The following is a 57,671-nucleotide window of genomic DNA, read 5'->3' as shown; positions in this document are numbered from 1 at the left end:
AGGTGCGCGGCAACCGGCTGTTCATCCTCGTCATGGGCGTCGCGGTCATCGGTATCGCGATCGGTCTGAACGACGTCGTCGCGGCGCTCACCGTCGCCTACAACCTGCTGGTCGGCGGGCTGCTGGTGCCGATCCTGGGCGGGCTGCTGTGGAAGCGCGGCACGGCGGCGGGCGCGCTCGCGTCGGTCGCGGTGGGCGGCCTGGCCGTAGTCGGCCTGATGGTCTCCTTCGGCGTCCTGGCCAACGAGCCGATCTACTACGGGCTGATCGCCTCCCTGGTGGCCTATGTGGCGGTGAGCCTGGCCACCAGGCCCACGGACGCGGCGGTACTGGCCGCCTGGCGGGAGCGGCTGGCCGGGCGGACGGCCGCCGCCCCGAGCACACCGAGCACGTCCGGCGGGACGGCCACCACATCGACCCTGCCCGGCGTTTGAGGCGAGGCGGTCACCACATCAAGCCCGTCCGGCGACTGAGGACGAGCGGCCGCCAGGCCGCGCACAAGCACACCGATACGGAGAGCCGAAAACGATGAGCACCCCGCAACCGTCGCCGAAGCCTTCGCCGACGCCAGCACCGCGCAGCGGAGGCGACCTGGTCGTCGAGTCGCTCACAGCACTCGGCGCGAGTACCGTCTTCGGCCTCCCCGGCCAGCACGCCCTCGGGGTGTTCGACGCGCTGCGCCGCTCCGCGCTGCGCTACGTGGGGCTGCGGGTGGAGAACAACGCGGGCTTCGCCGCCGACGCGTACGCCAGGAGCACCCACGGCGTCGCGCCGCTGCTGGTCTCCACCGGTCCCGGCGCGCTGATGACGCTGCCCGCGCTCCAGGAGGCGGCCGCGGCATCGGCCGCCGTACTGGCCATCGGCAGTCAGGTGCCGTCGGCCGGCGTCGGCGGCGGACGCCACGGCTATCTGCATGAACTCACCGACCAGAGCGCCTCGTTCCGGGGCGTGGTCAAGTCCGTCCACACGGTGCGCACCGCCTCGCAGATCCCGTCGGCGGTGGCCGCCGCCTGGGAGTCGGCCCACAGCGCCCCGCACGGTCCGGTCTGGCTGGAGATCCCGCAGGATGTGCTGCTGGCCGAGGTGGACGTACCGCCGGTGACCGGACTCGACGCCGCGCCGAAGGAGCCGGCGCCCCGGCCCGAGCTGATCGCGGCGGCGGCCGACCGGCTGACGCGGGCCCGGCGGCCGGTGATCCTGGCCGGCGGCGGAGTCGTACGGGCCGGGGCCGAGGCGGAGCTGCTGGCGCTCGCCGAGCGGTTGCGGGCGCCGGTGGCCACCACCTTCGGCGGCAAGGGCGCCTTCCCGTGGGAGCATCCGCTCTCCCTCCAGTCCTGGCTGGAGGACCGCCACACCACGTCCTTCCTGGAGGACGCGGACACCCTGCTGGTCGTCGGCTCCGGGCTGGGCGAACTCTCCTCGAACTACCACACGTTCCGGCCGCGCGGCCGCGTCGTGCAGATCGAGGCGGACCTCGGCAAGCTGGAGTCCAACCATGCCGCGCTGGGCATCCACGCGGACGCCCGGGCGGCCCTGGGCGCGCTGGTCGAGGAGGTGGCGGCACGCGGTGCAGCGGGCGCCGGCGCGGCCGCGGACCCCGAGGCGGACGACCCCGAAGCCGCGGTCCGCGGTCTGCTCGCCCGCGTCCGCGAGCGCCTCGCCGGTCAGCATCTCGACCTGGAGCAGCAGGTGCTGGCCTCGGTGCGGCAGGCGCTGCCGGACGGCGCGGTCAGCTGCTGGGACATGACGATCCTGGCCTACTGGGCCTGGTCGGCCTTCGACCCGCGGGGCACCAACGCGCTGCACTCCGCGCAGGGCGCCGGGGGCCTGGGCTACGGCTTCCCGGCGGCACTGGGCGTGGCCGCCGCGGACCCGGCACGGCCGGTGCTGGCGGTCTCCGGCGACGGCGGCGCGATGTACTCGATCGCCGAGCTGGCCACCGCCCGGCAGTACGACCTGCCGGTGACCTGGCTCATCGTGGACGACGGGGGCTACGGCATCCTGCGCGAGTACATGACCGACGCCTTCGGCGCGGCCACCGCCACCGAACTCGCCCGCCCGGACTTCGCGGCGCTCGCCGGGTCCTTCGGCGTCCCCGCGGTCACCACGAGCCCCGGGCGGCTGGCCGCGGACCTGTCGGCCGCGCTCGCCGCCCCCGGCCCGTCGGTGGTCGTACTCCCGGCCCGGCTGCGGATGTTCGCCCCGACGCACCTGACGGCCGACGCCGACGCCTAGGCGGTGGCTCCGGGGGCGCCGCACCGACCCTCCTGGGGCGGCCGCGCCCCCACCCGCCCCTGCACCAGCCGCGCCAGCGACGCGTGCACCTCCTCGACCGACCGGTCCGGCTGGAAGGACAGCCAGTCCAGGGCGGCGACCAGGACCATGCCGAGGAGGGCGGAGGCGGTCAGGGGGATGTCGAGTTCGTCGGAGAGTTCACCGGTGCGCACCGCGTCGCGCAGGACGGACTCGACGACGGTCAGCGCCCGGCCGCGCACCGACGCCACGGTGGCGCGCCAGCTGCGGTTGGTGCGCCACAGCTCGGCGACGTAGAGCTGGGTGAGGGCCGGGGAGCGGGCGATGAAGTCCAGGCCCGCGCGGATCATGGCGTCGAGTGCGTCGATCCGGGTGCCGCCGCGGCCCGCGGTGGTGTCGGCGGCGTGCTGGAGGGAGTCGGCGAGCTGGTCGAGGCCGTCTCGCAGCAGCTCCTCGTAGAGGACGTTCTTGCTGGCGAAGTTGTAGTAGACGGTGCCCTTGGCGACGCCCGCGCGGTCGGCGATCTCGTCGACGGTGGTGGCGGAGAAGCCCTGTTCGGCGATGAGGGTGACGGCGGCGTCGAAGAGCCGCCGGCGGGTGGCCGAGCGGCGGGAGTTGGGGGCGCCCCCCGGTGCGGTGCCGCGGACGGCACCGCACCGGGGGCCCGGGGGAAGGCTCACAGGCTGAGTTCCGGGTGCAGGTCCTTCATCCGTACGACCTGCCGGCCGCGCGCCGCGAGGGCGGTGAGCGCCAGCGCGCCGAGGGTGAAGGCGCCAAGGACCGCGCAGCCCTGCCAGACGACGGTGAGGTCGCCGCCGGTGATCAGACGGCGCAGACCGTCGACGACGTAACTCATCGGCAGGAAGGGGTGGATGGCGGAGAAGAACCCGGGGCTGGTCTGCACCGGGTAGGTGCCGCCCGCCGAGGTCAGCTGGAGCATCAGCACGACCAGGGTCAGCACCCGGCCGGCCGGGCCGAAGAAGGCGCTCAGCAGCTGGATGATGGCCGTGAAGCAGGCCGTGGCCAGCAGCAGGAAGCCGATGGTGCCGGCCGAGCGGACCATCTCCAGGCCGAGGGCCCAGTGCAGTACGGCCATCAGGGCCAGCACCTGGACGACGCCGACGGCGAAGGCCGGCAGCCAGGAGCCGAGGGCGATCCGCCAGCCCGGGGCGCCCGCGGCCAGCGCGCGCTTGCCCAGCGGCTGGAGCAGCATGAACGCGACCATCGCGCCGACCCAGAGGGAGAGCGGGATGAAGTACGGCGCCAGGCCGGTGCCGTAGTTGGGCGCCTTGTGCAGGGACTTGGCGGCCAGCTCGACCGGGTCGGCCATCACCTCGGTGCGGGCGTCGCGGTCCTTCTTGTCGTAGTCCGGGATCTTGGCGACACCGCTGTGCAGCCCGTCGGCCAGCTGGTTGGCGCCGTCCTTGAGCTTGAACAGGCCGCCGGTGAGCTTCTCGGCGCCGTCCTTGGCGTCGCCGAGCCCGTTGTGGACCTTGCCGGCGCCGTCGGCGACCTTGCCGGCGCCGTCGGAGAGCGCGCCGATGCCGTCGGCGAACTGGCCCGCGCCCTGGGAGACCTTGTGGGCACCGGCGTTGAGCTGGTTGATCTGACCGATCGCGGTGTCCGCCCGGTCGGCGATGCCCGGTGCCTCGTCGGCGACCCGGTCGGCGACCTGGTGCAGCTCGCGCAGCTTGCCGTGCAGCTGCCCGAAGTCGGTACGGGCGATGGTGTCGTTGACCTTCTCCGCCGCGTCGGCGGCGAGGGCGCTGCCCTGCGCGATGCCCTTCAGCTTGGCGCAGTCGGGGTCGGTGGACACGAGCCCGCCGCAGCGTTCCTGGTACAGCGCCGCGGCGTCGTCGGCGTTCTTGCGTGCCTGCGCGGCCGCCCTGGCGGAGTTGCCCGGCAGCTTGTCGAGGTCCTCGTCGAGCGCCTGGGTGAGGTCGGCGACGGTCCGTGCCTTCTCGCCGATCTCCTTGCCGTGCTCCCGCAGGTAGGGGAGGTCCTTCCGGGCGATGCCCTGGACCTTGTCGGCCAGTTGCTGGGTGCCGTCGGCGACCTGGCCCGCGCCCTGGCTGAGCTGCCGGGCCTTCGAGGCGGCCTCCCTGGCGCCCTTGCTCACCTGGCCCGCGCCCTGGCTGACCGCGCCCGAGCCCTCGTCGAGCTTGCCCAGCCCGTCGGCCAGTTCACCCGTCTTGTCCTTCGCCGTGCCGAGCCCGTCGTCGACCTTGCCGGCTCCGTCGGCCGCCTCGGCCGTCTTGTCGTGCAGGTCGGAGAACGACACGAAGATCTTGTCGAGCATGGCCCGGGACGACGTCGACGACGTCTTCGCGCGCAGCTCGGAGAAGACCGTCTTGGAGATCGAGCCGACGATGTAGCTGTTGGCGTCGTTCGTACGGACCTTGAGCGCGCCGGTCTGCGGGTCGTCGCCGGAGCTGGAGGCGATCCGCTCGCTGAAGTTCGCCGGGACCGTCAGGGACAGGTAGTACGTGCCGTCCTCGACGCCCTTGGCGGCGTCCGCGGCGCTGACCTCCTGCCAGTCGAAGGTCTTGCTGTCCTTGACCTTCTCGGCCAGGTCGTCGCCGGCGGTGAGCTTCTTGCCGTCGGCGGTGGCCCCCCGGTCGTCGTTGACCAGCGCCACCGGGATCTTGTCCAGGCGGGCGTAGGGGTCCCAGAAGGAGCAGAGGTACAGCGCCCCGTACAGCAGGGGGATCAGCATCAGGGCGACCAGCCCCAGCCGGGGCAGCTTTCCCCTGCCGAAGCGCCTGAGCTCAAGCGCGGCCAGTTTCGGCGAACGCATGCGCCGCTTCCTCCTCGGTGGTGTGTGCGGTGGCCGGGACGTCCTGGCCGGGTGCCGGGTCGGCGGGCGCCGCGGCGGCCGCGGGCGCGGTGCGGACGACCAGTGCGTCCGCCGGTGCGTCGCTGCCGACGGCGACGACGGTGGTGCCGGACAGCGCGAGGTCCCGCAGCAGCTGCCAGGCCTGGTCGCGTTCGGCCGCGGAGAGCTTGAGGTCGACGTCGTCGACGGCCAGCAGCTGCGGGCCGTGCATCACCGCGAGCGCGATGGACAGCCGCAGCGCCTCGATCCGCTCCAGGTCGCGGACGGCGGTGCCCAGGCCCTTGGGGAGCACGTCGGCGTCGAGCCCGGAGGCCGTCAGCGCGGCGTCCATCCGGGCCCGGGTGGCGGCCTTGTGCTGCTTGCCCCAGGGGAGCGAGCCCTTCAGCCGCCGCCCCAACAGGGCCTGTTCCTTGAGGTGTTCGCCGACCGTGAGAGCCGGTTCGAGGTCGGCGACGCCCGTGACGTGGGCGATGGCGGTGCGGGCGCGTACCGTCCCGATCCGCTTGGGCAGCGGGAATCCGGCGACCGTCGCCGTGCCCGTGGTGATCCGCATCCGGCCGGTGAGGGCGAGCAGCAGGCAGGTGCGCCCGGAGCCCGAGGGGCCCTGGACGGCGATCAGTGAGCCCGGGTCCGCGGCGATGTCGACGCCTTGGAAGGCCCACCCCCGTGGGCCCCGCACTCCGATTCCCCTGGCGCCGACCGCCGCCCCCTGGCGGGTGGTGTTCACAAACCCCTCCCCTTTTGATCTGACTGGTCAGTCTAAAAGTGTGCCGCATGCGTGGCGCTTTGACCAATCGGAGCAATATGAGCCGAGCCGTCGGCGCGTCGATAAGGCCAAGTCCGTGACCCGGACGGCCTATTCGTCCTAGGGTGCGGTGAAGGCGGGGGCCTGATGATGTTCAAGGTGAAGTCCGTGTCGCGGGCCGCGGCACGGACCGCGTACGTACGACGGAGAACCATGGAACTCTCGGCACCTTCCCCCGCGGACCGCGCACCGCAGGACCCGGACCGACCGCGCCGCGGGCCCGCCCCCCGCCGCTCCCGCGGGCTCGTCGCCCCGATACTCGCCACCGCGCTGGTCGCCGCCCTCGCGCCCATATCGGCGTCCGCCGCGCCGCCGCGGCCGCCGTCCGGCGCCCCGGCCTCCCAGGGCCCCTGCGAGCAGGGCGACGGCTGGAGCGCCACCGCCACCGGGATCGACCCCAAGGACAGCCACCACGCCTACGTCGGCAACGGCTACCTCGGACAGCGGGTGCCGCCCAACGGCACCGGCTACGCCGCCCCCGGCGGCAAGACCGGCTGGCCGCTGAAGACCCCCGCCTACGACGGCTCGTTCGTCTCCGGGCTGTACGCCAAGGGTCCCGAGAACGTCGAGGGGCGGCAGGCCGTCGCCGCCATCCCCACCTGGACCACCCTCGACGTCACCACCGGCGGCGAGCGCCCCGACACCTTCTCCTCCGCCACCCGACCGGGCCGGATCTCGCACTACCGCCAGACCCTCTCGCTGCGCTGCGGCTTCGTCCGCACGTCGCTGACCTGGACGGCCGCCGACGGCCGCAGCACGGACCTGGTCTACGACGTGCTCGCCGACCGCAACGACGCGCACACCGGTGCCGTACGCCTGCGGATGACGCCCCACTGGAGCGGCGCCGCCACCGTCACCGACACCCTCGACGGACGCGGCGCCCGCCGGGTGCAGCCGTCCAAGACCCCCGCCGGCGGCAGGGGAGCCCCCGGCACGATGGACGTCGGCTTCCGCACGGACGGCACGAAGACCGAGGGCGCGGTGGCCTCCACCCTGCGCACCGGCCCGCAGGTGCGCCCGGCGCAGCCCCGCCGGGAGCCGCGGGCCGACGGGCTGACCAGCCGGCAGCGGGCGACCTTCCCGGTCCGCGGCGGCCGGACGTACGAGCTGACCAAGTACGTCGGCGTGGACACCGCGCTCACCTCCCGCTCCCCGCGCGCCGCCGCCCGCGCCGCCGCGCTGCGGGCCGCCGACCGCGGCTGGCCGGACCTGTTCGCCCGGCACACCGCCGCCTGGCAGCGCCTGTGGCGCTTCGACATCGAGGTCCACGGGCGGCCCGACCTGCAGTCCTGGGTGCGCTCGGCGCAGTACGGACTGCTGTCCGCCACCCGCACCGGCAGCGCCAACAGCATCGGCCCGACCGGTCTGACCAGCGACAACTACGCCGGCGAGGTCTTCTGGGACGCCGAGACCTGGATGTACCCGGGGCTGCTCGCCGGCCACCCCGCACTCGCCAGGTCGATCGTCGACTACCGCTACCGCACCCGGGAGCGGGCCCGCGCCAACGCCGAGAAGCTCGGCTACGACGGGCTGTTCTACCCCTGGACCAGCGGCAGCGACGGCGCCCTGTGGAGCGAGTGCCACAGCTGGGACCCGCCGCACTGCCGGACCCAGAACCACCTCATGGGCGATATCTCCCTCGCCGCCTGGCAGTACTACCTCGCCACCAAGGACACCGCCTGGCTGCGCTCCCGCGGCTGGCCGGTCCTCAAGGGCATCGCCGAGTTCTGGGCCTCCCGGGCCACCCGCAACGCCGATGGCAGCTACTCGGTCAAGAACGTCGCCGGTCCGGACGAGTACAGCAACGGCGTCACCGACGGCGTCTTCACCAACGCCGGCGCCGCCACCGCGCTGCGGCACGCCACCCGCGCCGCCGCACTCCTCGGCGAGCGGGCACCCGCCTCCTGGACCACCGTCGCCGACCACCTGCGGATCCCCTACGACAGCCGCAACAAGGTCTTCGAGCAGTACGCCGGCTACCGGGGCACGACCATCAAGCAGGCCGACACCGTCCTGCTGATGTACCCGCTGGAATGGCCGATGTCGCCCACACAGGCCTCGCGCACGCTGGACTTCTACGCCGCGCGCACCGACCCGGACGGCCCGGCCATGACCGACTCGGTGCACGCCATCGACGCGGCCGGGATCGGCGAGCCGGGCTGCTCGACGTACACCTATCTGCTGCGCTCCATCAAGCCGTTCGTGCGCGGGCCGTTCGCGCAGTTCTCCGAGGCGCGCGGCAGCAAGGCCGGTGCCTCGGACCCGCACGCCGGGCAGCCCGCGCAGGACTTCCTCACCGGCAAGGGCGGATTCCTGCAGACCTTCACCCACGGGCTGACGGGCCTGCGGCTGCGCGAGGACCGGGTGCGGCTGGACCCGATGCTGCCGCCGCAGCTGTCCGACGGCGTCACCCTGCGCGGTCTGCGCTGGCAGGGGCGGACGTACGACGTGGCGATCGGGGCGCACCAGACCACCGTGCGGCTGACCTCCGGGGCGCCGATGACCGTCGAGTCGCCCCAGGGCGAGCAGCTCGTCAGCCGGGGCGTGCCGGCCGTCCTCAAGACCCGCCGCCCCGATCTGGCCGCGACCTCGAACGCCGCCCGGTGCACTCCGGCCACGGCGACCTCGGAGGAGCCCGGGATGTACGCGGCCGCCGCGGTCGACGGCAACGACACCACCGCCTGGGTCCCGAACGCAGCCACCGGCACCCTCACCGTCGACCTCGGCCGCACCACCCGCGTCGGCCAGATCACCCCGCACTGGACCGCCACCCGCCCCAAGGCCTATCGGGCGGAGGTCTCCACGGACGGTGAGCACTGGACGGGGACGGGGTACGCGGGCCGGACCCCCGCCCGGTACGTACGGGTCGTGGTGGAGGGCGACCGCACCCCGGCGGCCGACGGAAAGCCCAGGCCGCACCCGGGAATCACGGAGCTCACGGTGCAGCGGGTGAAGTGATCACGAGCCGGATTGTTACGACGGGATGAAAATCGCACCCCGCGGCGTTGGTGCCTGGCGATAGGCGTCGACGGGTGGGAGGCATGGGGTGGCGGGCGCGGATACGGACAAGGTCCGGGTGGGCTGGGCGCGGCGGCTGACCCGCGACTGCTGGCAGTACAGGAAGGACGTCCTGTTCGCGCTCGGCTCCTCGCTCGCCGGGATGGGCGTGCTGGGGCTGATCCCGCTCGTGCCGAAGCTGATCATCGACGATGTCATCGTCCGGCACGAGCGGTCCCTCGCCCTGTGGTCCGGCGTGCTGATCGCGGCCGCCGTGGTCGTCTACGTCCTGACCTACCTGCGCCGCTTCTACGGCGGCCGGCTCGCCCTGGACATCCAGCACGATCTGCGGACCCGGATGTTCGCCGCGATCTCCCGGCTCGACGGCCGGCGGCAGGACGAGCTGAGCACCGGCCAGGTCGTCGGCCGCGCCACCAGCGACCTGCAGCTGATCCAGAGCCTGTTGTTCATGCTGCCGATGATGGTCGGCAGCGTGCTGCTCTTCGTGGTCTCGCTGGTGGTGATGGCGGTCCTCTCGCCGCTGCTGACGGTCATCGCGCTCGCCGTCGCCCCCGCCCTGTGGTTCATCGCCCAGCGCAGCCGGGTGCGGCTCTTCCCCGCCACCTGGTACGCCCAGAGCCAGGCCGCCGCGGTGGCCGGCGTCGTGGACGGCGCCATATCCGGCGTCCGGGTCGTCAAGGGCTTCGGCCAGGAGGAGCAGGAGACCGGCAAGCTGCGCGAGGTCTCCGGCCGGCTGTTCGCCGGGCGGCTGCGCACGGTCCGCCTCAACGCCCGCTACACCCCTGCGCTCCAGGCCGTACCCGCCCTCGGCCAGGTCGCGATGCTCGCCCTCGGCGGCTGGATGGCCACCCAGGGACAGATCACCCTCGGCACCTTCGTCGCCTTCTCCACGTATCTGGCGCAGCTGGTCGGCCCGGTCAGGATGCTGGCGGTGATGCTGACCGTCGGACAGCAGGCGCGCGCCGGCGTGGAGCGGGTCTACGAGCTGATCGACACCGAACCCTTCATCCAGGAGCGCGCGGACGCCCACGAACTGCCCGCCGACGCCCCGGCCACCGTCGCCTTCGACCGGGTGACGTTCGGCTACGCACCGACCCACGACGGCGACGGGACCGGCCCCGCCCGCCCCGTCCTGGAGGACTTCTCGCTGCGCATCGAGGCCGGCGAGACGGTCGCCGTGGTCGGCACGTCCGGCAGCGGCAAGTCCACCGTCTCCCTGCTGCTGCCCCGCTTCTACGACGTCACCTCGGGCCGCGTCCTGGTCGGCGGCCACGACGTGCGCTCGCTGACGCTCCCGTCGCTGCGGGCCGCCATCGGCCTGGTCCCCGAGAGCAGCTTCCTGTTCTCCGACTCGGTGCGCGACAACATCGCCTACGGCCAAGCGGAGACCACCGACGAGCAGGTGCGCGCCGCGGCCCGCGCCGCCCAGGCCGACGGCTTCATCTCCGCCCTCCCCGAGGGCTACGACACCGAGGTCGGCGAGCAGGGGCTGACCCTGTCCGGCGGCCAGCGGCAGCGCATCGCGCTGGCCCGGGCCATCCTCACCGACCCCCGGCTGCTCGTACTCGACGACGCGACCTCCGCGGTCGACGCCCGGGTCGAGCACGAGATCCACGAGGCGCTGCGCGGCGTCATGGCGGGCCGTACGACCCTGCTCATCGCACACCGCGCCTCCACCCTGGCGCTCGCCGACCGGGTCGCCGTCCTCGACGGCGGGCGGCTGGTCGACGTCGGCACCCAGGACGAACTGGCCGAGCGATGTCCGCTCTACCGCAGGCTGCTGACCGACCCCGAGGAACTGGGCGGTATCGAGCGCGACCCGGCGGGCGAACTGGTCGGCGCCCGCACCGCGACCGGGCTGCTGGAGTACACCCCCGACGGCGCCGGACCGGACGGGCTCGACCCCTTCGACGGCGAGCCGGACGGCGAGCCGGGCCGGACGGTCCCGGCGGCCGGAGCCGTCACCCCCGAGCTGTGGGTCCGCCGCGAGCAGGACGCCGAGGCGGGCGGGGCCGGCGTCGCGCCCCGCGCGGCCGCCGCCGGGCCCGGCCTGGGCGCCGCGACGGCCGGCACCCCGGCGACGGCCGAACTGCTCGCCCAGGTCGCCGCGCTGCCGCCGGCCGAGGACACCCCCGGCATCGACGAGGACCGGGCGGTGCGCCCCGAGCGCGCCTACGGCCTGCGCCGGCTGCTGCACGGCTTCGGCGGGCCGCTGGCCCTCGCCCTGGCGCTGGTCGCCGTGGACGCCGTCGCCGGGCTGATGCTGCCGGTCCTGATCCGCCACGGCATCGACGAGGGTGTCCGCCGGGGCGTGCTCGCCGGCGTCTGGGCCGCCGCCGCGCTCGCCCTGATCGTGGTGCTCGCCCAGTGGGCCGCGCAGATCGGCGGCAACCGCATGACCGGCCGCACCGGCGAGCGGGTCCTGTACTCCCTCCGCCTGAAGATCTTCGCGCAGCTCCAGCGCCTCGGGCTGGACTACTACGAGCGCGAGCTGACCGGCAAGATCATGACCAGGATGACGACGGACGTCGACGCGCTCTCCACGTTCCTGCAGACCGGCCTGGTCACCGCCCTGGTCTCGATGCTGACGTTCTTCGGCATCCTCATCGCGCTGCTCGCCATCGACGTCCAGCTCGCCCTGGTCGTCTTCGCCACCCTCCCGCCGCTGATCATCGGCACGTACTTCTTCCGCAAGCAGAGCGTCAAGGCCTACGAGCTTGCCCGCGAACGGATCAGCACCGTCAACGGCGACCTCCAGGAGAACGTGGCCGGGCTGCGGATCGTCCAGGCGTTCCGGCGCGAGCGGCGCGGCCAGGAGCGCTTCGCCGAGCGCAGCGACGCCTACCGCCGGGCCCGGGTCCACGGCCAGTTCCTGATATCCGTGTACTTCCCGTTCGTCCAGCTGCTGTCCTCGGTGGCGGCCGCCCTGGTGCTGATCGTCGGCGCCGGTCGGGTCGGCTCGGGCACCCTCACGGCCGGTGCCCTGGTGGCCTATCTGCTCTACATCGACCTCTTCTTCGCCCCCGTCCAGCAGCTCTCCCAGGTCTTCGACGGTTACCAACAGGCGTCCGTCTCGCTCGGCCGCATCCAGGAGCTGCTGCGCGAGCCGACCACCACCCCCGCCGCCGAGCGCCCCCGCGAGGTGCCTGCGCTGCGCGGCGAGATCGTCTTCGACGACGTCGACTTCCACTACGGCAAGAGCCAGGAGCCGGCGCTCGCGGGCATCAAGCTCGCCATACCGGCCGGCCAGACCGTGGCCTTCGTCGGCGAGACCGGCGCCGGCAAGTCCACCCTGGTCAAGCTGGTCGCGCGGTTCTACGACCCGTCCTCCGGCGCCGTCCGGATCGACGGCACCGACCTGCGCGAACTGGACCTGACCGGCTACCGCCGCCGCCTGGGGGTGGTCCCCCAGGAGTCCTACCTCTTCGCCGGCACGGTCCGCGACGCCATCGCCTACGGCCGCCCGGACGCCACCGACGCCGAGGTCGAGGCCGCGGCCCGGGCCGTCGGCGCCCACGAGATGATCGCCACCCTGGAGGGCGGCTACCTCCACGAGGTCGCCGAGCGCGGCCGCAACCTCTCCGCCGGCCAGCGGCAGCTGCTGGCGCTGGCCCGCGCCGAACTCGTCGACCCGGACGTGCTGTTGCTCGACGAGGCCACCGCGTCCCTCGACCTCGCCACCGAAGCCGTCGTCAACCAGGCCACCGACCGCCTCGCCGGCGCCCGCACGACCATGATCGTCGCCCACCGCCTGACCACCGCCGCCCGCGCGGACCGCGTCGTGGTCCTCGACCAGGGCCGCATAGCCGAGGACGGCAGCCATGCGCAACTCCTCGCGCGCAACGGGCGGTATGCGCGGCTGTGGCGCACCTTCACGGGCGAGGAGGAGGAACTGGTGGCCTGACGGCCCGTGCGGCGCGGGCCCTCCCCGCGCCGCGGGGGAGATCCACCGGATGGCGCCGGGGGCTGGTGGCACCCCCCGCGCGCCGATAGGTTCAGCTGCACCTTTGCTATCCCAAGGGGAGGGTGCATGCACAAGGCCACCAGATGGCTGCTGTCGCTCGCCGTGCTCATAGGCACGGCCGCAGCCGGCGGCGCCTCGGCGGGAGCGGCCACCGCCGCCGAGCCGAAGACCGAGGACATCAAGGACCGGATCCTGGCGATCCGGGGGATGAGCCTCGTAGAGGAGAAGCCGGTCGACGGCTACCGCTACTTCGTTTTGAACTACACCCAGCCGATTGACCACCGGCACCCCTCGAAGGGGACCTTCCAGCAGCGACTGACCCTGCTGCACAAGTCGGACGACCGCCCGACGGTGTTCTTCACCTCGGGCTACAACGTCGGCACCACGCCGTCCCGCAGTGAACCCACCAAGATCATCGACGGCAACCAAGTCTCCTTGGAGTACCGCTACTTCACCCCGTCCCGGCCCGCGCCCACGGACTGGAAGAAGCTGGACATCCGGCAGGCCGCCAACGACCAGCACCGCATATTCCAGGCGCTGCACGGCATCTACGGCAAGAACTGGATCGCCACCGGCGGCAGCAAGGGCGGCATGACCGCCACGTACTACCGCCGCTTCTTCCCGCACGACATGAACGGCACCGTCGCCTACGTCGCGCCCAACGACGTGCGCAACGACGAGGACGCCGCCTACGACCGGTTCTTCCAGACCGTCGGGACCGCGCAGTGCCGCACCGCCCTCGCCGCCATCGAGCGCGAGGCCCTGGTGCGCCGCGGGGAGATGGTCGACCGCTTCCAGGCCTGGGCCGACAAGGAGAAGCAGACCTTCAAGACCGTCGGCAGCGCCGACCGGGCCTACGAAGTCATGGTCACGGACCTGGTGTTCGGCTTCTGGCAGTACCAGCCCGCCGAGACCGCCTGCGCCGAGGTGCCCAAGCCGACCGTCTCCACCGACGAGCTGTGGAAGTGGATGGACAAGGTCGGCGGCTTCGACAGCTACACCGACCAGGGCATGGAGCCGTACACGCCGTACTACTACCAGGCCGGCACCCAGCTCGGCGAGCCCGGCTACGCCTACCCGAACCTGGTCGGCCTGCTGAAGTACCCCGGCATCAACAACTCCCGCACCTTCGTCCCCAAGGACATCCCGATGCGCTTCGACGCGCGCGCGATGCCCGACGTCGACCGCTGGGTGCGCCACCACGCCAACCGGATGATGTTCGTCAACGGCGAGTACGACCCGTGGAGTTCGGAGCACTTCGAGCTCGGCGCGGGAGCCCGTGACTCGTACCTGTTCACCGTCCCCGGCGGCAACCACGGCTCCAACATCGCCAAGCTGAAGGAGGCCGACCGCACCAAGGCCACCGCCGAGCTCCTGGACTGGGCCGGCGTCCCCGCCCCGAGCGGTCAGGCCACCCCGCTGGCCCCGTACAACAAGAAGCTGGACAAGCAGGAGATCCGCCGCGTGCCGATGCTGCGGCCGTGACGCACTGAGAAGACGCCACGGCGCGCTCCCCGCGGCAGGGGAGCGCGCCGTGACCGTGACCGACGGCGGGTCAGGGATAGGCCAGGCCGTGGCCGATCGGGAACAACTCCTGATCGGGGGCGTCGGCGCGCATTATCGCCACCGGCAGCCGGCCCGCCGGGTCCCGCCGCCCGACGATCACCCGGGCCGCCGCCCGTAGCTCCACATCCGTCCAGGAGTAGCTCGCCAGGGCCGCCCGGACGCCGTCGAGCCGGGCGATGTCGTAGGGGTTGCGGACCGCCAGCTGCACCACCGGCTTGCCGGTGCCCAGCAGCGCGGCGACCAGCTTGCGCTGGGACGATCCGGCCGAGACGTTGTACGTCGCGACCACTACCGCGTCCCGCTCGCCGAGCGCCGCCACCGCCTCGTCGATCCGCCGCTGGTCCGGCGTCATGCCCGTGGCCAGCGCATGGGCGGTGAAGCCCAGCTCGGTCAGGGCCTTCGCCAGCACCGCGGTCGGCGGACCGCCGGTCCCCGACGGCGCGGCCGCGTCCGCCCCCACCACCAGCACCCGGGGCTGCCGCCGCCGCGACAGCGGCAGGACGCCGCCGTCGTTGCGCAGCAACGTGGTCGTACGGCCCGCGATCCGGTCCGCGGCGGCCAGATGCTCGCGGGTGCCGACCACCCGGTCCACGTCCTGGTGCGTGGTGTACGGGTCCCGGAACAGCCCGCGCCGCTCCTTGAGCAGCAGGATGCGCAGCAGCTTGGCGTCGATGTCGGGCTCCGCCAGCTCGCCCTCGGCCATGGCCTTGACGACGGCGGCGTGCGCCACGGACAGATCCGGCGGGTTCAGCAGCTGGTCGACGCCCGCCTTGAGCGCCAGGACCGGCACCCGGGCGTCGCCGTACTTCACCCGTACGCCCTCCATGCCGAGTGAGTCCGTCACCACCACACCGTCGTAGCCGAGCCGTTCGCGCAGGATGCCGGTGAGGATCGGGCGGGAGAGCGTGGCCGGGTCCTCGCTCGGGTCGAAGGCGGGCACGACGATATGCGCCGTCATGATCGAATCGATACCGGCGTCGATCGCCGCCCGGAAGGGCGGCGCGTCCAGCCGCTCCCACTCCTCGGCGCTGTGGTGGATGTACGGCAGCCCGACATGGCTGTCGGTGTCGGTGTCGCCGTGCCCGGGGAAGTGCTTGGCGCAGGCCGCGACCCCGCCGTCCTGATAGCCCTTCACCTGGCTGCCGACCATACGGGCCACGGCCTGCGGGTCGGCGCCGAAGGAGCGGACGCCGATCACCGGATTGGCGGGATTGACGTTGACGTCGGCGACCGGCGCGTAGTCCTGCCGGATGCCCATGGCGTACAGCTCCCGACCGGCGATCCGGCCCGCCGTACGCGCCCCCGCGGCGCTGCCGCCCGCGCCGAGCGCCATCGCCCCGGGCAGCAGCGTCGCGGGGGCGCCGACCCGGGCCACTATGCCGTGTTCCTGGTCCGTGGAGATCAGCAGCGGCACGGGGACCCGCTGGGCGGCGGCGGCCTTCTGGATGCCGTTGGACAGATCGGCGATCTGATGCGGTTCGCGGGTGTTGTGCGCCCAGCTGAAGTAGATGATGCCGCCGACGTGGTACTTGGCGATCAGTTCCGCGGCGTTGGCGACGCCGATCTCCTTCCGGTTCGCGGCCACGTCCGCCGGGTCGGGGTCGGTGGCGGAGTGACCGTAGACCCGCATCACGAAGAGCTGGCCGGCCTTCTCCTCCGGCGTCATACGGGCGATGAGGCGGCGCAGCCGGGCCAGGGTGCCGGCATCGGGGACGGGCTGCCGCCCGGGGGTGGGTGGGGCGGCGTGCGCGGGCACGGCGCCGGCGACAGCGGCGGCAGCGGCCGCGGCGGCCGCGGTGGTCAGGACGGTACGTCTGGAGTGCATCTGCGCTCCTTCCGGGGGGCTTCCTCGACTCGTTGAAGGAAACTTCCAAGGAGACACGGATAGCCGGAAAACTATTGTCGGTCAATGACTCCATCCGAGGCGGCGCCCAGCTCTTGCGGGGCGGGCCGAGGTGTGTGAGGGGGCGTCAAAATCGTGCGCGGCGGACCAGGGTGGGCCGGTCAGGTGGCGGTGTCCTCCAGGAGCCGCTGGAGGTATGCCCGGCCCGGGGCCAGCAGGTCGGGGAGGTCCGGGGCCTGGGGGTACCAGCGCTTCTCGTACTCCCAGCACAGCCAGCCGCCCCGGCCCCGGCCGTCGGCGTCCTCGAACGCGGGCGCGGGACCCTGGGCGCCCCGGACCAGCGCGGCCAGGACGGCGCCCAGCGGCACGGCGCCCGCGCCGAGCGGGACGGGAGTGGTGTCCTTCGCCGAGACGACGTCCTTGACCTGGACGTAGCCCAGCTGCGGGGCGAGCGCGGCATGGGTGTCGGCGGGCTCCTCGCCACCGAGCCAGCTGTGCAGCACATCCCACAGCGCGCCGATATGGCGATGGCCCACCGGGCCCAGGATCCGGGCGGCGGCCGCGCCCGTACGGTGCGAGTCATGGGTCTCCAGCAGGACCCGGACGCCCCGCTCGGCCGCGAGCGGAGCCACCGCGGCGAGCCGCCGGGCGGCATCGGCCTCCGCCTCGGCCGCCGGCCGCCCGCCGCCCCCGGGGAACACCCGCACGAAGTGCGCCCCCAGATCGGCGGCGAGCCACACCAGCTCGCTCAGCTCGTGCGCCAGCTCCTCCTCGCCCGCCGCGTCCCGCGCGGCGGCGACCCGGGCGTACCCGGCGACGGCCAGCACCTCGACACCGGCGTCGGCGAACTGCCCGCGCACCGCGGCCCGTTCGCGCATCCCCAGCAGTGGGTGCACCGGCTCCTCCGCATGGGCGCGCAGCTCGACCCCCTGATACCCGGCGCGGGTGGCCAGCCGCAGGACGTCGGCCACGGGCATGCCGGGCACCCCGAGAGTGGAGAACGCCCAACGCACCGCCGTCACAGCTTCAGCCGCCAGTCCTGGCCGACCAGGTCGCGCCCGAAGCTGCGGTGCGGCGACTCGGCGACCAGCTCGAACCCCGCCTGCTGATAGATCCTGCGGGCCGACACGAGCACGGAGTTGGTCCACAGGACCAGCTCCTTGTAGCCGGCGTCCCGGGCGAACTCCACACAGGAGTCGACGAGTCGGCGCCCCAGGCCGTGCCCCCGGGCGCCGGGCTCCACGAGCAGCAACCGCAGCCGGGCGACCCCCGGCCTGCCGTCCCGTACACACATCACCGCGCCACCGCGCTCGCCGTCCAGCTCCGCTATCCAGGTGCGGTCCCACCGCGGGTCGAAGTCCTCGGCGTACTCCGCGACGATCCGGGCCACCAGTGCCTCATAGCTCAGATCGAAGCCGTACTCGGCGGCGTAGAGCGCGGCGTTGCGCTCCACCATCCAGCCCAGGTCCCCGGGGCGGGAGGTGCGCAGCGCGACCTCGGCCGCCGGGGCCCGGCCACCTGGTCGGCCCTGCGGCGCCGCTGCGGCGTCCTCGGTGCCGTCCCCGTCCTCCGCGCCCTCGCCGAGGACGGTGCGGATCGTCCGCATCGAGGCGACCACGCGGTCCCGGTCCGCCGCCGGGAGGTCCCGCAGCAGCGAGCCCGCGGCGTCCTGCGAGCGCTCCTCCAGCAGGCCGGCCGCCTCCCGGCCGTCCTCGGTGAGGGTGATGCGCTGGCGGCGGGGGTCCCGCTCGGACCGGCCGCGGCTGATCAGCTCGCGCTGCTCGAACTTCCCCAGCAGCCGGCTGAGATAGCCGGCGTCCAGGGAGAGCGAGGAGCGCAGGTCCGCGGCGTCCACCCGCTGGTGGTGGGCGAGCTCGTAGAGCACCCGGGCCTCGGTGAGGGTGAAGGGCGTGTACAGATGCCGGCCGTAGTCGAGCGCGCCGATCAGGTTCGTGTAGAAGCGGTTGAATCTGCGCAGCTCGCGGATGTCGGCCGCGGAGCGGGACGCCGCGCCGGGCGCCGTATCGGATGCCGTACCGGTTGTCATCGTCGACCACCTCACCCTTGACTCAGTCAAGGATAAGCGGGTGGGGCCGGTCCGCGCACCCCCATTTCTCCGTTTGGCCGCCGGCGCAGACCGGTACGTACGACCTGACAGCGCACGAACACCCCCGCTCACACGATTCACATCCTGAGAGAGGCCGGGCCGTGACACGCACGACCGTACGCATCGCCATGAACGGCGTGACCGGACGCATGGGGTACCGCCAGCATCTGGTCCGCTCCCTCCTCGCCCTGCGCGAACAGGGCGGCCTCGAACTGGCCGACGGGACGGTGATCTGGCCGGAGCCGGTGCTCGTCGGCCGCTCCCCGCACAAACTGCGGGCACTGGCCGAACGCCACGGCCTGGAGGAGTGGAGCTGCGACCTCGACGCCGTGCTGGCCGACGACTCCATCGCGGTCTACTTCGACGCCCAGACCACCGCCGCCCGCCCCGAAGCAGCCAAGAAGGCGATCGCCGCCGGAAAGCACCTGTACGTCGAGAAGCCCACCACCGGCGACCTCGCGGGCGCCCTGGAACTGGCCCGGCTGGCCCGGGACGCCGGCGTCAAGAACGGCGTCGTCCAGGACAAGCTCTTCCTGCCCGGCCTGCGCAAGCTCCGCCGACTCGTCGAGGGCGGCTTCTTCGGCCGCGTGCTGTCCGTGAGGGGCGAGTTCGGCTACTGGGTCTTCGAAGGCGACTGGCAGCAGGCGCAGCGCCCCTCCTGGAACTACCGCGCCGAGGACGGCGGCGGCATCGCGGCCGACATGTTCCCGCACTGGGAGTACGTCCTGCACGAGCTGTTCGGCCCGGTGCGCACCGTCCAGGCGCGGATCACCACGCACATCCCGCGCCGCTGGGACGAGTCGGGCGCCCCGTACGACGCCACCGCCGACGACGCCGCATACGGCATCTTCGAGCTGGCCGGCGGCGTCGTCGCGCAGATCAACTCCTCCTGGGCGGTCCGGGTGCACCGCGACGAGCTGGTGGAGTTCCAGGTGGACGGCACCGAGGGCTCGGCCGTCGCCGGACTGCGCCGCTGCCGCGTCCAGCACCGCTCCACCACCCCCAAACCCCTCTGGAACCCCGATGTTCCGGCGTCCGAGCCGTTCCGCGACCAGTGGCAGGAGGTCCCCGACAACACCGCCTTCGACAACGGCTTCAAGGTGCAGTGGGAGCTGTTCCTGCGGCACGTCGTCCGCGACGAGCCCTGGCACTGGGACCTGGCCGCGGGCGCCCGCGGCGTCCAACTCGCCGAACTGGGGCGCCGCTCCTCGGCGGAGGGGCGCCGCCTGGACGTACCGGAGCTGAGCCTGTGAACGCGCCGGCCGCCGACCGGCCCCGCCCCGGGCCCGCGGCCGGCGCGACCCCGCCCGCGTCCCCCAGCGGGGCGCGGCCCCCGCTGCGCTCCCGTACCGTCTACGCCGCCGCCCACGTGGTCGCCGATCCGCTCGCCGACACCCAACCGGACGGCCCGGCCGCCCTCGACTGGGACGCCACCCTCGCCTTCCGCCACCACCTGTGGTCGCACGGCCTGGGCGTGGCCGAGGCGATGGACACCGCACAGCGCGGCATGGGCCTGGACTGGACCGGCGCCGCCGAACTCATCCGGCGCTCCGGAGCCGAGGCCCGGGCGGCCGGCGGCCTGCTCGCCTGCGGAGCGGGCACCGACCAACTACCGCCCCAGGGCGCCACACTGGCCGACATCCGGGCCGCCTACGAGGAGCAGCTCACCCTCGTCGAGGACGCCGGCGCCCGGCCGGTCCTCATGGCGTCCCGCCAGCTCGCCGCGGCCGCCACCGGACCCGACGACTACCTGGAGCTCTACGGCGGCCTGCTGCGCCAGACCACCCGGCCGGTGATCCTGCACTGGCTCGGTCCGATGTTCGACCCGGCCCTGCACGGCTACTGGGGCAGCGCGGACCCCGACGCCGCCACAAACACCCTCCTCGACCTGATCGCCGCACACCCCGGCAAGGTGGACGGCGTCAAGGTCTCCCTCCTGGACGCCGGCCGAGAGGTACGGCTGCGCCGCCGCCTCCCAGGGGCCGTGCGCTGCTACACGGGCGACGACTTCCACTACCCCGAGCTGATCGCCGGCGACGACCACGGCTTCAGCCACGCCCTGCTGGGCGTCTTCGACCCGCTCGCCCCACTGGCCGCCGACGCCGTACGTCGCCTCGATGACGCCCAAGGCCCCGAAGGCACCGCCGCGTTCCGCGCCGCCCTGGACCCCACGGTCGCCCTGGCCCGCCACCTCTTCCAGGCGCCCACCCGCTACTACAAGACGGGGGTGGTGCTGCTGGCCTGGCTGGCGGGCCACCAGTCGCACTTCACCATGGTCGGCGGCCTGCAGTCGGCCCGCTCCCTGCCGCATCTGCGCCGCGCCCACGAACTGGCCGACGCACTGGGCCTGTTCCCGGACCCGGAGCTGGCCGCGGCCCGGATGCGCGGCCTGCTCGCCGTCCACGGGGTCAAAGACCCGGCCGGAGAGACCGTGAGGCCCGTATGACCGGCTCCGCCGCCCCCGCGGCCCTCGACCGCCTGAGCCTCAATCAGGAGACCGTCAGACAGTGGTCGCTACCCGATCTGGCCAACGGGTGCGCACGGGCGGGAGTACGGGGCGTGGGCCTGTGGCGCGCCCCGGTGCGGGAGTACGGGGTGGCCGCGGCCGCCCGGCTCGTACGGGACGCCGGGCTGCGGGTCACCAGCCTGTGTCGGGGCGGGTTCTTCACCGCGGTGGACCCCGGTGAGCGGGCGGCTGCGCTGGACGACAACAGGGCGGCCCTCGACGAGGCGGCCGCCCTGGGGACCGGCACGCTCGTCCTGGTGTCCGGCGGGCTCCCGGCCGGCAGCCGGGATCTGCCCGGCGCCCGGGAACGCGTCGCCGACGCGCTGGCCGAACTGGCGCCGTACGCCGTGGAGCGCGGCGTACGGCTGGCGATCGAACCGCTTCACCCCATGTACGCGGCGGACCGCTGCGTGGTCTCCACGCTCGCCCAGGCGCTCGATCTCGCCGAGCGGTTCCCCGCCGACCAGGTGGGCGTCGTCGTGGACACCTACCACCTGTGGTGGGACGACACCGTCGGCCGGCAGATCGAGCGCGCGGGCGGCGGGGACGCCGGCGGCACGGCGGGCACACGGATCGCGGCCTTCCAGCTCGCCGACTGGATCACCCCGCTGCCCGAGGGCGCTCTGCTGGGACGCGGGCAACTCGGCGACGGGGCGGTGGACCTGCGGTGGTTCCGGGAGCGGGTCGAGGCGGCCGGCTACCGGGGGCCGATCGAGGTGGAGATCTTCAACCCGGCGCTGTGGGCCCGGGACGGCGCCGAGGTGCTGGCCGAGGTGGTCGACCGCTTCCGGACCCACGTCGTTCGGTGAACGGGGGGCGTACAACTGGTGACGGTGAAATAACTCTGCGGATGCGCGCAACCGTTGGCGGCCCCTGTCGGTCATAGCTGACGCTGGTCCCGACCGGGGAGGGATCCGGGGGGATCGGGGACCGGCGCGGAGGGGGAATCGAGGGGCCCGGCCATCGGACGGGCCCCTCGATGGAGCTCTTCGACGCCGCCCGGGGCGAGGCGGCACCACACGCGGTGTCAGACCCCGGCGGTACGGTCGGGGCATGGTCAACGCAGCCGTGGTCGAAGGGGTCCTGGAGCGGATCACCTACGCCAACGAGGAGAGCGGCTACACCGTCGCGCGCGTCGACACCGGCCGCGGCGCGAACGATCTGCTGACCGTCGTCGGCGCGCTGCTCGGGGCGCAGGTGGGGGAGTCGCTGCGGATGGAGGGCCGCTGGGGCTCCCACCCGCAGTACGGCAAGCAGTTCACCGTGGAGAACTACACCACCGTCCTGCCCGCGACGATCCAGGGCATCCGCCGCTACCTCGGCTCCGGCCTGGTCAAGGGCATCGGCCCGGTCTTCGCCGACCGCATCACCCAGCACTTCGGCGTGGACACCCTCGACATCATCGAACACGAGCCGAAGCGGCTCATCGAGGTGCCGGGCCTCGGCCCCAAGCGCACCAAGAAGATCGCCGACGCCTGGGAGGAGCAGAAGGCCATCAAGGAGGTCATGGTCTTCCTCCAGGGCGTGGGGGTGTCCACCTCCATCGCGGTGCGGATCTACAAGAAGTACGGCGACGCCTCGATCTCCGTCGTCCGCAACCAGCCCTACCGCCTCGCCGCGGACGTCTGGGGCATCGGCTTCCTGACCGCCGACCGCATCGCCCAGTCCGTCGGCATCCCCCACGACAGCCCGGACCGCGTCAAGGCGGGCCTGCAGTACGCCCTGTCGCAGTCCACCGACCAGGGGCACTGCTTCCTGCCCGAGGAGCAACTGATCGCGGACGCGGTGAAGTTGCTCCAGGTGGACACCGGCCTGGTCATCGACTGCCTGGCCGAGCTGGCCGCGGACCCGGAGGGCGTGGTCCGCGAGAAGGTGCCCGGCGAGGACGGCGTCCCGGTCACCGCCGTCTATCTGGTGCCCTTCCACCGCGCCGAGATGTCGCTGGCCGGCCGGCTGACACGGCTGCTGCGCACGGACGAGGACCGGATGCCGGCGTTCCGGGACGTCGCCTGGGACAAGGCGTTGGCGTGGCTGGCGCGCCGTACGGGCGCCGACCTGGCCCCCGAGCAGCAGCAGGCGGTGCGCCTGGCGCTGACGCGGAAGGTCGCGGTGCTCACGGGCGGGCCGGGCTGCGGCAAGTCCTTCACGGTCCGGTCCGTGGTCGAGCTGGCCCGCGCCAAGAAGGCGAAGGTGGTGCTGGCCGCGCCCACGGGCCGGGCCGCCAAGCGGCTCGCGGAGCTGACCGGCGCGGAGGCCTCCACGGTCCACCGCCTCCTGGAGCTCAAGCCCGGCGGGGACGCCGCCTACGACGCCGACCGGCCGCTGGACGCCGATCTGGTGGTCGTCGACGAGGCGTCGATGCTGGATCTGCTGCTGGCCAACAAGCTCGTCAAGGCGGTGCCGCCGGGCGCCCATCTGCTGCTGGTGGGGGACGTCGACCAGCTGCCGTCGGTGGGCGCCGGCGAGGTGCTGCGGGACCTGCTGGCCGAGCCCGGCCCGGTCCCCGCCGTCCGGCTGACTCAGATCTTCCGGCAGGCCCAGGAGTCCGGCGTGGTCACCAACGCCCACCGGATCAACTCCGGCGTCCCCCCGCTCACGACCGGACTGGCCGACTTCTTCCTGTTCGTGGAGGAGGACAATGAAGAGGCCGGACGGCTGGCCGTCGATGTCGCGGCCCGCCGGATCCCCGCCAAGTTCGGCCTGGACCCGCGCCGGGACGTCCAGGTGCTGACCCCGATGCACCGCGGCCCGGCCGGTGCGGGCGCCCTGAACGGCCTGCTCCAGCAGGCCGTCACCCCCGCCCGCCCCGATCTGCCCGAGCGCCGCTTCGGCGGCCGCGTCTTCCGCGTCGGGGACAAGGTCACCCAGATCAGGAACAACTATGAAAAGGGTCGCAACGGCGTCTTCAACGGGACGGTGGGCGTGGTCACGGCCCTGGACTCCGACGAGCAGCGGCTGACGGTGCTCACCGACGAGGACGAGGAGGTCCCCTACGACTTCGACGAACTCGACGAACTCGCGCACGCCTATGCCGTGACGATCCATCGCTCGCAGGGTAGTGAGTATCCAGCGGTGGTGATTCCGGTCACCACGAGTGCCTGGATGATGCTGCAGCGCAATTTGTTGTATACCGCCGTGACCCGGGCGAAGCGTTTGGTGGTGCTGGTCGGCTCCCGGAAGGCCCTCGGGCAGGCCGTACGCACGGTATCCGCCGGTCGGCGGTGTACGGCTCTGGCTCACCGGCTCGCCGGGGCGATGTGATGTCACTCCTCTTTCCCAATCGGGGCGAAAGGGAGCAGGATGGACACTCACGCGGCACTGAGTGCCGTAATGAGGCCCTATGGCCGACCCCGAGTGCACATCCAAGGTCCAAATGGGGGAAGGTATAGGCAGTCAGGGCACCTCGAAGAAGAGGCACAACGTCGGTGAGGGATGACGTGAGCGACAACTCTGTAGTACTGCGTTACGGGGACGGCGAATACAGCTACCCGGTCGTCGGCAGCACCGTCGGCGACAAGGGCTTCGATATCTCGAAGCTGCGCGCCCAGACCGGTCTGGTGACCCTGGACTCCGGTTACGGCAACACCGCGGCATATAAATCCGCGATCACCTATCTCGACGGTGAGCAGGGAATTCTTCGTTACCGCGGGTATCCGATCGAGCAGCTCGCAGAGCGCAGCACGTTCGTCGAGACCGCGTACCTCCTGATCAACGGTGAGCTGCCCACCGTCGATCAGCTGTCCGCCTTCAAGCAGGACATCACGTACCACACCCTGCTCCACGAGGACGTCAAGCGCTTCTACGACGGCTTCCCCCGGGACGCTCACCCGATGGCGATGCTGTCCTCGGTCGTCAGCGCGCTGTCGACGTTCTACCAGGACAGCCACAACCCGTTCGACGAGCAGCAGCGCCACATCTCCACGATCCGGCTGCTGGCCAAGCTCCCGACGATCGCGGCGTACGCCTACAAGAAGTCGGTCGGCCACCCGGTCGTCTACCCGAGCAACGACCTCGGGTACGTCGAGAACTTCCTGCGGATGACCTTCTCGGTGCCCGCCGCGGACTACGACCTCGACCCGGTCGTGGTCAGCGCCCTGGACAAGCTGCTGATCCTGCACGCCGACCACGAGCAGAACTGCTCGACCTCCACGGTCCGCCTGGTCGGCTCCTCGCAGGCGAACCTCTTCGCCTCGATCTCGGCCGGTATCAGTGCCCTGTGGGGTCCCCTGCACGGTGGTGCCAACCAGTCCGTGCTGGAGATGCTGGAAGGCATCCAGCGCGACGGCGGCGACGTCGACTCCTTCATCCGCAAGGTGAAGAACAAGGAAGACGGCGTGAAGCTCATGGGCTTCGGGCACCGCGTCTACAAGAACTTCGACCCCCGCGCGAAGATCATCAAGGCGGCGGCGCACGATGTCCTCTCCGCGCTCGGCAAGTCCGACGAGCTGCTGGACATCGCCCTCAAGCTGGAGGAGCACGCGCTGTCCGACGACTACTTCGTCGAGCGCAAGCTCTACCCGAACGTGGACTTCTACACCGGTCTGATCTACCGGGCGATGGGCTTCCCCACCGAGATGTTCACCGTGCTCTTCGCGCTCGGCCGGCTGCCCGGCTGGATCGCCCAGTGGCACGAGATGATCAAGGAGCCCGGCTCCCGCATCGGCCGCCCGCGGCAGATCTACACCGGCGCCGTCGAGCGCGACTTCGTGCCGGTCGAGCAGCGCTGACGGCCGCCGGCCGCCGCTGTCCCGGATAGACGAAAGCGCCCCGCCTCCGGATCCCCCCACGGGTCCAGAGTGCGGGGCGCTTCCCATATCCCGGTTGGATTCCCCCCACGGGATCCGTCCGGGCGCTCCGGGTTGCACCGCGCTCTGCCGGGACGCGCACATCGGGAGGGCCGCTCAAAGCTCCCCGGGCACGTCGCCCCGGCTACGCGTAGCCGGGCACGATCCCCCAAGATCGACACGGCTGTCGCAGTGCAAGCCCCGCCGGGGTGCCTGCACTGCCCGGTTAGACTCGCGACCCCCCTCAATGGTTACGTTCCAATGAGTGTGATCTGGGTCTCTTGCCATATGTGGGCGAATGCGGTCAAGGGCCATGATCTGGAGATCGGAGCCCGGGGGTATGGGTGTTGTGCCCCAGGGTGGGGGTGTTGTGCCAGTCGTAAAGGCTGTGTGAATGTTCTTGATCGCAGATCGGGGTGCGGGCCGCCGCTGACGGTACCCGTACCGCCAGCGGCGATCAGATGTCAGACGCCCCGACCCGCGAACTCGTAGCCGGCCTCGTCGACGGCCGCGCGCACGGCCTCCTCGTCCAGAGGGTTCTTGGAGGTCACGGTCACCAGGCCGGTGGCCGCGACCGCCTGCACCGAGCTGACACCGGCGATCTCGCCGATCTCGGACGACACCGCACCCTCGCAGTGGCCGCACGTCATGCCGGTGACCTTGTACGTGGCGGTCACCTCGCCGACCTGGACGTCGGTGCCGCCGGAGTGGCGGGAGCCTTCGGGGGTGCAGCAGGAGCCGTTCTCGTTCATGGGGGAATCTCCTTGTGGTGCCGGTGTCTGGTGCGGCTGTCCGGTGCCGGCTTCCGGGCCGAGCCGTGGGGCGCGGCCTTCCGTGTGCCGGCGACTGCCGGAGTGTCGCATGGTGGCGGTGGCGCACGGGGTCCCGGCGGCTGCCGGTGTTCCCGACCCCAGATACTTTATACCCCTAGGGGGTATCGATCCAGCGCCTCGCCGCGCCCACCGCGTTGCCGAGCGCCGCACCCCGCGTCAGCCTTGGGTTACGGACTCGGGGCGGATCCGAGGAGGCGGCCGGATGGACGTACTCGCCCTCTACGGCCTGCTGGTGCTCACCACGCTGCCGCCGCTGGTCCCCAACTCCGCCCTGCTCGTCTCCGTCGGCGTGCTCGCCTCCCGCGGCGAACTCTTCCTGCCCCAGGTCCTGCTGGTCGTGGCCGGCAGTGCCGTGCTGGGGGACCTGCTGATGTACCTCGCCGCACGGCGGTTCGGCGAGCCCGTACGCGCCTGGATGCGCCGCAACCCCCGCCGCCGGGCGCTGCTGGAGTGGACCTCCCAGCGGATCCAGCGCTACGGCGTGCCGTTCGTGATCGTCGTGCGGTTCCTGCCCAGCGGTCGGATCGCCGGGGCGCTGGCCTCCGGGGTGCTGCGCTATCCGCTGCGCAAGTACGCGCTCGGCGCCGGCATCGCCGAGGCGACCTGGGCGACGTACTCCGTCGGCCTCGGCTACCTGGGCAGCGCGGCCGCCGACAACCGCCTCCACGCCGCCGCACTCGGCCTGGGCGTCTCCTGCGCGGTCGCCGCGGTGGGCACCGCGATCCAGTGGGTGGCCCGCCGCCGGGCGCTGCGGCAGCGGCCCGAGGGGGGCGGCGAACGGGACGGCGAGGGGCGCGACGACCGGACCTCATCGACCGCGGCGGCCTGAACGCGGCCGCCCGGCGCCCGTCGAGGCCTGCGGTTCCGCGACGGGCGGGGCGATTGTCAGTGGCCGGCCGTACAGTTCAGGCATGGAGCGATTACGGAGAGTGATGAAGTGGGTGCGGGAGTTGCGCGGCGCTCTCCGGCCATCGGCCCGTCACCCGACTGGCGGACCGGACCGTCGGCGGTCTGCCGCGCCGGCGGTGGACCGGCGCTGGGGCGGTAGGCGGTCTGGGTCAACGGAGGAGGTTGAGGCTGGAGGCGGCGGTGCACAAGAGCACCAGGCGGTCGAAGAGTGCCTGGTCGATGCGGCGCACCAGGGCCCGCCCGAGGAGCGCCCCGACCGGCACGGCGCACACCAGCACCGCGTCCAGCGCGAGGCCGTCGGGCGTGAGCAGGCCCAGCCCGATGCTGAACGGCAGCTTGAAGAGATTGACGAGGAGGAAGAACCACGCCCCCGTCCCCAGGAATCCGAGCATCGTGAAGCCCGCGGACAGCAGATAGAGCGACATCGCGGGACCGCCCGCGTTGGCGACCATGGTGGCGAATCCGGCGACGAGCCCGAAGAACAGGGTGCGGGCATACGCGCGGCGCCCGGCCGCCGCGCCGGAATCCCGAGCCGCGGCCCGCCCCGTGTCCGCCTCCAGCGCCGCACCCGGCCCACCGCTCGGGACGGCCGCCGCCGATGCCCCGCGGTCACGGTCACCGGCACGGCGCGCGCGCCCGCGCCGCCAGAGGTGGTGCAGCACGATCGTCAGCAGCAGCGCGCCGATCGTGCGGCGGACGGCCTCGTCACCGGTTCCGGCGACGAACACGGCACCGAGCAGCACCCCGACCGCCACCGACGGCAGCAGCCGCAGCAGCGTGGGCCAGTCGGTGTGCGCGCGGTAGGTGCGGACGGCCAGTACGTCCCCGACGAGGAGCAGCGGGAGCAGGACGCCGGTGGACTCCCTGGCGGGCAGTACGGCGGCGAAGAGGGCGACGCTCAGCGCGCCGACGCCGCTGACGGCGGTCTTGGAGACCCCCACCAGCAGCGCGGCGAACACCAGCGTGCCGAGTGAGACGACCCCGAGGTCGCTCACGCGTCCAGAGCCACCGGGCCGGCCGTACCGCGGACGTCCGCGACGGCGACCGGCTCGCCGGTCCGACGCGAACGCTCGCAGGCCTCGGCGACATACAGCGCCTCCAGGGCCTCCTCGGGCGGGCAGGGGTTCGGCGCCCGGCCGGCGGCGACCTCGACGAACACGCCCAGCTCCGTGACGTAGGCGGCGTGGAAGCGCTCCATGAAGGTGGCGTAGGGGTCGGCCGCCCGCTGCCAGGACAGCTGCGGCTCCGCGGACGGCAGCGGCGCACGGTCGTCGAGGCCGACGAAGCGGGCGCCCTCGGAGCCGCAGACCTCCAGCCGGACGTCATGGCCCGCGCCGTTGTAGCGGGTGGCGGTGACCGTCGCCAGGGTGTCGTCGTCGAAGCGCAGCAGCGCCGCGCAGGTGTCGACGTCGTCGCCGTCGGCGAAGAAGGACGCGCCGCGGTTGGCGCCCTGGGCGTAGACCGAGACCACCTCGCGGCCGGTCAGCCAGCGCAGGATGTCGAAGTCGTGGATGGAGCAGTCCCGGAACAGCCCGCCGGAGGTGGGGATGTACCCGGCCGGCGGCGGGGTCCGGTCGCTGGTGCAGGCGCGCAGCGTGTGCAGCCAGCCCAGTTCGCCGGACCGCAGCGCCGCGCGCGCGGCGCGGTAGCCCGCGTCGAAGCGGCGCTGGAAGCCGATCTGCACGGGCACGGTGCCGGCCTGCGCCCGCTCCACCACTCCGACGGTGCCCAGGACGTCCAGCGCGACCGGCTTCTCGCAGAAGACCGGCACGCCGGCGTCCAGGGCCTGGTGGATCAGTGCGGCGTGTGCGCTGGTCGCGGCGGTGATCACCACACCGTCCAGGCCCTCCGCGTACATCTCCGCGATGCTCGCGGCGGCACGTACGCCGAGGGTGTCCGCCAGCGCGGCGGCCCGCGCGGTCTCGGCGTCCGCGACCACGAGGTCGGTGACGCCCGGGACGCTCTGCAGGGTCGCGGCGTGGAACGCGCCGATACGCCCGGTACCGATGAGGCCGATCTTCATGCTCGGTCCTTCCAAGGAGGGGAGAGACAATCATTGGAACGGTCCAACGCCCGCCGTTCCGGGCACCCTGCATGTCCGGATGTCCGCATGTCAACCCCTGGGCAGAGGCGAAAGCGGGTGCAGGGGCGTATGCGTTGACGCCTCCCCGCCCCGATGGAAGGATCCCCCCTCATGGAACGGTCCAACGAGCCCGCCGACGGACGAGGCGGACGCCCCCCGACGATCCGTGGCGTCGCCGAGCGGGCCGGCGTCTCCAAGTCGCTGGTGTCACTGGTGCTGCAGGGCTCCCCGCGGGTCAGCGACGCCAAGCGGCAGGCCGTACTGGACGCCATCGACGAGCTCGGCTACCGGCCGAACGCCGCCGCCCGCAGCCTGGTCGCGCGCCGCACCCACACCGTCGGCGTGCTGCTGAACGACATGCGCAACCCCTGGTTCGTCGAGGTCCTCGACGGCCTCAACTCGCTGCTGCAGGCACACGGCCTGCGGATGCTGATGGCCGACGGCCGACTCGACCGACGGGCCGGACAGGACTTCGCCCGCACCTTCCAGGAACTTCGGGTCGACGGCATCGTCGTCGTCGGCACGCTCCCGGACACCGACGGCCTCGCCGAGGTCGCCGAGCGACTGCCCACGGTCATCGCGGGAAACCACGAACCGCGGCTGCCGCGCGTCGACATCGTCGCCAACGACGACGAGCGCGGCGCCCGCCTCGCCACCGAGCACCTGCTCTCCCTCGGCCACCGCCGGATCGCCCATATCGCCGGTCAGGGACTCGTCGGCGAGCTGCGCCGGCGCGGCTTCGAGGCCGCCCTGCGCGCCCACGGCCGGGCGGCGGACGCCGTCGTGGAGCCCGGCGACGGGACCGAGGAGGGCGGCTACCGGGCCGCGGTGCGCCTGCTCAACCCCTCGCGCGGTGCCGAACGCCCCACCGCGGTCTTCGCGTTCAACGACATATCCTGCGTCGGCGCGCTCTCCGCCGCCCAGGAACTGGGGCTGTCCGTGCCCGCCGACCTCTCCCTGGTCGGCTACGACAACACCTACCTCGCCCGCATCCGGCACCTCTGGCTGAACTCGGTGAACAACGCCAGCCACGAGGTCGGCCGCCGGGCGGCCCGCTGCCTGCTGGACCGGATGGACCGCCCGGACACCCCGGCCGCCCACCGACTCGTCGCACCGGAACTGGAGACCAGAGGCTCTACGGCGCCACCGCGGGACGCCTGACGGTCCGCGCCGCCTGATCTCTAGGGGGTCTCCGCAAAGTCCCGTCGTCCGCCCGTAGGGCGGGGCCTGCGGCGTCCGGTGCCGGAGGGCCGTCCTCGTAGTGGGCTACGTGGACGATCCCGACAACGCGGCGAGGCGCCGTGCCGGGCGTCGCAGGCCAGGCGGGACTTTGCGGGCACCCCCTAGGCCCCGTCCGGCGCGGCGGACGGCGGGGCGCCGCCGCCCCGGGCCGACCGCGCGACCCCGGCCGGCCACTCGCCCCGCAGCTCGCGGTCCACCGCCCGCAGCAGCGTCAGCAGCATGCCGTTCAACGGCGTCGCGATACCGTGCCGTTCGCCCGCCCGGACCACCGCTCCCGTGATGAACTCCTGCTCCATCGGGCGGCCGGCGAGCCGGTCGTAGAGCATCGAGGAACCGCCGTCCGCAGGCGCCGTGGCGTACAGCTCCAGGGTCCTGGTGATGTCCTCGTCGCCGAGGTCCGCGCCCTCCGCCCGGGCCACGGCGGCCGCCTCGGACAGCAGGTCACGGGTGAGTGCGACCATCTCGGGGTGGGCGAGGGCCCCGATCCGCTGCTGGAGCAGGGCGGTGATCGGGTTGGCCGCGAGATTGGTGAACAGCTTGCGCCAAGCGGCCGTGGCGAAGTTGCGCACCGGGTGCACCCGCAGCCCGGTGCCGTCGAACACGGCGGCGAACCGTGTGCCCAACGGGCCCTCGGGGACGTGCAGTTCGCTGGCGACGTGGTGCCGGATCCGGCCGGGCGCGGTGCGCTCCGCCGAGATGTAGACGACGGTGGGGAGGATGCCGGTGCCCCTGGGGACGAGCGAAGCGACGCGTTCCTCCTGATCGATGCCGTTCTGGAGCACCGCGACGGCGGCGCCGGGACCGCACAGCCGCCGCAGCCAGCCCTCGGCGCCCGAGGTGTCCTGCGCTTTGGTGGTCAGCAGCACCCAGTCGACCGGCGCCACCCGCGCCGGATCGGTGGCGATCCGCACCGCCGCGGTCCGGACGTCGCCGCCGCTCTCGACGGTGAGGCTCGGCAACGGGCTGCGTACGCACAAGGTCACGTCGAGGCCGGCCCACCCGGCGAGGGCGGCGGTATAGCCGCCGATCGCGCCGGCGCCGATCACCGCGATCCGGGCGGGCGCCGCGGGCCGGGGATTCTGGGGCATACCACGATCGTAGAACCACGGCGCGCGCCGGGACACGCGCGATCCGGGCCCCGGCACCGGGCAGCGGCGCCGGGGCCCGGGGGCCTGTTCAGGCGGCGTCAGCGCCGGCCACGCTGGCCGGGGCGCTGGGCCACCCATGCTCTGACCGTGTCGGCGAACCAGTACGGTTTTCCGCCCTCGACCAGATCCGGTTCCGGCAGCAGCCCGTGCTTGCGGTACGAGCGCACGGTGTCCGGCTGCACCTGGATGTGCGCGGCGATCTCCTTGTACGACCAGAGCCTGCGGTCGGTCATTTCCGTCACCTCCTGAGCGCCGTACGCAGGGGCGGCCCGGGGGAGCCGTCGGGGGCCGCGTACGGCCTGGTGATCACTCACCCTGTGCCCGGACAACGACACCGAGTGACCGCGGGGGAGGGGCTGTTGATCGACTGTGACGGAAGGCCCGCGCAACGGTGACAGCCGTGACGGGGCACGGACGGCTGTGACGAGGGGCGGACGGCCGTGACGAGGCGGGGACGGCGGCGCCGAGGAGGCACAGACCTCGCCGTCAGCGGACAGAGGTCTCCGGGACCACACCCTCGACCCCCGCGGCCCCGTTCGCCTCTTCGGCCTCTTCAGCCTCTTTGGCCTCCCCGGCCCCGGCCGCCCTCCGCAGCTCACGCTCCAGATCCTCCAGCGCCAGCCCCTTCGTCTCCGGCGCGTACCGCTTGCAGAAGACCAGGGACACCGCGCACATCGCGCCGAAGAACCAGAAGGTGACGCCGGCACCGGCCAGATCGAGCAGCACCGGAAAGACCAGCGCGACCGCGAAGTTGACCACCCACATCACGAACACCGCCGCGCCCATGGCCAGTCCGCGGACCCTGAGCGGGAACATCTCGGCGAGCAGCAGCCACACCCCGGTGTTCAACGTGGCCTGCATGAAGGCCATGTAGAGCACCATCAGACACAGGACGAGGGCGCTGACGGCGGTGGACCGCGGGAGATGGAAGGACGCCCCGAGCAGGGCGAGCGAGACCGTCATCCCGGCCAGCCCCGTGATCAGCATCGGCCGCCGCCCGACCCGGTCGATCAGGGACATCCCGATCGCGGTGGCCAGGACGGAGATCGCCCCGACGGCGATGGTCGCGGTGATCGCGGCGCCGGTGCCCAGCCCCGTCGACGCCAGGATCTTGGGCGCGAAGTACACCACCGCGTTGACGCCGGTGATCTGCTGGACCGCCGCCAGCCCGATGCCCACCAGCAGCAGGCGCCGCACCCAGGGCGTACGCAGCTGCTGCCAGGCACCGCGCTGCGCACCCGCCTCCAGGCTGCGGGCCCGGTCGATACGGGCCAGCTCGGCGGGGACGTCCTCGGCGGGCAGCGTACGGCGCAGCACCGCGGCCGCGTCGTCCTGCCGCCCCTTGCTGATGTACCAGCGCGGGGTGTCGGGCAGGAAGAACAGGCCGACGAACAGCGCCACCGCGGGCAACGCGGCAAGACCCAGCATCCAGCGCCAGGCCTCCCACTGCGCCAGTACGGCGTTGATCAGGTAGGCCAGCAGCTGACCGCTGACGATCATCAGCGAGTTGAAGGAGACCAGCCGGCCGCGAATGTGCGGGGGCGCGATCTCGGAGAGGTAGAGCGGGGTGATGACGGAGGCGCTGCCGACGGCGAGGCCGAGGACGAACCGCGCCACCGTCATGACGGCGACCGTGGGGGAGAGCGCCACCGCCAGCGCGCCGCCGATGAACACGGCGCCCGCCCACAGCAGGGAGTCGCGCCGGCCCAGCGCGTCCGACATCCGGCCGCCGATCAGCGAGCCGAAGGCCGCGCCGATCAGCAGCGCGCTGGTGATGACGCCTTCGCCCAGGGACGTGAGGCCGAAGTGGACCTCCATGAAGGGGAGGGCGCCGGAGATCACTCCGGTGTCGTAGCCGAAGAGGGCGCCGCCGAGCGCGGCGATGGCGGCGATGGCGACGATGAAGCGTGTGGCGCGGCGGGACCGCGGGCCGACACGCGGGGCGATGGACGCCGCCCGGCTGGTCGGGGCGGTCATTGTCAGCTCCGGCCCGTCAGGACGGTCGACCCGCCGCCCGGAGAGGACGGTTCGGGCGCCGGGGCGGCGCCGCGGACCGGTACGGAGCGTTGCGGGGTGGCGCCACGGGCGAGGTGCACGGTACGGCCAAGCGGAACGGCGTCCGGCGCGGAATGCATGTGCGGGGCCTTTCAACGGATCGGAAGCGAGCGGATACGTGACGAGGAACGGGCGGCACGACACAACACCTCGGCGGCACGGCGCAACACGCCGCAGCAGCGCGGCACAACACGCCGCAGCGGCACGGCGCGACACGCCGCGGCAGCGCGGCGCGACACCAGCCGCCACCGGCTCCGCGAGGGCCGCCACCGCCCCCTACCGGTACAGCGCCGGCCGCTCGATCAGCTCGACCGCCACCCGCTCGCCGCCGGCCTGGGCGAGCACGCCCGCCTCGCACACCGCGGCCGCCGCATAGCCGTCCCAGCAGCTGGGACCCTCGACCTCGCCGCGCCGGGTGGCGTTCACCCAGAGCTGCACCTGCCGGTCGTACGCCTCCTCGAAGCGCTCCACGAACCCCGGGGGGACGGCACCGCCCCAGCGGCCGGCCGCGTTGGTGAACACCCCGTGGTCGTCGCCGATCCTGGCGGTTCCGTTCTCGCAGACCGCCTCGCAGCCGACCTGGTAGCCGAAGCCGCAGTTGACGAAGATCTCGGTGTCGACGACCTGGCCGCCCGCGGTCTCGAAGAGGACCAGCTGCGGGTCGCTCAGGCCATCGGGAGCGTTCCCGGTGGGCGCCGGCCGCAGCACCCGTACCGCCGTGATCTCCTCCTCCAGCAGCCAGCGGGTCACATCGATCTCGTGCACCACCGAGTCGTTGATCATCATCGCGTTGGTGAAGCCGGGCGGGGTGTCGGCGTTGCGGTGCTTGTTGTGCAGCATCAGCGGACGCCCGTACGTTCCCTGGTCCAGAAGGGACTTGAGGGCGCGGTAGTCGGCGTCGTAGCGACGCATGAAGCCCACCTGCACGCGGCGGTGGCCCAGCGCCTGCTCGGCTTCCAGGACGCGCAGCGCGGAGGCGGCGTCCGGCGTCAGCGGCTTCTCGCACAGTACGGGCAGATCGCGCGCGAAGGCTTCCAGGAGTGCCGCCTCGTGCGCGGGGCCCGGCGAGGCGATGAGTACGGCGTCCACCGAGGGGTCGTCCATGGCGGTGGCGGGGTCGGTGTAGGGGGTACACCCTTCGATGCCGTCGGCGAGGTGCTTGACCCGGGCCGCGTCGATGTCGACCACCGCCGCCACCCGGGCGCCACTGATCACCTCGTTGATCCGGCGGACGTGATCGGCGCCCATCCGGCCCGTGCCGATGACCGCCACACCCAGCGTTCCGTACGAAGTCATGTCGTCCTCAAGTCCTTACGTGCTTCAGAGTGCTACAGAGCGTGATGTACTCTGGGAACAGATTACTCTCCGTAATCGTTGCCGGAGATATAAGGAGGCGTCACAAGGCGAACACAGGCGAGTGCGGCTGACGCGACCAAGGGCGGCCGAACGCAAGCGCCTACACCTACGTATGTGCATCCGAATCCGTATCCGCATCCGTATCCGCATCCGTATTCGCATGCCGGCGCACCCGCAGGGCCGACTTCAACGCGCCCACAGGGTGAACTGCCGCCACCAACTGGCGGCCGAGCCGCCATCAACGGCCACCCCCGCCCGCAGCCTCCGCCCCCTCTGCCGCCTCAGGCGCCGCAGGACCGCAGGAAGCGGCGCGTGCGCTCGGCGATGGGGAACGGCTGGTCGGGCGGGCAGGGGTACATGTCCTGCTCGACGATGGCGAAGAGGTCGACGTCCAGCTCCTGTGCGGCCTCCAGGACGGGCGGCAGTGCGGGCACGCCGAGCGGCGGCTCGCACATCACGCCCTGCTGGACGGCCGGGCCGAACGGCGTGCCCTTGGCCACGACGTCGCTGAGGATGTCCGGGTCGACCTGCTTGAGGTGGAGGTAGCCGATCCGCTCGCCGTAGGTGCGGATCAGCTTGACGCTGTCCCCGCCGCAGTAGGCGTAGTGGCCGGTGTCCAGGCAGAGGTTGACCAGGTCGGAGTCGGTCACGTGCAGGAACCGCTCGACGTGTTCCTCGGTGTCGATGTGGGTGTCGGCGTGCGGGTGCACGACGATGTCCAGCCCGAACTCGTCCTGTACGCGCTTGCCCAGCCGTTCCATGCCGGTCGTCAGGTGCTTCCACTGCTCGACGGTCAGCTCGCGCGGTTCGAGCTCCTCGGCGGTCTTGTCGTCCCGCCAGAAGGACGGGATGACGACCAGGTGCTTGGCACCCATGGCCTGGGTGAGGGTGGCGACTTCGGAGACGTGCGCCCAGGTCTTGTCCCAGACGGACGGGCCGTGGTGCATCGAGGTGAAGATCGTGCCGGCCGAGACCTTCAGGCTGCGGCGGGCGATCTCCTCGCGCAGGACGGCGGGGTCGGTGGGGAGGTAACCGTACGGGCCGAGCTCGATCCACTCGTAGCCGGCCTCGGCGACCTCGTCCAGGAAGCGCCGCCAGGGGACCTGCTGGTCGTCGTCGGGGAACCACACCCCCCATGAGTCGGGGGCGGAACCGATGCGGATGCGGTCCAGAACGCGGGGGGCGGCATGGGGAACGGTCATGCTGCGGCTCTCCTCTCGCCGGTCGGCGGTGACCGGGAGGCGCTGGGTGGGTTGTGGGGCACAGCCTCTCTGGCGCCCCAGGGAGTGTCAAGACTTCGTCCTGACATAAGGACTTAATGACTTTGTGGCGGCGGGGGCGTGTGGGGGTGTGGCGGGGGAGTGCATCGGGGGTGGGTCCGGGCGCGTCGAGGATCGTATTGCGGGTGTATTGCGGGCGTCTTGGGGGTGTGTGTCGGGGGTTGTCTCAGGGGTGCGCCGAGGGGTGCCCCCGGGTTGCTTCGCCGCCACCCCGGAGGTGGCTTCCTCGATCCTTGACGTCAGAATGTAAGGACAAACTGTTGACAGGGTCTGACGCTCACCGTTAGACCTTTCCTCAGAGTCGAACCCGCCGAACCCGGTGAACCACCTGCCGAACCCGCCGACCCGCTCGGCGAACCCGCCGAATCCGCCGCGCCGGCCGACCCGAAGGGGCGCATATGACCGAGCCGTACGACCTGATCACCATGGGCCGCATCGGAGTGGACATCTATCCGCTGCAGACCGGTGTGTCGCTGGCGCAGGTGGAGACGTTCGGGAAGTTCCTCGGTGGTTCGGCCACCAATGTCGCGGTGGCCGCCGCCCGGCTCGGGCGCCGCAGCGCGGTCGTCAGCCGCACCGGGCGCGATCCGTTCGGGGACTACGTCCACCAGGCGCTGCGCGAGTTCGGGGTGGACGACCGGTGGGTGACTCCCGTCGACGAGTATCCGACGCCGGTGACCTTCTGCGAGATCTTTCCGCCGGACGACTTCCCGCTCTACTTCTACCGCCGGCCCAAGGCCCCCGACCTGGTCATCCACCCCGAGGAACTGGATCTGGACGCCATCGCGGCGGCCCGGATCTTCTGGATCACCGGTACGGGGCTGTGCGAGGAGCCCAGCCGCGGCGCCACCCTCGCCGCGCTGGAGGCCCGCGCCAAGGCCGGTACGACCGTCTTCGACCTGGACTGGCGGCCGATGTTCTGGGGCGGCGAGGGCGGTGCCTCCGGGGACGGCGGGGCGAGCGGCGCCGCGGCGATGGCCACCGCCCGCCCGTATTACGAGGCGGCCCTGCGGCACGCCACGGTGGCGGTCGGCAATGTCGACGAGGCCGAGGTCGCCACCGGGGTGCGCGAGCCGAAGGAGTGCGCCCGGGCGCTGCTGGAGATGGGGGTGGAGCTCGCCGTCATCAAGCAGGGGCCCAAGGGCGTGCTCGCCGTCCACCGCGACGGCCGCACCGCCGAGGTCCCGCCCACCCCCGTCGAGGTCGTGAACGGGCTCGGCGCCGGCGACTCGTTCGGCGGGTCGCTGTGCCATGGGCTGCTCTCCGGCTGGGAGCTGGAGCCGATGATGCGGTACGCCAACGCCGCCGGCGCCATCGTCGCCTCCCGTCTGGCCTGTTCCTCCGCCATGCCCACGGCCGACGAGGTCGAGGCGTTCCTCGCGGGGCGGTAGCCCCACGGCCGCGGCCCGCCGGGCAGCCGTCGACGGCGCGGCCCCGCGCCACCCCCACCTGTGCACTCAAGAAGGTGAGTTGAGCCTTGACCCCTCGGATCAGTGACCTCGCGACGCTGCGGGCCCGGCATCCCGAAGCCGTCGCGGAGGCCGCCGCGCGCCGCGCCCGTCGCCCGCTCCTCGGCGACAGCGGCCGGCTGATGATCGTCGCCGCCGATCATCCGGCCCGCGGCGCGCTCGCCGTCGGTGACCGGCAGCTCGCCATGGCCAACCGTCTCGACCTGCTCGAACGCCTGGTGCTGGCGCTGTCGCGGCCCGGTGTGGACGGGGTGCTGGCCACCGCGGACATCCTGGAGGACCTGCTGCTGCTCGGCGCCCTGGAGGGCAAGGTGGTGCTGGGGTCGATGAACCGGGGCGGCATCGCGGGCGCCTCGTTCGAGATGGACGACCGGTTTACGGGCCATCGGCCGCAGGACCTCGCCCGGCTCCGCTTCGACGCGGGCAAGCTGCTGCTGCGGATCGACTACGACGACCCGGGCTCGCTGACCACGATGGAGGCCACCGCCCGCGCCATCGACGAGATGGCCGCGCGGCAACTGCCCGTCTTCGTCGAGCCGTTCCTCTCCTCCCGGATGGACGGCAAGGTCCGCAACGATCTCAGCCCCGAGGCGGTGACCCGCTCCGTCGCCATCGCCTCCGGTCTCGGCGGCACCTCCGCCTACACCTGGCTCAAGCTGCCGGTCACCGACGACGCCGACGCGATGGCGCGGGTCTGCGAGACCACCACCCTGCCGACCGTGCTGCTCGGCGGCGACATCGGCAGCACCGTCCAGGACCAGGAGGCCGCCTACGAGAAGTGGCGCAAGGCGCTGCGGCTGCCGACCGTGCAGGGCCTGGTCGTCGGGCGCTCCCTGCTCTATCCGGCAGACGGGGACGTCGCGGCCGCCGTGGACACCGCCGTGGGCCTGCTGTGAGCCGGGGGGACCTCCCCGCCGCCGGTGCCCCCGGGCGGAGTCCGGGGCAGAACGACGAGGTACTGCAAACGCCGCGATTTCCGCAGGAGACTCGATACATGAGCAATGTGAGCACGGAATTCCACCTGAGGGCCGGTGAGGCGGCCGCGGGACCGTACGCGCTGGACATCGACCCGAAACGGGCCGGTTGGGGCTACTCCTCGCTGCGCGTGCTGGACCTGCCGCCCGGTGGCCACCACTCCTTCGCCACCGGAGACAGCGAATGGATCGTGCTGCCGCTGTCCGGCGGCTGCACGGTGCTGACCGACGGCGGCGACGGCGGCGAGTTCTTCGAACTCACCGGCCGGGAGAGCGTGTTCAGCGGCGTCACCGACTTCGCCTACGTCCCCAGGGACGCGCATGTGCAGATCGCCAGCGGGGCGGGGGGCCGCTTCGCGCTCACCGGGGCGCGCTGCGAGCGCCGCCTGCCCGCCCGCTACGGCGCCGCCTGTGACGTCCCCGTGGAGCTGCGCGGCACCGGCAACTGCTCCCGCCAGGTCAACAACTTCGGGGCCGCGGTCCCCGCCGGAGGCGACGGTCGACAGGGTTTCGAGTGCGACCGGCTGATCGCGGTGGAGGTGCTCACTCCGGGCGGCAACTGGTCGTCCTATCCGCCGCACAAGCACGACGAGTGCCGCCCGGGGGAGGAGAGCGAGCTGGAGGAGATCTACTACTTCGAGATCGCGCCGGCGCACGGCACGGACGGCGTCGGGTACCAGCGCGTCAGCCCCTCGGGGCGCGGCCGCGGTACGGACGTGCTCGCCGAGGTCGCGAGCGGTGACGCGGTGCTGATCCCCGACGGCTGGCACGGCCCGTCCATCGCCGCCCCCGGCCACACCATGTACTACCTCAACGTCATGGCCGGGCCCGGCGAGACCCGCGAGTGGTTGATCTGCGACCACCCCGACCACGGCTGGATCCGCGGCACCTGGCCCGACCAGCCCGTCGACACCCGCCTCCCCCTCTACCAAGCGCCCGCAGGAGACGCCCGATGAACGCCCCCACCACGCGCCGCCTCACGGTCGCGCAGGCCCTGGTCGAGTTCCTCGCCCACCAGTACACCGAGCGGGACGGCCGCCGACACCGCCTGATCAACGCCTGCTGGGGCATCTTCGGCCACGGCAACGTCGCCGGGATCGGCCAGGCGCTGCTGGAGTCCGGCGAGGCACTGCCGTACCTCCAGGGCCGCAACGAGCAGGCCATGGTGCATGCCGCGGTCGGCTACGCCCGGCAGCGCGACCGGCTCTGCGCACAAGCCGTCACCACCTCCATCGGCCCCGGCGCCACCAACCTCGTCACCGGCGCCGCGCTGGCCACCGTCAACCGCCTGCCGGTGCTGCTGCTGCCCGGCGACGTCTTCGCGACCCGGAGCGCGGACCCGGTCCTGCAGCAGCTGGAGGTCCCGCACGCGGGGGACGTGTCGGTCAACGACGCGCTGCGGCCGGTGTCGCGCTACTTCGACCGGGTCACCCGCCCCGAGGCGCTGATCCCGGCCGCGCTGCAGGCGATGCGGGTGCTCGCCGATCCCGTCGACACCGGCGCGGTCACCCTGGCGCTGCCGCAGGACGTGCAGGCCGAGGCGTACGACTGGCCCGAGGAGTTCTTCGCCGACCGGGTCTGGCGGGTCACCCGGCCCGCCCCGGACGTCGGCGCGCTGGCCGAGGCGGTGCGGGCCGTCCGCGGGGCCCGGCGGCCCCTGCTGATCGCGGGCGGCGGGGTCCACCACTCGGAGGCGGAGGAGGCGCTGCGGGCCTTCGTCGACACCACCGGCATCCCCGTGGCCTCCACCCAGGCGGGCAAGGGCTCGCTGCGCCACGACCATCCGGCGGATGTCGGCGGCATCGGCCACACCGGTACCGCCACCGCCGACGCGCTGGCCCGCGAGGCGGATCTGGTCATCGGTGTCGGGACCCGCTACACCGACTTCACCACCGCCTCCGCGACGCTCTTCGCGGCGCCGGACGTCCGCTTCCTCAACCTCAACATCGCCCCCTTCGACTCCCACAAGCTCGGCGCCCTGTCCCTGGTGGCCGATGCCCGCGCCGGGCTCGAAGCGCTCACCCTGGCGCTGGCCGGGCACCGCGTCGAGGAGGCGTACGAGGCGGCCTACGGGGTGGCGAAGGCGGACTGGGAGCGGCGGGTGGACGCCGCGTACGGCGCCCCGGACGCCTCCGTGCGCCCCTCCCAGACGCAGGTCCTCGGCGTGCTGGACGCCCTCGTCGACGACACCGACGTGATCATCAACGCGGCCGGGTCCCTCCCCGGTGACCTGCACAAACTCTGGCGTGCCCGGTCCCCGCGGCAGTACCACCTGGAGTACGGCTACTCCTGCATGGGCTATGAGATCCCCGGCGCGATCGGGGTCCGGCTCGCCGCGCCCGACCGGCCGGTGTGGGCGCTGGTCGGCGACGGTACGTATCTGATGAACCCCACGGAGATCGTCACCGCGGTCCAGGAGGGCATCAACATCAACATCGTCCTCATCCAGAACCACGGCTATGCGTCGATCGGCGGTCTGTCCGAGCAGACCGGCGGCGAGCGCTTCGGAACGGCGTACCGTTTCCGTGACAAGGACGGCACGTACACGGGTGCGCCGCTGCCCGTCGATCTGGCCGCCAACGCCGCCTCGCTCGGTATGCGGGTGCTGCGTGCCGGCACCGTCGCCGAGCTGCGTACCGCGCTCGCCGAGGCGCGCGGCTCGAACCAGCCCACATGTGTCTATGTCGAGACCGAAACGGCCGACACTGTGCCGGGCGCGCCGGAGGCGCAGGCCTGGTGGGATGTTCCTGTTGCCGAGACCGCGACACGACCGGCGGCGGTCGCCGCCCGCGAGGCGTACGACCGGTACGCCGCCGGGCGCCGCCGCCACCTCTGACCCTGACCCCGTTCGAAGTCGTCACCCCAGAAAGGCCCCTCGCATGAAGACCATCAGCCACTGGATCGGCGGCAAGCCCGTCGAGGGTGTCTCCGGCAACTTCGGTCCGGTCTACAACCCGGCCACCGGTGCCCAGGAGAAGCAGGTCGCCTTCGCGTCGGTCGACGAGGTCGACGCGGCGGTCCGCGCCGCCAAGGAAGCGTTCCGGACGTGGGGCACCAGCTCGCTGGCCAAGCGCACGTCGGTGCTGTTCAAGTACCGCGAGCTGATCGACGCGCACCGCGAGGAGCTGGCCCGGCTGATCACCGCCGAGCACGGCAAGGTGCACTCCGACGCGCTGGGCGAGGTCGCCCGCGGTCTGGAGATCGTCGAGCTGGCCTGCGGTATCCCCGAGAAGCTCAAGGGCGAGCTGTCCACCCAGGTCTCCACCCGGGTCGATGTGGCGGCGATCCGCCAGTCGCTGGGTGTGGTGGCCGGCATCACGCCGTTCAACTTCCCGGCGATGGTGCCGATGTGGATGTTCCCCCTCGCCATCGCGTGCGGCAACACCTTCGTGCTCAAGCCGAGCGAGAAGGTCCCCAGCGCCGCGTTCAAGCTCGCCGAGCTGGCCGCGGAGGCGGGGCTGCCCGACGGTGTGCTGAACATCGTCAACGGTGACAAGGTGGCCGTCGACGCCATCCTGGAGCACCCCGACGTCGCCGCGGTCTCCTTCGTCGGCTCCACCCCCATCGCCCGCTACATCCACACCACGGGTACCGCCAACGGCAAGCGTGTGCAGGCGTTGGGCGGCGCCAAGAACCACATGCTGGTCCTGCCGGACGCGGACCTGGACCTGGCGGCGGACTCCGCGATCAACGCCGCGTACGGCTCGGCCGGCGAGCGCTGCATGGCGATCTCGGTCGTCGTCGCGGTCGGCGAGACCGCCGACCCGCTGATCGGCAAGATCAAGGAGCGGGCCGACAAGCTGCGGATCGGCCCCGGCGACGACCCGGCCTCCGAGATGGGCCCGCTGATCACCAAGGTCCACCGCGACAAGGTCGCCTCGTACGTCACCGGTGCCGCGGCCCAGGGCGCCGACGTCGTCATCGACGGCACCGGCTACACCGTCGAGGGTTACGAGGACGGTCACTGGATGGGCGTCTCCCTCCTGGACAACGTCACGCCCGAGATGGACGCCTACCGGGACGAGATCTTCGGCCCGGTGCTGTCGGTGGTCCGCGTCGAGAGCTACGACGAGGCCATCGCCCTGATGAACAACTCGCCGTGGGGCAACGGCACCGCGATCTTCACCCGCGACGGCGGCGCCGCCCGCCGCTTCCAGCTGGAGGTCGAGGCCGGCATGGTCGGGGTGAACGTCCCGATCCCGGTGCCGGTGGGCTACCACTCCTTCGGCGGCTGGAAGGACTCGCTCTTCGGCGACCACCACATCTACGGCAACGACGGCGTGCACTTCTACACCCGCGGCAAGGTCGTCACCACCCGCTGGCCCGACCCGTCCGACGGCGGCATCAACCTGGGCTTCCCCAGCAACCACTGAGGTCACCGCCGACGGAGGCCCTGCCGGACGCACCGACCCGACCCCCTGCCGAACCCCTTGCCGGACCCCCTCGGCAGGGGGTTCGGCTCGTTGCTACCGTGCATCCTCGCCGCACACCACCACCATCGGGGGAAGCAATGCACCAATCCATGGCGCTCGCCAAGGGCGCCCGTATCACCGGCGGGGCGTTCTGCCTGCTGTTCTTCCTCTATACGGCGTACTGGCTGGCCGTCGACGTCGGTGAGTTCGGCATCGTCGGTCTCTGGGACTCCTGGACCTTCCAGAGCCGCGGCGGCACCAACCAGGTCACCGGACCCTTCCACCTCGGCCTCGCCGTGGTGCAGCTGGGGGCGGCGCTCGCCGCCTTCGCCGGGCAGCGGGTGGCCGGCGGGCTGCTGGCCGTCGCCACCACCTTCACCTGGGCCACCGCCCTGCAGGCCGCGGTGAGCGTCGGCAGCCACACCAGCGACGACAAGTGGTTCCTGCACGCCGAGACCGCCACCTCGACGTTCGACGGCGTCTTCATCAGCAGTGTGCTGCTGTTCCTGGTGACCGTCGTCGCCGGCATCGTGCTGCTCGCCGGCATGCGGTCCTGGCCGCGCACCTCCCCCAGCGACCCGCCGATGCGCCCGGCGCCGGCGGCGGGCGTGGTGGCCGGGCTGCTGCTCGGCGCGATGGTCCTGTGCAACGTGGCCTGGCACCTCTACATGCTGGTGGAGGGCGGCACCGGCTCCTTCGAGATGCTCTACCTCGGCCGGGGCGTGCTCAGCTCCCTGCTGGCCATGTCGCCCGGCTGGTCCGCCCTGGTGTTCCTCGCGCTGACCGCGCTGGCGGCGCTCAACAGCCTGATGCGGGGCAGCGCGGCCCGCGGCCTGGCCATCGGGCTGTCGATGGTGACGCTGCCCAGCGCCCTGCTGACGGTGATCGGGCTGGCCGGCAACGGCGCCCTGTTCAAGCTGAGCGACAGCATGCCGGGCCTGAGCATCATCGGCGACATCCAGCTGCTGCTCGACCTGCTCGGCTCGGTGGCCCTGCTGGTGCTGATGGGCCGGGGCGAGCCGGTCGCCCCCGCCTGGTACCCGCCGGCCCAGGCCCCGCAGTTCGCCGTGCCGGGCTTCGTCCCGCCGCCGGGCCCGCAGATGCCGCCGCCCGGCCCGCAGGTCCCGCCGGCCCCGCCCGCCTGGCAGCCGCCCGGCAACCCGCCGCCCCCGCAGGGCGGTTTCGGACCGCCGCAGTACTGACCGGACCACCGGCCGCCCGGCACCCGCGAAAGCGGTGTGCCGGGCGGCCGCCGTTCGGGCTCCCCCGCCCTCTCGCGCCGGCCCCGTACCGCGTTCGTGGTACGGGGCCGGCGCACCCTACTACCTGGGGAGACCGCCGGATTCCGTCCGGGGTACCGGCCGGCCGCCGCGGTCGGTACCTAGGATTTCCGGTATGGATCTCCGAGGTCTCAGACTGCGCGGCCGGCGGCTGTACGCCGCCGTGGGCGCGCTGGCCGTGCTGGCGGGAGGCGGAACCTGGGCGGCCGCCTCCTCGGACGCGGCGCCCGTCGTCCACCGCGAGGACCGGATGCTGGCGATGCCGCAGACGCCCGGCGGCAAGGAGGAGGTGCGGATCGACACCTCCTTCTTCACCGCGCGGCAGGGCTCCGGCGGGCGGCGGCCCGCGGTGCTGCTCGGCCACGGGTTCGGCGGCAGCAAGGCCGATCTGCGTCCGCAGGCCGAGCAGTTGGCCCGGGACGGGTACGCCGTGCTGACCTGGTCGGCGCGCGGCTTCGGGAAGTCCACCGGGAAGATCGGGCTGAACGCCCCGGGCGGCGAGGTCGCCGACGTCAGCCGGCTGATCGACTGGCTGGCCGAGCGCCCCGAGGTGCGGCTCGACAAGGCCGGCGACCCCCGGGTGGGCGTCGCCGGCGCCTCCTACGGCGGCGCGCTCTCGCTGCTGGCGGCCGGTCACGACCGGCGCGTCGACGCCATCGCCCCGCAGATCACGTACTGGAACCTCGCCGACGCCCTCTTCCCGCACGGGGTGTTCAAGAAGCTGTGGGCGGGGATCTTCTTCACCACCGGCTCGGCGGGCGCCCCCGCCGGCGCGCCCCGCGCCGTCCCCACGACGTCCGGCGGCTGCGGGAAGTTCGAGCCCGCGCTGTGCCGGATGTACGAGCGGGTCGCGGAGAGCGGCGTACCGGACGCCGCGGCCCGGCGGCTGCTGGCGGACCGCAGCCCGTCCGCCGTCGGCGACCGCATCAAGGTGCCGACCCTGCTCATGCAGGGCCAGACCGATTCGCTGTTCCCCCTCGACCAGGCCGACGCCGCGCGCAAGGCGATCCGGCGCAACGGGGCGCCGGTGGACGTCGACTGGATCTCGGGCGGCCACGACGGCGGGGACCGCGAGAGCGCCCGGCTCCAGGCGCGTACGAAGGCCTGGTTCGACCGCTACCTCAAGGGCGACAAGGGCGCCGACACCGGGCCGGCGTTCCGGATCAGCCGGACCGGCGGAGTGGACTCGACCGACGGCGCGGTGCGGCTGCGCGGCGCGAGCGCGGACCGCTACCCGGGGCTCGCGGGCCAGGTGCGGCACGTCCCGCTCACCGGCCCCGCGCAGACCTTCCGCAATCCGGCCGGCGCCGGTCCGCCCGCCATCTCCGCGGTGCCCGGCGTCGGCGCGCTCGGCAATCTCTCCGCCCTGGGCACCGGCGGTCTGTCCCTGGACTTCCCCGGCCAGTACGCCCGCTTCGACTCGGCGCCGCTGACCGACTCCGTCCGGCTCACCGGCAGTCCGACCGCCACCGTGCGGGTGCGCTCCGGGTCACCGGACGCGGTGCTCTTCGCCAAGCTCTACGACGTCGCTCCCGACGGCCGCCGCCAGGTGCTGCCCGCGCAGCTTGTCGCGCCGTACCGCATCGTCGGCGCCGATGAGGGCCGAACCGTCCGGCTCCGGCTGCCCGCCGTCGACCACGACTTCGCCGCCGGGCACCGGCTGCGGCTGGTGCTCTCGGCCACCGACCTCGGCTACGCCTCACCGGCCGAACCCGCCGCCTACACCGTCGCGTTGCGGGGCGGCGGCGTGCTGAGCGTGCCCACCGCGCCCGAGGTGCGCAGCGCGGCCGCTCCGCTGCCGGCCTGGACCTGGGCGCTGCCCGCCGCGGCCGCGGTCGCCGCCGCGCTGCTGCTGCTCACCGCCCGCCGCCGCACCGCCGCGCCCGCCCCCGATCCGGCGCTCGCCGATGTCCCGCTGCGGATCAGCGGGCTGAGCAAGCGCTACGCCGGGTCCGCGGACCGGTATGCCGTACGGGAGCTGTCCTTCGGCGTCGACAAGGGGCAGGTGCTCGGTCTGCTCGGGCCCAACGGCGCGGGCAAGACCACCACGTTGCGGATGCTGATGGGCCTGATCACGCCCGACGAGGGTGAGATAAGGATCTTCGGGCAGGCGGTCCGGCCGGGCGCCCCGGTGCTGTCGAGGGTCGGCGCGTTCGTCGAGGGCGCCGGCTTCCTGCCGCATCTGTCCGGCCGCGCCAACCTGGAGCTGTACTGGCAGGCCACCGGCCGGCCCGCCGCCGACGCGCACCTGGACGAGGCGCTGGCGATCGCCGGCCTCGGCGACGCGCTGCAGCGTGCGGTGCGCACCTACTCCCAGGGCATGCGGCAGCGCCTGGCCATCGCCCAGGCCATGCTCGGGCTGCCGGATCTGCTGATCCTCGACGAGCCGACCAACGGCCTGGACCCGCCGCAGATCCGCGAGATGCGTGACGTGATGATCCGTTACGCCGCCGCCGGACGCACCGTCATCGTCTCCAGCCATCTGCTGTCCGAGGTCGAGCGGAGCTGTACGCATCTGGTCGTCATGGACCGCGGGCGGCTGGTGCAGGCCGGGCCGGTCGCGGAGATCACCGGCTCCGGCGACACCCTGCTGGTCGGCGTCGCGGAACCGGTCGGCGACGCCGTCGTGGAGAAGGTCGACGCCCTTGCGGGGGTCGCCTCGGCGGTACGCGCCGAGGGCGGCCTCCTGGTACGGCTCGACGGCACGCTGAGCACCACCGGGCTGCTGACCGAACTGCTCCGGCTGGAGATCGCGGTGGACCGGATCGGCCCGCACCGGCGTCTGGAGGACGCCTTCCTCACCCTGATCGGAGGCGACCGATGACCGCGACCACCACGGCGCGTGCGCCGGGCTACCGCCCGGGCCGCACCCTCCCGCTGCGCGTCGAGGCCCGTCGCCAGCTGCGCCGCCGGCGCACGCTGGTGATCGCCGCGATCCTGGCGCTGCTGCCGTTCGTGCTGGTGGCGGCGTTCGCGATCGGCGGCGACCCGAGCACCCGTGGCAACGGCCGGATCACCCTGATGGACAGCGCCACCGCCTCCGGCGCCAACTTCGCCGCCACCGCGCTGTTCGTCTCCGCGGGCTTCCTGCTGGTGGTCCCGGTGGCACTGTTCTGCGGCGACACCATCGCCTCGGAGGCGAGCTGGTCATCGCTGCGCTATCTGCTCGCCGCGCCGGTCCCGCGGGCCCGGCTGCTGCTGAGCAAGCTCACCGTCGCGCTGGCGTTCAGCGCCGCCGCGATGCTGCTGCTGCCGCTGGTCGCCCTGGCGGTGGGCACCGCCGCCTACGGCTGGGGGCCGCTGCAACTGCCCACCGGCGGCGCGCTGTCGGCGGGGGAGGCGGTGCCGCGGCTGGCGGTCGTCGTCGGCTATGTCTTCGTCAGCCAGCTGGTCACCGCGGCGCTCGCGTTCTGGCTGTCGACGGTGACCGACGCGCCGCTGGGCGCGGTCGGCGGCGCCGTCGGGCTGACCATCGTCGGCAACGTCCTCGACCAGGTCACCGCCCTCGGCGGCTGGCGCGCCGCGCTGCCCGCGCACTGGCAGTACTCCTGGGCGGACGCCCTGCAGCCCCGGATGGAGTGGGCCGGGATGATCCAGGGCTCGGCGGTCTCGGTGTCGTATGCGCTGGTGCTGTGCGCGCTGGCGTTCCGGGGCTTCGCCCGTAAGGACGTGGTGTCGTGACGGCGGGATGAGGGGCGGCCGGGCGGGCCGGTCGGGTGGCAGCCACTCGGCGCGGCCGGGCCGGGCGTGGGGGCACGGGGATTCGCCGCGGCCGGGCCGGTGGTCGGGGTGCAACTATTCGGCGCGGCCGGATGTCTGTGTGGGCACAGCGTCGAAATGCCCGGAGTCGAAGGACATCCCATGATCCGTACCGCTTCGCGTACCACTGCCCTCGCCGCGGCCTCGGCCGCCGCGCTCGGCCTGACCCTGACCCTCGCCGCCTCCGGCCCGGCCGCGGCCCACCCGCGAACCGGCCCGGCCGCGAGCGCCGTTCGCCCTGATGCCGGCAGCCGGCACACCGCCGCCGAGATCCACCGCTTCCTGACCGCCTTCTACGGACACCACGGGCCCAGTGACGACGCTCGGGAGTACCAGGTCTCCGCCTACCTCAAGGACCGGGCCGCCCACACCGAGGGCTACGACCTGCTGCTGTGCGCCCAGAACGTTCCGCGGGAGATCACCGTCGGCAAGGTGACCACCGCCCAGTCCGCCGGTGTCGGCTGGGCGACGGTCACCACCGTCTGGGGCGGCGGCGGCCGTGACTCCTTCACCGCCTATGTCGGCCTGGACTCCCACCCGATCGAGCTGCAGGACGTCGACTGCGGACGCTGAGCCGGCCGCCGCCCCGCCCCCGGGGCCCCGGGCCGGCCGCCGCGGTCAGGCGGTCGGCCCCTGCATGTGCGCGCTGACCCAGCGCATCGTGCCCTCGCCCAGGCCCCGCACATACGTCGCCGCGCTGTGCGTGCCCCCGGGGACGATCTGCAGCCGGGTGCGCACCGGGCCGTGCCCGTACTGCGCGATGAACGTGTGGACCTTCGGCAGCACCGTGTGCTCCTGGGAGCCGTCCTGGAAGGCGAGGTAGACCGGCGGTCCGCCGCGTGCGATCAGCCGGCGGGCCAGTACCTCGGGGTTGTTCTCCCGCTCCTCGCGGGCGTGGCCGTTCCACAGTGGCGAGTCGGGCACGATGTCCGGCCCGTTGGGGATGGCCACCTTGAAGGTGCCGGGGTTCTGCAGCACGTTCTTCAGCGCCGCGAACCCGCCCGAGGAGGACCCCATGATCGCCCAGGCGTCGCGGGTCTTGAGGGTGCGGAAGTTCTGCCGTACGAGGTCGGGCACGTCCTGGCTCAGCCAGGTGCCGATCTTGGGCTGATCCGGTATGTCGCTGCCGTCGTAGTACTGCTTGTTGTCGGGGTTGAGCACCGGCATGACGACGATGAACGGCAGGCTGCTGCCGTTCTGGGACCACTGGGCGAGGTTCTCCTGCAGCTTGAGGTCGGAGCCGATCCAGTAGTTGACGGGGTAGCCGTAGGAGCCGGGCAGCGCCTCCATCACCGGGAAGCCCTTGCCGGCGTTGCGCCTGTCGTAGTACTCCGGCGGCGCCCACACCCACACCTTGCCGGTGAAGCCGGACTTGGGGCCGTGCAGGGTGGTCATGCCGATCGGGGTGTTCCGGCCGGCGCCGCCGACCCGGCTCTGCTCGGTGAAGGTGATCGGGCGGGTGGGCCACTGCACCAGCGAGTGCCTCCCCTTGGGGCCGGTGTGCAGTGCGGCGCCCGTCTTGGGGCCGTCGCCGAACCGTACGGGGGAGGGCGGCGCGGCGCCGGCGCCGCAGCCGGCGGTGGCGGCGAGCACGGTGAGGGTGATCAGCGCGATCACCGGACGGAACAGGGCTGTGCGCACGGGGCCTTCTCCTTGCCGAACCTGCCGGGAGCCCTCCCGGCCGCCCGGGAGTCGTCCCGGACCACCGGGCAAGAGGGGGCCGGGGCGGGTGCGGGTTTCCCCTCCGGGGTGTCGGCTTGCTCGCACGGCCCGCACCGGAATCCGGGAATCCCCTTGTGACCTGGGATGTTTTACGCGGAACGGAAGGTCGGTTTGCCAGGATTTTCCCGGCGGGCGGCGGCCGGGGCGCGCGCGGACGGGCCCGTCCCCGCCGCTGCGGAAGCGGTCGACCACGGCCCGTATCCTGCCGCTATGACCTGGTCGAGTGCGCTGAAGGAAGCCGCCCGCTCCGGGCTGACCATCGAGCGGACCAAGCTCACCCCGCTGATCGCCGTCCGCGGCTCGGCCGGCGTCGCCATCGTCATCGGGCTGTGCCTGTGGCGCGGCGATCCGACCCTGGCGGTCTCCTCCGCCTTCGGCGCGTTCGCCTCCGGCATCGTCACCTTCCAGCGCAGCATGCGGCCGCGCCCGGTCCTCGCGCTCGCCGTCGCCGGCGCGCTGGCGGTCTCCACCTTCCTCGGCTACCTGGCCGCCGCCCATACCCTCGCGTTCGTCCTGCTGCTCGCCGGCTGGACCTTCCTGGCGGGTATGGCCTGGGCGATCGGCCCGGTATCGGGGCTGGCCGGCACCCAGACCGTGGCGATCATGCTGGTCACCGTCACCCTGCCGACCACCGTCCTGGGCGCCCTGGTGCACGCCGCCCTGATCTTCTTCGGCGGTCTCGTCCAGGCCGCCCTCATCGTCGTCTTCCCGGTCCGCCCCTGGGGCACCCAGCGCGACGCGCTCGCCGACGCCCTGGCCGCCGAGGCGGACTACGCCCGCCGGCTGCGGCAGGACCCCGTCGCGGCCTTCGACCCGGCGCCCCTGATGGACGCCCGGCTCGCCTCCACCGTGACGCCGCGTCAGGCCCGGCGCCGCCCCGTCCAGCTGCACGGCCCCCGTGGCCTGGCCGAACGCGTCCGGCCGGTCCTCGCCTCACTCGCCGACCCCGTCGTCGGCGCCCCCCTGGAGGGCCCCGAACGCGACCGCGCCCGCGACCTGCTGGGCGCCGCGGGCACCGTCCTGGACGCCGTCGCGCACGCCGTACGGCACGCCAAGCCCGTACGGCTGCCCCCCGAGGCGATGGCCACCCTCGAAGTCCCGGCGACCGGGCCGATGCTCAAGGGTGCCGCCCGCCGCTCCGCCTACCGCCTGATCTCCCTGCTCGCCGACGCCGTCGAGCTCACCGACGAGCCGGTCCAGGCCACCCGCCCCACCACCGAGGCGGAACGGGGGCAGGGCGGGCGGGGAGAAGGCAGTCATCTGCTGCGCCCCAGCGTCCCCAGGCTCGTACCGGTCGCGCTGCGCGCCCTGCGCCGCGAGGCCCGCTGGTCCTCGCACATCTTCCGGCACGCCCTGCGGGTCGCCGCGGTCGCCGCCGCCGGTTATCTGCTGGGCACCGCGCTGCCGTTCGGCCACGGCTACTGGGCGCCGCTCGCCTCCGTCATGGTGATGCGCCCCGACTTCGCCCAGACCTACTCCCGGGGCGTCGCCCGCTTCAGCGGCACCCTCGTGGGTGTCGCCGTCGCGGGCGCGCTGATGGCCCTGGCGCACCCGAGCGAGTACCTCAGCGCCGGACTCGCCGTGGTCTGCGTGTGGCTGATGTATCTGCTGATGCGCACCGGCTTCTCGGTGACCTCGGCGTGCGTGGCCGCCTATGTCGTCTTCCTGCTCGGCATCGCCGGCGAGGGCTGGGAGCAGACCGTCCAGGAGCGCATCGTGCTCACCCTCGTCGGCGGACTGCTCGCGATGCTGTCGTACGCGCTGTTCCCCGCCTGGGAGACCCCCAAGCTCCGCGATCGCCTCGCCGAGTGGCTGGAGGCCAACGGGCGCTACGCGCTGGCGGTGTTCGACACCTATGCCCGGCCCGCCGGGCGCCGCCCGCGGCAGGTGCGCGAGGCCCTGCTGGACGCCCGCGCCGCCCGCGCGGCCTGGGAGGAGAGCGAGGCCCGGGCAGAGAAGGAGCCCGTACGCCATCGCGGTCTGTCGCTCACCGCGGCCAAGGCGGCCAGCGCGGCGCTCGCCACGATGGGCCGGGTCACGATGATCCTGGAGGCCCACCTCCCCGACAAGGACGCCGAACCCTCCGCCGGCGCCGCCGCGTTCGCCGCCGCACTGCGCCCCGTTCTGGAGCGCGCCGGGGAGGCCGTACGCGAGGAGCGCGACCTGGACTGGAGCGCGCTGCGCGCCGTGTGGGAGCGCTGGGACGCCGAGGACGAGAGCCAGGGCGTCGCGGTGCGCGCCGCCGACCTGCTGCTGGACGCCCTCGACGACCTGGCGGAGGCGCTGTCCCCGGCGTCGGCGGCAGGTGACCCGGCGACGTCGGGAACCATCCCGGGCCCTCAGTAGTCTTATTAATTGCCCGCATTGAACCCCATTGGCGGCCAATGGGGTCGTCTGCCGCGCAAAGCTCCTAATTCCACAAGCCCGGGGGTGCGGCCACCATCCCCCACCCCCCGTCCCCGTCGCGAGAGAGCACACGAACTCCCCATGGCGTCCAGCACTTCGTCCGGTACGTACGACATAGGCATCGACCTCGGCACCGCCAACACCCTGGTGTACGCCCGCGGCAAGGGCGTGGTGCTGAACGAGCCGTCCGTCGTCGCCGTCAACGCCTCCGGCCAGGTCATCGCCGTGGGCCTGGAGGCCAAGCGCACCATCGGCCGTACGCCCTCCGGGATCACCGCGATGCGCCCCCTCAGGGAGGGCGTGATCGCCGACTTCGACGCCGCCGAGCAGATGCTGCGCGCCCTGATGAAGAAGGCCCTGCCCAGCCGCCGCTTCTCCAGGCCCCGGGTGGTCATCTGCGTCCCGTCCGGCATCACGGGCGTCGAACGGCGCGCGGTCGTCGACTCCGCCCGGGGTGCCGGCGCCCGCGAAGTGCACCTGATAGAAGAGCCGATGGCCGCGGCGATCGGCGCCGGCCTCCCGGTGGACGAGCCGGTCGGCTGCATGGTGGTGGACATCGGCGGCGGCACGACCGAAGTCGCCGTCGTCTCCATGGGAGGCCTGGTCACGGCCCAGTCCGTACGGGTGGCCGGGGACGCCCTGGACGCCGCGATCACCGCCTACGTCAAGAAGAAGCACGCTCTGGCCATCGGGGAGCGCACCGCCGAGGACATCAAGATCGCCATCGGCTCGGCGGCCTGGACGCCCGTCGACGTCGACGAGGACGGCGAACCGGAACGCCGCGCCTCGTACACCGTCCGCGGCCGGGACCACGTCAGCGGCCTGCCCCGGATCCAGGAGATCACCGAGGAGGAGATCCGCGACGCGCTGGCCGAACCGGTCGACGCGATCGTCCAGGCCGTCCACCGCACCCTCGACGCCTGCCCACCGGAGCTCTCCGGCGACATCATCGAGCGCGGCATCGCGCTGACCGGCGGCGGCGCCCTGCTGCGCGGCCTGGACCAGCGGCTGCGCCAGGAGATGGGCGTCCCCGTGACGGTCGCCGACGAGCCCCTGGACTGCGTGGTCAACGGCACCGCCAAGTGCGTCGACGAATTCGCCGCACTGCACGGCCTGCTGACGGGGGCGAAGCAACAGCCCAGGAAGACGGTGCGACTGTAGGGGCGTCGGGGGCGGCGCCCTGGAGCCGTTCCCGTGAAATGCGTCCCATGATCGCGGCGAAGCGGTCACGCTGGATCGGCAGCGCCTGGGAGAGCCCCGGCCGCCCCCGCCCCCAAGGAGGACGCATGTCGCAGCCCGCCCAGCCGACGCCCACCCCGCCCGCTTCCCCGCTCCCGGACGCGGTGCACCGCCTGGTGGAGGTCCCCGGCGGCCGCATCCACCTGGTGGAGCAGGGCACCGGTCCCCTCGTCCTGATGGTCCACGGTTTCCCCGAGTCCTGGTACTCCTGGCGTCACCAGCTTCCCGCGCTCGCCGCCGCCGGCTATCGGGCGGTCGCCATCGACGTCCGCGGCTACGGGCGCTCGTCGAAGCCCCGCGAGATCCCGGCCTACCGGATGCTGGCCCACGTGGCCGACAACGTCGGCGTGCTGAGCGCCCTCGGCGAGGAGACCGCGGTCATCGTCGGTCACGACTGGGGCTCGCCGATCGCCGCCAACACGGCGCTGCTCAGGCCCGACCTCTTCACCGCCGTGGCGCTGCTGAGCGTGCCCTACTCCCCCCGGGGCGCGCTCCGGCCCACCGAGGCCTTCACGATGCTCGGCGGCGCCGAGGAGTTCTACATCAACTACTTCCAGGAACCGGGCCGTGCCGAGGCGGAGATCGAACCGGACGTCCGCGGCTGGCTGGCGGGCTTCTACGCCGGCCTGTCGGGCGACGCCAAAAAATCCCCGTCCGAGGCCGATCCCCGCTCCGACGCTACGTCCCCCTCCGGCCAGGGTGCCCTCCCCCTCTTCTCGGTCCCCCGGGGAGGGAAGCTCTCCGAGCGCTTCCCCGTCGACCCCGCCCCGTCCCCCTGGCTCACCGATGCCGACCTCGACTTCTACGCCGACGAGTTCGAGCGGACCGGCCTGACCGGCGGCCTCAACCGCTACCGCAACGTCGACCGGGACTGGGAGGACCTCGCCGCCTGGCAGGGCGCCCCGCTCACCCAGCCCGCCCTCTTCATCGGCGGCGAACTCGACGCCCCCACCAACTGGATGGCCGACGCCATCAAGGCCTTTCCCGTCACCCTCCCCGGGCTGTCCGCCTCCCACATCCTCGAAGGCTGCGGCCACTGGGTGCAGCAGGAACGTCCCGAGGAGGTCAACCGCCTGCTGCTCGACTGGCTGCGCGTCCTGCCCGCACCCGTCGGCGCACCGTAGGCCTCACGCCTCACCCCTTGCCAAATAGGCCTCCAGGCCGTCCATGATCCGCTCCAGGCCGAACTCCCATGCCTGGTTGCGTGCGGTCTGGTCGGTCGCGGCGGCACTCACGGCCGCGGCGACCGCCGGGAAGCGGTCGCCGCGGCTGACGAGCAGCTCGTTGAGCGCCGCGCTGACGGCCTGCTCGGGGTCCTTCGCCCGCGCGCTGCCCAGCCCCATCGATACCGACACCTGGGCGATGGCCCGGATGTGGCCGTTCACCACGACCACGGCGTCCAACTGCTCGGCGCCGCTCAGCCCGGCCTGCGCGAGCGCGGCCACCGCCCGCTCGGTCCAGGCGAGTTCGTGGGGCCCCATGACGCGGGGCCCCACGGCCGCGTCCAGCAGCCAGGGGTGCCGGTGGTACACCGCCGCCAGCCCTTCCGCCCACTCCCGCAGGGCGGTTCGCCAGCCACGGACGCCCTCGCCCCCCGCCTCGGCGCCGTGCGCACCCGGTGGTTCCCCCATCGCCGCGTCGATCATCAGGGCGACCAGCTCGCTCTTGCCCGGCACATAGCGGTACAGGGACATCTTGGTGAAGTTCAGCTCACCCGCGACCCGCTGCATGGAGACCGCCCCGAGCCCGCCGGCGTCGGCGACACCGATGGCCGTACGCGTGATCCGCTCCAGGCTCAACGCCGGCTTGGGCCCCCGACTGGGCTTCTCCCGCCCGCCCCACAGCAGCTCCACGCTGCCCGCCTGATCCCCGAACACGCTGCTCTTCTCGTCGTCTCCAGCCACCCCCGCATCCTAAAACTGTGTCCGGGGTACACAAATCAGTGTCCACCGGATACAGTTTCTCGAGTCGGTACATCGACACGACGAATCCACGACGGGGGACCGCGATGACACAGACAGCCCGAACGACACATCGACATGAAGCCGCGAGTGCCGGCGAGATCACTGACGAGGTCACAGAACCCACAGAACATCGGGCAACACACCACCGCACGGTCCTCATCTCGGGCGCCAGCGTGGCCGGCCCCGCCCTCGCGTACTGGCTCAGCCGCTACGGCTACCGCCCCACCGTGGTCGAGCTGGCCCCGGCCCTCCGCAGCGGCGGCTTCGCCGTGGACTTCCGGGGAGCGGCGCACCGCACGGTCCTGGAGCGCATGGGAATCCTGGAGGCGGTCGAACGCCACGCCACGGGCACCGGCCCGGCCACGACCTTCATCGACGACCAGGGGCGCCAGATGGCCGCCCTGCCCCCTGAGTTCGCCGCCGGCGAGCTCGAAATCCTCCGCTCGGACCTGTCCCGCCTCCTCTACGACCACAGCCTGGCCCCGGGCGGTGGCGGACCGACCCCCGAATACCTCTTCAACGACTCCCTCACCTCCCTCAGTCAGACCGCCGAGGGTGTCCACGCCACCTTCGAACGGAGCGCACCGCGCACCTTCGACCTCGTGGTCGGCGCCGACGGCCTGCACTCCACCGTCCGCCGGCTGGCCTTCGGCCCCGAGTCGGACTTCGTCAGCCACCTCGGCTACTACGTCGCCGCCTGGGACCTGCCCGAATCCGCCACCGACCTCGCCGCCCGCCCCGTCGGCTACAACGAACCCGGACGCCTGGCAACGGTCGGCCGCACCCCGCGCCGCGCCCGCGAAGCGGGCTATACCGGCGAAGTCTTCTGTGTCTTCGCCTCCGACGACGCACTGCTCCACGACCGCCGCACCGGCGATCCCCGGTCCCGAAAGAAGGCGATAGCCCAGGCCTACGAAGGCGCCGGCTGGCGCACCCAGGAGCTGATCGACACCCTCTGGGACACCGACAGCCTCTACTTCGACTCCATCAGCCGAGTCGACGTCCCACGCTGGTCCACAGGCCGCATCGCCCTCCTCGGCGACGCCGCATACGGCGCCACGCTGGGCGGCATGGGCACCGGTTCGGCCATCATCGGCGCCTACGTCCTCGCCGGCGAACTGGCCATGGCCGACGGCGACCACTCAACGGCCTTCACCCGCTACGAGCAAAAACTCCGCCCCTACGCCACCCAATGCCAACAAGGCGGCCGCAGCACAGGCGAATTCCTCGCCCCGCCCACCCAAGAGGCCCTCTCCGCCCGCAACGCCGCCCTGAACGACCCCGCCACCATCACCGCCATGCTCCAGCAAGGCCACGACATCTCGGCAGCCATCCACCTGGACGACTACCCCTCCCGTCTCACCCACCGCATACCGACCCCCGCCACCCGGAGCTAACGCACACCGACCGCCGGCGACGCGCCGAAGCCCCCTCCGGGCGACCGAACCGAAGCTCTTCCCGAGCGACCGACGTGCGACAGGCGAGGCGGCGGCCGACCAGCCGGTTCCGGCCACGGCGCGGCATCGCAGCCCTGGGGCCCGAGCGCCCCGTGCGCACCACACACCCCGACCAGCAAAAAGACCCTCCCAAAGGGAGGGTCTGACCTGGCGCCCCCGGCAGGACTCGAACCTGCGGCCAAGTGCTTAGAAGGCACCTGCTCTATCCACTGAGCTACGGGGGCCGGTGTGGACGTGGATCACGGACCGCGGACAAGGATAGAGGTCCGGGTGCCTCGTCCCGGTTGCTTCACCTCCGTGGCACGTTGTGGAGGTTCGGTGAAGCGGTCCCGATAATCGCAGGCAGGTACGAATCCTGCACCGCTTTTGGCGTCTCGTGCGTCGGGTGTTGTGCACTCGTT

41 protein-coding genes and 1 tRNA gene (1 of these 42 only partly in view) are annotated in these 57,671 nt (G+C 72.7%); 25 read left to right on the top strand and 17 right to left on the bottom strand.

Features of this window, described 5'->3' with window-relative positions; genetic code table 11:
- Together WAB15_RS15570 and WAB15_RS15565 are read left to right on the top strand one after the other, a co-directional pair.
- A protein-coding gene (locus WAB15_RS15570; protein WP_407286628.1) for a sodium:solute symporter crosses the window boundary here: on the top strand, positions 1 to 434 show its 3' portion. The gene continues 1,081 nt to the left of window position 1, outside the view; only the last 434 of its 1,515 coding nucleotides appear in the window; the start codon falls outside the window, past its left edge; the stop codon is at positions 432 to 434.
- A gap of 94 nt (positions 435 to 528) precedes the next feature.
- Positions 529 to 2,235: a thiamine pyrophosphate-binding protein gene (locus tag WAB15_RS15565; protein WP_407286627.1), complete on the top strand. Its 1,707-nt coding sequence runs from the start codon at positions 529 to 531 to the stop codon at positions 2,233 to 2,235.
- On the opposite strand, the gene WAB15_RS15560 is transcribed toward WAB15_RS15565, so the two are convergent.
- The 3 genes from WAB15_RS15560 to WAB15_RS15550 are packed head-to-tail and all read right to left on the bottom strand — an operon-like array spanning position 2,232 to position 5,816.
- Positions 2,232 to 2,933 carry a TetR/AcrR family transcriptional regulator gene (locus WAB15_RS15560; protein WP_399146827.1) on the bottom strand — a complete coding sequence of 234 codons (702 nt, stop codon included), beginning with the start codon at positions 2,931 to 2,933 and terminating at the stop codon, positions 2,232 to 2,234. The genes WAB15_RS15565 and WAB15_RS15560 overlap by 4 nt on opposite strands.
- Positions 2,930 to 5,050: a YhgE/Pip family protein gene (locus WAB15_RS15555; RefSeq protein ID WP_407286626.1), complete on the bottom strand. Its 2,121-nt coding sequence runs from the start codon at positions 5,048 to 5,050 to the stop codon at positions 2,930 to 2,932. The genes WAB15_RS15560 and WAB15_RS15555 overlap by 4 nt, the downstream gene beginning before the upstream one ends.
- On the bottom strand, positions 5,022 to 5,816 hold the full coding sequence (locus tag WAB15_RS15550; protein ID WP_407286625.1) for an ATP-binding cassette domain-containing protein: 795 nt from the start codon (positions 5,814 to 5,816) through the stop codon (positions 5,022 to 5,024). Before WAB15_RS15550 ends, WAB15_RS15555 begins: the two co-directional genes overlap by 29 nt.
- A 231-nt stretch (positions 5,817 to 6,047) precedes the next feature.
- Here WAB15_RS15550 and WAB15_RS15545 point away from each other — a divergent pair, with 231 nt between their 5' ends.
- From WAB15_RS15545 to WAB15_RS15535, 3 genes are all read left to right on the top strand, one after another.
- A complete protein-coding gene (locus tag WAB15_RS15545; RefSeq protein ID WP_407286624.1) occupies positions 6,048 to 8,852 on the top strand; it encodes a discoidin domain-containing protein in 2,805 nt (934 codons plus the stop codon).
- An 88-nt stretch (positions 8,853 to 8,940) separates the two neighbouring features.
- Positions 8,941 to 12,816 carry an ABC transporter ATP-binding protein gene (locus WAB15_RS15540; protein ID WP_407286623.1) on the top strand — a complete coding sequence of 1,292 codons (3,876 nt, stop codon included), beginning with the start codon at positions 8,941 to 8,943 and terminating at the stop codon, positions 12,814 to 12,816.
- A gap of 126 nt (positions 12,817 to 12,942) precedes the next feature.
- Positions 12,943 to 14,361 carry a S28 family serine protease gene (locus WAB15_RS15535; protein WP_407286622.1) on the top strand — a complete coding sequence of 473 codons (1,419 nt, stop codon included), beginning with the start codon at positions 12,943 to 12,945 and terminating at the stop codon, positions 14,359 to 14,361.
- A gap of 70 nt (positions 14,362 to 14,431) precedes the next feature.
- On the opposite strand, the gene WAB15_RS15530 is transcribed toward WAB15_RS15535, so the two are convergent.
- From WAB15_RS15530 to WAB15_RS15520, 3 genes are all read right to left on the bottom strand, one after another.
- Complete coding sequence (locus tag WAB15_RS15530; RefSeq protein WP_407286621.1) at positions 14,432 to 16,267, bottom strand: glycoside hydrolase family 3 protein; 1,836 nt, start codon at positions 16,265 to 16,267, stop codon at positions 14,432 to 14,434.
- 179 nt (positions 16,268 to 16,446) lie between these two features.
- Positions 16,447 to 17,262, bottom strand: a complete 816-nt coding sequence (locus WAB15_RS15525; protein WP_407286620.1) for a sugar phosphate isomerase/epimerase family protein — start codon at positions 17,260 to 17,262, stop codon at positions 16,447 to 16,449.
- Positions 17,263 to 17,303: 41 nt separating this feature from the next.
- The gene (locus WAB15_RS15520) at positions 17,304 to 18,332 is read right to left on the bottom strand and encodes a GNAT family N-acetyltransferase (protein WP_399146819.1); all 1,029 of its coding nucleotides are present in this window, start codon (positions 18,330 to 18,332) and stop codon (positions 17,304 to 17,306) included.
- 161 nt (positions 18,333 to 18,493) lie between these two features.
- Here WAB15_RS15520 and WAB15_RS15515 point away from each other — a divergent pair, with 161 nt between their 5' ends.
- From WAB15_RS15515 to WAB15_RS15495, 5 genes are all read left to right on the top strand, one after another.
- Positions 18,494 to 19,645, top strand: coding sequence for a Gfo/Idh/MocA family protein (locus WAB15_RS15515; protein WP_407286619.1), 1,152 nt, complete (start codon positions 18,494 to 18,496; stop codon positions 19,643 to 19,645).
- On the top strand, positions 19,642 to 20,838 hold the full coding sequence (locus WAB15_RS15510) for a dihydrodipicolinate synthase family protein (RefSeq protein WP_407286618.1): 1,197 nt from the start codon (positions 19,642 to 19,644) through the stop codon (positions 20,836 to 20,838). The genes WAB15_RS15515 and WAB15_RS15510 overlap by 4 nt, the downstream gene beginning before the upstream one ends.
- Complete coding sequence (locus WAB15_RS15505) at positions 20,835 to 21,707, top strand: sugar phosphate isomerase/epimerase family protein (protein ID WP_407286617.1); 873 nt, start codon at positions 20,835 to 20,837, stop codon at positions 21,705 to 21,707. Before WAB15_RS15510 ends, WAB15_RS15505 begins: the two co-directional genes overlap by 4 nt.
- Before the next feature lie 244 nt (positions 21,708 to 21,951).
- The gene (locus WAB15_RS15500) at positions 21,952 to 24,159 is read left to right on the top strand and encodes an ATP-dependent RecD-like DNA helicase (RefSeq protein WP_407286616.1); all 2,208 of its coding nucleotides are present in this window, start codon (positions 21,952 to 21,954) and stop codon (positions 24,157 to 24,159) included.
- A 176-nt stretch (positions 24,160 to 24,335) separates the two neighbouring features.
- Entirely contained in the window at positions 24,336 to 25,625 is a 1,290-nt protein-coding gene (locus WAB15_RS15495) for a citrate synthase (protein WP_399146814.1), read from the top strand.
- A 521-nt stretch (positions 25,626 to 26,146) separates the two neighbouring features.
- Here WAB15_RS15495 and WAB15_RS15490 read toward each other — a convergent pair.
- On the bottom strand, positions 26,147 to 26,434 hold the full coding sequence (locus tag WAB15_RS15490) for a heavy-metal-associated domain-containing protein (RefSeq protein WP_399146813.1): 288 nt from the start codon (positions 26,432 to 26,434) through the stop codon (positions 26,147 to 26,149).
- 283 nt (positions 26,435 to 26,717) lie between these two features.
- Here WAB15_RS15490 and WAB15_RS15485 point away from each other — a divergent pair, with 283 nt between their 5' ends.
- Positions 26,718 to 27,344 carry a DedA family protein gene (locus WAB15_RS15485; RefSeq protein ID WP_407286615.1) on the top strand — a complete coding sequence of 209 codons (627 nt, stop codon included), beginning with the start codon at positions 26,718 to 26,720 and terminating at the stop codon, positions 27,342 to 27,344.
- A 229-nt stretch (positions 27,345 to 27,573) separates the two neighbouring features.
- Here WAB15_RS15485 and WAB15_RS15480 read toward each other — a convergent pair whose 3' ends face one another.
- Both WAB15_RS15480 and WAB15_RS15475 read right to left on the bottom strand, forming a co-directional pair.
- Entirely contained in the window at positions 27,574 to 28,419 is an 846-nt protein-coding gene (locus tag WAB15_RS15480; protein ID WP_399146811.1) for a TSUP family transporter, read from the bottom strand.
- The gene (locus WAB15_RS15475) at positions 28,416 to 29,447 is read right to left on the bottom strand and encodes a Gfo/Idh/MocA family oxidoreductase (protein WP_407286614.1); all 1,032 of its coding nucleotides are present in this window, start codon (positions 29,445 to 29,447) and stop codon (positions 28,416 to 28,418) included. Before WAB15_RS15475 ends, WAB15_RS15480 begins: the two co-directional genes overlap by 4 nt.
- Before the next feature lie 171 nt (positions 29,448 to 29,618).
- On the opposite strand from WAB15_RS15475, the gene WAB15_RS15470 reads away from it, so the two are divergent.
- Positions 29,619 to 30,668, top strand: a complete 1,050-nt coding sequence (locus tag WAB15_RS15470) for a LacI family DNA-binding transcriptional regulator (protein ID WP_407286613.1) — start codon at positions 29,619 to 29,621, stop codon at positions 30,666 to 30,668.
- 182 nt (positions 30,669 to 30,850) lie between these two features.
- Here WAB15_RS15470 and WAB15_RS15465 read toward each other — a convergent pair whose 3' ends face one another.
- From WAB15_RS15465 to WAB15_RS15445, 5 genes are all read right to left on the bottom strand, one after another.
- On the bottom strand, positions 30,851 to 31,837 hold the full coding sequence (locus WAB15_RS15465; RefSeq protein ID WP_407286612.1) for a 2-dehydropantoate 2-reductase: 987 nt from the start codon (positions 31,835 to 31,837) through the stop codon (positions 30,851 to 30,853).
- 98 nt (positions 31,838 to 31,935) lie between these two features.
- Entirely contained in the window at positions 31,936 to 32,130 is a 195-nt protein-coding gene (locus tag WAB15_RS15460) for an AlpA family transcriptional regulator (RefSeq protein WP_033265761.1), read from the bottom strand.
- A 253-nt stretch (positions 32,131 to 32,383) separates the two neighbouring features.
- Positions 32,384 to 33,874 carry a sugar porter family MFS transporter gene (locus tag WAB15_RS15455; RefSeq protein WP_407286611.1) on the bottom strand — a complete coding sequence of 497 codons (1,491 nt, stop codon included), beginning with the start codon at positions 33,872 to 33,874 and terminating at the stop codon, positions 32,384 to 32,386.
- Positions 33,875 to 34,228: 354 nt separating this feature from the next.
- Entirely contained in the window at positions 34,229 to 35,248 is a 1,020-nt protein-coding gene (locus WAB15_RS15450; RefSeq protein WP_407286610.1) for a Gfo/Idh/MocA family protein, read from the bottom strand.
- A 341-nt stretch (positions 35,249 to 35,589) separates the two neighbouring features.
- Positions 35,590 to 36,510 carry a sugar phosphate isomerase/epimerase family protein gene (locus WAB15_RS15445; RefSeq protein WP_407286609.1) on the bottom strand — a complete coding sequence of 307 codons (921 nt, stop codon included), beginning with the start codon at positions 36,508 to 36,510 and terminating at the stop codon, positions 35,590 to 35,592.
- 476 nt (positions 36,511 to 36,986) lie between these two features.
- Here WAB15_RS15445 and iolC point away from each other — a divergent pair, with 476 nt between their 5' ends.
- The 9 genes from iolC (at position 36,987) to WAB15_RS15400 (ending at position 49,055) form a co-directional block, all read left to right on the top strand.
- Positions 36,987 to 37,979, top strand: a complete 993-nt coding sequence (iolC, locus tag WAB15_RS15440) for a 5-dehydro-2-deoxygluconokinase (RefSeq protein ID WP_399146804.1) — start codon at positions 36,987 to 36,989, stop codon at positions 37,977 to 37,979.
- A gap of 86 nt (positions 37,980 to 38,065) precedes the next feature.
- Positions 38,066 to 38,953, top strand: coding sequence for a deoxyribose-phosphate aldolase (locus WAB15_RS15435; protein WP_407286608.1), 888 nt, complete (start codon positions 38,066 to 38,068; stop codon positions 38,951 to 38,953).
- Between the two features lie 98 nt (positions 38,954 to 39,051).
- Positions 39,052 to 39,987 carry a 5-deoxy-glucuronate isomerase gene (gene iolB / locus WAB15_RS15430; protein WP_399146802.1) on the top strand — a complete coding sequence of 312 codons (936 nt, stop codon included), beginning with the start codon at positions 39,052 to 39,054 and terminating at the stop codon, positions 39,985 to 39,987.
- Complete coding sequence (iolD, locus tag WAB15_RS15425; protein WP_407286607.1) at positions 39,984 to 41,867, top strand: 3D-(3,5/4)-trihydroxycyclohexane-1,2-dione acylhydrolase (decyclizing); 1,884 nt, start codon at positions 39,984 to 39,986, stop codon at positions 41,865 to 41,867. The genes iolB and iolD overlap by 4 nt, the downstream gene beginning before the upstream one ends.
- 43 nt (positions 41,868 to 41,910) lie before the next feature.
- Positions 41,911 to 43,404, top strand: coding sequence for a CoA-acylating methylmalonate-semialdehyde dehydrogenase (locus tag WAB15_RS15420; protein WP_399146800.1), 1,494 nt, complete (start codon positions 41,911 to 41,913; stop codon positions 43,402 to 43,404).
- Between the two features lie 137 nt (positions 43,405 to 43,541).
- Positions 43,542 to 44,645 (top strand): hypothetical protein, encoded by a 1,104-nt coding sequence (locus WAB15_RS15415; RefSeq protein ID WP_407286606.1) that lies wholly within the window; start codon positions 43,542 to 43,544, stop codon positions 44,643 to 44,645.
- 193 nt (positions 44,646 to 44,838) lie between these two features.
- Positions 44,839 to 47,547, top strand: coding sequence for an alpha/beta fold hydrolase (locus tag WAB15_RS15410; RefSeq protein WP_407286605.1), 2,709 nt, complete (start codon positions 44,839 to 44,841; stop codon positions 47,545 to 47,547).
- Positions 47,544 to 48,404 carry an ABC transporter permease gene (locus tag WAB15_RS15405; protein ID WP_399146797.1) on the top strand — a complete coding sequence of 287 codons (861 nt, stop codon included), beginning with the start codon at positions 47,544 to 47,546 and terminating at the stop codon, positions 48,402 to 48,404. The genes WAB15_RS15410 and WAB15_RS15405 overlap by 4 nt, the downstream gene beginning before the upstream one ends.
- 180 nt (positions 48,405 to 48,584) lie before the next feature.
- On the top strand, positions 48,585 to 49,055 hold the full coding sequence (locus WAB15_RS15400) for a hypothetical protein (RefSeq protein ID WP_407286604.1): 471 nt from the start codon (positions 48,585 to 48,587) through the stop codon (positions 49,053 to 49,055).
- Positions 49,056 to 49,100: 45 nt separating this feature from the next.
- Here WAB15_RS15400 and WAB15_RS15395 read toward each other — a convergent pair whose 3' ends face one another.
- Positions 49,101 to 50,123: an alpha/beta hydrolase gene (locus tag WAB15_RS15395; protein WP_399146795.1), complete on the bottom strand. Its 1,023-nt coding sequence runs from the start codon at positions 50,121 to 50,123 to the stop codon at positions 49,101 to 49,103.
- Positions 50,124 to 50,414: 291 nt separating this feature from the next.
- On the opposite strand from WAB15_RS15395, the gene WAB15_RS15390 reads away from it, so the two are divergent.
- The 3 genes from WAB15_RS15390 to WAB15_RS15380 all read left to right on the top strand — a co-directional run bounded on the left by WAB15_RS15390 (position 50,415) and on the right by WAB15_RS15380 (position 54,973).
- A complete protein-coding gene (locus WAB15_RS15390) occupies positions 50,415 to 52,550 on the top strand; it encodes an FUSC family protein (RefSeq protein ID WP_407286603.1) in 2,136 nt (711 codons plus the stop codon).
- A 141-nt stretch (positions 52,551 to 52,691) separates the two neighbouring features.
- Positions 52,692 to 53,771 carry a rod shape-determining protein gene (locus tag WAB15_RS15385; protein ID WP_399146793.1) on the top strand — a complete coding sequence of 360 codons (1,080 nt, stop codon included), beginning with the start codon at positions 52,692 to 52,694 and terminating at the stop codon, positions 53,769 to 53,771.
- Between the two features lie 125 nt (positions 53,772 to 53,896).
- Positions 53,897 to 54,973: an alpha/beta fold hydrolase gene (locus tag WAB15_RS15380; RefSeq protein ID WP_407286602.1), complete on the top strand. Its 1,077-nt coding sequence runs from the start codon at positions 53,897 to 53,899 to the stop codon at positions 54,971 to 54,973.
- Between the two features lie 3 nt (positions 54,974 to 54,976).
- On the opposite strand, the gene WAB15_RS15375 is transcribed toward WAB15_RS15380, so the two are convergent.
- Entirely contained in the window at positions 54,977 to 55,753 is a 777-nt protein-coding gene (locus WAB15_RS15375; RefSeq protein WP_407286601.1) for a TetR/AcrR family transcriptional regulator, read from the bottom strand.
- A 158-nt stretch (positions 55,754 to 55,911) separates the two neighbouring features.
- Here WAB15_RS15375 and WAB15_RS15370 point away from each other — a divergent pair, with 158 nt between their 5' ends.
- Positions 55,912 to 57,210 carry an FAD-dependent monooxygenase gene (locus WAB15_RS15370; protein ID WP_407289230.1) on the top strand — a complete coding sequence of 433 codons (1,299 nt, stop codon included), beginning with the start codon at positions 55,912 to 55,914 and terminating at the stop codon, positions 57,208 to 57,210.
- Positions 57,211 to 57,418: 208 nt separating this feature from the next.
- Here the strand turns inward: WAB15_RS15370 and WAB15_RS15365 are convergent.
- Positions 57,419 to 57,494 (bottom strand) — tRNA-Arg (locus WAB15_RS15365).
- Between the last annotated feature and the right edge of the window lie 177 nt (positions 57,495 to 57,671).

Source organism: Streptomyces sirii (assembly GCF_045690365.1).
Classification (GTDB): Bacteria; Actinomycetota; Actinomycetes; order Streptomycetales; family Streptomycetaceae; genus Streptomyces; species Streptomyces sirii.
This window is presented reverse-complemented; position numbering and strand designations above follow the sequence as displayed.

Coding starts and splice junctions, on each gene's coding strand:
- WAB15_RS15445 (WP_407286609.1), bottom strand. CDS start 36,510: ATGACCGTTCCCCATGCCGCCCCCCGCGTTCTGGACCGCATCCGCATC.
- WAB15_RS15545 (WP_407286624.1), top strand. CDS start 6,048: ATGGAACTCTCGGCACCTTCCCCCGCGGACCGCGCACCGCAGGACCCG.
- WAB15_RS15505 (WP_407286617.1), top strand. CDS start 20,835: ATGACCGGCTCCGCCGCCCCCGCGGCCCTCGACCGCCTGAGCCTCAAT.
- iolD (WP_407286607.1), top strand. CDS start 39,984: ATGAACGCCCCCACCACGCGCCGCCTCACGGTCGCGCAGGCCCTGGTC.
- WAB15_RS15380 (WP_407286602.1), top strand. CDS start 53,897: ATGTCGCAGCCCGCCCAGCCGACGCCCACCCCGCCCGCTTCCCCGCTC.
- WAB15_RS15410 (WP_407286605.1), top strand. CDS start 44,839: ATGGATCTCCGAGGTCTCAGACTGCGCGGCCGGCGGCTGTACGCCGCC.
- WAB15_RS15400 (WP_407286604.1), top strand. CDS start 48,585: ATGATCCGTACCGCTTCGCGTACCACTGCCCTCGCCGCGGCCTCGGCC.
- WAB15_RS15385 (WP_399146793.1), top strand. CDS start 52,692: ATGGCGTCCAGCACTTCGTCCGGTACGTACGACATAGGCATCGACCTC.
- WAB15_RS15485 (WP_407286615.1), top strand. CDS start 26,718: ATGGACGTACTCGCCCTCTACGGCCTGCTGGTGCTCACCACGCTGCCG.
- WAB15_RS15520 (WP_399146819.1), bottom strand. CDS start 18,332: ATGACAACCGGTACGGCATCCGATACGGCGCCCGGCGCGGCGTCCCGC.
- WAB15_RS15535 (WP_407286622.1), top strand. CDS start 12,943: ATGCACAAGGCCACCAGATGGCTGCTGTCGCTCGCCGTGCTCATAGGC.
- iolC (WP_399146804.1), top strand. CDS start 36,987: ATGACCGAGCCGTACGACCTGATCACCATGGGCCGCATCGGAGTGGAC.
- iolB (WP_399146802.1), top strand. CDS start 39,052: ATGAGCAATGTGAGCACGGAATTCCACCTGAGGGCCGGTGAGGCGGCC.
- WAB15_RS15405 (WP_399146797.1), top strand. CDS start 47,544: ATGACCGCGACCACCACGGCGCGTGCGCCGGGCTACCGCCCGGGCCGC.
- WAB15_RS15390 (WP_407286603.1), top strand. CDS start 50,415: ATGACCTGGTCGAGTGCGCTGAAGGAAGCCGCCCGCTCCGGGCTGACC.
- WAB15_RS15530 (WP_407286621.1), bottom strand. CDS start 16,267: ATGCACTCCAGACGTACCGTCCTGACCACCGCGGCCGCCGCGGCCGCT.
- WAB15_RS15455 (WP_407286611.1), bottom strand. CDS start 33,874: ATGACCGCCCCGACCAGCCGGGCGGCGTCCATCGCCCCGCGTGTCGGC.
- WAB15_RS15450 (WP_407286610.1), bottom strand. CDS start 35,248: ATGACTTCGTACGGAACGCTGGGTGTGGCGGTCATCGGCACGGGCCGG.
- WAB15_RS15565 (WP_407286627.1), top strand. CDS start 529: ATGAGCACCCCGCAACCGTCGCCGAAGCCTTCGCCGACGCCAGCACCG.
- WAB15_RS15460 (WP_033265761.1), bottom strand. CDS start 32,130: ATGACCGACCGCAGGCTCTGGTCGTACAAGGAGATCGCCGCGCACATC.
- WAB15_RS15555 (WP_407286626.1), bottom strand. CDS start 5,050: ATGCGTTCGCCGAAACTGGCCGCGCTTGAGCTCAGGCGCTTCGGCAGG.
- WAB15_RS15475 (WP_407286614.1), bottom strand. CDS start 29,447: ATGAAGATCGGCCTCATCGGTACCGGGCGTATCGGCGCGTTCCACGCC.
- WAB15_RS15490 (WP_399146813.1), bottom strand. CDS start 26,434: ATGAACGAGAACGGCTCCTGCTGCACCCCCGAAGGCTCCCGCCACTCC.
- WAB15_RS15420 (WP_399146800.1), top strand. CDS start 41,911: ATGAAGACCATCAGCCACTGGATCGGCGGCAAGCCCGTCGAGGGTGTC.
- WAB15_RS15525 (WP_407286620.1), bottom strand. CDS start 17,262: ATGCCCGTGGCCGACGTCCTGCGGCTGGCCACCCGCGCCGGGTATCAG.
- WAB15_RS15500 (WP_407286616.1), top strand. CDS start 21,952: ATGGTCAACGCAGCCGTGGTCGAAGGGGTCCTGGAGCGGATCACCTAC.
- WAB15_RS15470 (WP_407286613.1), top strand. CDS start 29,619: ATGGAACGGTCCAACGAGCCCGCCGACGGACGAGGCGGACGCCCCCCG.
- WAB15_RS15465 (WP_407286612.1), bottom strand. CDS start 31,837: ATGCCCCAGAATCCCCGGCCCGCGGCGCCCGCCCGGATCGCGGTGATC.
- WAB15_RS15415 (WP_407286606.1), top strand. CDS start 43,542: ATGCACCAATCCATGGCGCTCGCCAAGGGCGCCCGTATCACCGGCGGG.